This window comes from Saccharopolyspora hirsuta, assembly GCF_008630535.1.
In the GTDB taxonomy this organism is placed as follows: domain Bacteria; phylum Actinomycetota; class Actinomycetes; order Mycobacteriales; family Pseudonocardiaceae; genus Saccharopolyspora; species Saccharopolyspora hirsuta.
On sequence record NZ_VWPH01000020.1, the window covers coordinates 1 to 57492 of the forward strand.

At 71.4% G+C, this 57492-nt stretch carries 52 protein-coding genes (1 of these 52 only partly in view); 20 read left to right on the forward strand and 32 right to left on the reverse strand.

What is annotated here, in order from left to right; genetic code table 11:
• Positions 1-517: 517 nt before the first annotated feature.
• From tyrS to F1721_RS32200, 12 genes are all read right to left on the reverse strand, one after another.
• Entirely contained in the window at positions 518-1792 is a 1275-nt protein-coding gene (gene tyrS / locus F1721_RS32145) for a tyrosine--tRNA ligase (protein ID WP_150070610.1), read from the reverse strand.
• A 33-nt stretch (positions 1793-1825) separates the two neighbouring features.
• On the reverse strand, positions 1826-2449 hold the full coding sequence (locus F1721_RS32150; protein WP_150070611.1) for a DNA-3-methyladenine glycosylase: 624 nt from the start codon (positions 2447-2449) through the stop codon (positions 1826-1828).
• A 34-nt stretch (positions 2450-2483) separates the two neighbouring features.
• On the reverse strand, positions 2484-3905 hold the full coding sequence (gene argH, locus F1721_RS32155) for an argininosuccinate lyase (RefSeq protein WP_150070612.1): 1422 nt from the start codon (positions 3903-3905) through the stop codon (positions 2484-2486).
• 38 nt (positions 3906-3943) lie between these two features.
• On the reverse strand, positions 3944-4894 hold the full coding sequence (locus F1721_RS32160; protein ID WP_150070613.1) for an argininosuccinate synthase domain-containing protein: 951 nt from the start codon (positions 4892-4894) through the stop codon (positions 3944-3946).
• Between the two features lie 52 nt (positions 4895-4946).
• Positions 4947-5465 carry an arginine repressor gene (locus F1721_RS32165; protein WP_150070614.1) on the reverse strand — a complete coding sequence of 173 codons (519 nt, stop codon included), beginning with the start codon at positions 5463-5465 and terminating at the stop codon, positions 4947-4949.
• Positions 5462-6388 carry an ornithine carbamoyltransferase gene (gene argF / locus F1721_RS32170; RefSeq protein ID WP_150070615.1) on the reverse strand — a complete coding sequence of 309 codons (927 nt, stop codon included), beginning with the start codon at positions 6386-6388 and terminating at the stop codon, positions 5462-5464. Before argF ends, F1721_RS32165 begins: the two co-directional genes overlap by 4 nt.
• Positions 6388-7578 (reverse strand): acetylornithine transaminase, encoded by a 1191-nt coding sequence (locus F1721_RS32175; RefSeq protein ID WP_150070616.1) that lies wholly within the window; start codon positions 7576-7578, stop codon positions 6388-6390. The genes argF and F1721_RS32175 overlap by 1 nt, the downstream gene beginning before the upstream one ends.
• The gene (gene argB, locus F1721_RS32180; protein WP_150070617.1) at positions 7578-8489 is read right to left on the reverse strand and encodes an acetylglutamate kinase; all 912 of its coding nucleotides are present in this window, start codon (positions 8487-8489) and stop codon (positions 7578-7580) included. Before argB ends, F1721_RS32175 begins: the two co-directional genes overlap by 1 nt.
• Positions 8486-9646 (reverse strand): bifunctional glutamate N-acetyltransferase/amino-acid acetyltransferase ArgJ, encoded by a 1161-nt coding sequence (argJ, locus tag F1721_RS32185; protein WP_150070618.1) that lies wholly within the window; start codon positions 9644-9646, stop codon positions 8486-8488. The genes argB and argJ overlap by 4 nt, the downstream gene beginning before the upstream one ends.
• 16 nt (positions 9647-9662) lie before the next feature.
• A complete protein-coding gene (locus tag F1721_RS32190) occupies positions 9663-10058 on the reverse strand; it encodes an ACT domain-containing protein (RefSeq protein ID WP_150070619.1) in 396 nt (131 codons plus the stop codon).
• Positions 10055-11083 carry an N-acetyl-gamma-glutamyl-phosphate reductase gene (gene argC, locus F1721_RS32195; protein ID WP_150070620.1) on the reverse strand — a complete coding sequence of 343 codons (1029 nt, stop codon included), beginning with the start codon at positions 11081-11083 and terminating at the stop codon, positions 10055-10057. Before argC ends, F1721_RS32190 begins: the two co-directional genes overlap by 4 nt.
• 118 nt (positions 11084-11201) lie before the next feature.
• Positions 11202-11522 carry a hypothetical protein gene (locus F1721_RS32200; RefSeq protein WP_150070621.1) on the reverse strand — a complete coding sequence of 107 codons (321 nt, stop codon included), beginning with the start codon at positions 11520-11522 and terminating at the stop codon, positions 11202-11204.
• Between the two features lie 107 nt (positions 11523-11629).
• On the opposite strand from F1721_RS32200, the gene F1721_RS32205 reads away from it, so the two are divergent.
• Together F1721_RS32205 and F1721_RS32210 are read left to right on the forward strand one after the other, a co-directional pair.
• A complete protein-coding gene (locus tag F1721_RS32205) occupies positions 11630-12496 on the forward strand; it encodes a helix-turn-helix domain-containing protein (RefSeq protein WP_246155437.1) in 867 nt (288 codons plus the stop codon).
• Positions 12497-12511: 15 nt separating this feature from the next.
• Complete coding sequence (locus F1721_RS32210; RefSeq protein WP_150070622.1) at positions 12512-12703, forward strand: DUF397 domain-containing protein; 192 nt, start codon at positions 12512-12514, stop codon at positions 12701-12703.
• Positions 12704-12765: 62 nt separating this feature from the next.
• Here the strand turns inward: F1721_RS32210 and F1721_RS32215 are convergent, their stop codons facing one another.
• Positions 12766-14154 carry an FAD-binding protein gene (locus F1721_RS32215; RefSeq protein ID WP_170301676.1) on the reverse strand — a complete coding sequence of 463 codons (1389 nt, stop codon included), beginning with the start codon at positions 14152-14154 and terminating at the stop codon, positions 12766-12768.
• A 181-nt stretch (positions 14155-14335) separates the two neighbouring features.
• Between F1721_RS32215 and F1721_RS32220 the strand changes: the two genes are divergently transcribed.
• Positions 14336-14923, forward strand: coding sequence for a GNAT family N-acetyltransferase (locus F1721_RS32220; protein WP_150070624.1), 588 nt, complete (start codon positions 14336-14338; stop codon positions 14921-14923).
• Positions 14924-14932: 9 nt separating this feature from the next.
• Here the strand turns inward: F1721_RS32220 and F1721_RS32225 are convergent, their stop codons facing one another.
• Both F1721_RS32225 and F1721_RS32230 read right to left on the reverse strand, forming a co-directional pair.
• Entirely contained in the window at positions 14933-16669 is a 1737-nt protein-coding gene (locus F1721_RS32225) for an ATP-binding protein (RefSeq protein WP_170301677.1), read from the reverse strand.
• 66 nt (positions 16670-16735) lie between these two features.
• Positions 16736-16930, reverse strand: a complete 195-nt coding sequence (locus F1721_RS32230; protein ID WP_150070626.1) for a hypothetical protein — start codon at positions 16928-16930, stop codon at positions 16736-16738.
• Positions 16931-17185: 255 nt separating this feature from the next.
• Between F1721_RS32230 and F1721_RS32235 the strand changes: the two genes are divergently transcribed.
• Genes F1721_RS32235 through fmdA form a run of 3 tightly spaced genes read left to right on the forward strand, consistent with a single transcriptional unit; the run spans position 17186 to position 19356 of the window.
• Positions 17186-17419 carry an FmdB family zinc ribbon protein gene (locus tag F1721_RS32235; protein WP_150070627.1) on the forward strand — a complete coding sequence of 78 codons (234 nt, stop codon included), beginning with the start codon at positions 17186-17188 and terminating at the stop codon, positions 17417-17419.
• Positions 17420-17444: 25 nt separating this feature from the next.
• Positions 17445-18083 carry an AmiS/UreI family transporter gene (locus tag F1721_RS32240; RefSeq protein ID WP_150070628.1) on the forward strand — a complete coding sequence of 213 codons (639 nt, stop codon included), beginning with the start codon at positions 17445-17447 and terminating at the stop codon, positions 18081-18083.
• 28 nt (positions 18084-18111) lie between these two features.
• Positions 18112-19356, forward strand: coding sequence for a formamidase (fmdA, locus tag F1721_RS32245; RefSeq protein WP_150070629.1), 1245 nt, complete (start codon positions 18112-18114; stop codon positions 19354-19356).
• Positions 19357-19403: 47 nt separating this feature from the next.
• Here the strand turns inward: fmdA and F1721_RS34660 are convergent, their stop codons facing one another.
• The 9 genes from F1721_RS34660 to infC form a co-directional block, all read right to left on the reverse strand.
• A complete protein-coding gene (locus F1721_RS34660) occupies positions 19404-19559 on the reverse strand; it encodes a hypothetical protein (protein WP_170301678.1) in 156 nt (51 codons plus the stop codon).
• A complete protein-coding gene (locus tag F1721_RS32250; RefSeq protein WP_150070630.1) occupies positions 19556-20809 on the reverse strand; it encodes an NAD(P)/FAD-dependent oxidoreductase in 1254 nt (417 codons plus the stop codon). Before F1721_RS32250 ends, F1721_RS34660 begins: the two co-directional genes overlap by 4 nt.
• Before the next feature lie 101 nt (positions 20810-20910).
• Positions 20911-22422 carry a PucR family transcriptional regulator gene (locus tag F1721_RS32255; protein WP_150070631.1) on the reverse strand — a complete coding sequence of 504 codons (1512 nt, stop codon included), beginning with the start codon at positions 22420-22422 and terminating at the stop codon, positions 20911-20913.
• 104 nt (positions 22423-22526) lie between these two features.
• Positions 22527-25019, reverse strand: coding sequence for a phenylalanine--tRNA ligase subunit beta (gene pheT, locus F1721_RS32260; RefSeq protein WP_150070632.1), 2493 nt, complete (start codon positions 25017-25019; stop codon positions 22527-22529).
• A gap of 245 nt (positions 25020-25264) precedes the next feature.
• Complete coding sequence (gene pheS, locus F1721_RS32265; RefSeq protein ID WP_150070633.1) at positions 25265-26326, reverse strand: phenylalanine--tRNA ligase subunit alpha; 1062 nt, start codon at positions 26324-26326, stop codon at positions 25265-25267.
• Between the two features lie 159 nt (positions 26327-26485).
• Positions 26486-27337 carry a TrmH family RNA methyltransferase gene (locus F1721_RS32270; RefSeq protein ID WP_387512430.1) on the reverse strand — a complete coding sequence of 284 codons (852 nt, stop codon included), beginning with the start codon at positions 27335-27337 and terminating at the stop codon, positions 26486-26488.
• Entirely contained in the window at positions 27334-27702 is a 369-nt protein-coding gene (gene rplT / locus F1721_RS32275) for a 50S ribosomal protein L20 (protein ID WP_150070634.1), read from the reverse strand. The genes F1721_RS32270 and rplT overlap by 4 nt, the downstream gene beginning before the upstream one ends.
• A gap of 104 nt (positions 27703-27806) precedes the next feature.
• Positions 27807-28001 carry a 50S ribosomal protein L35 gene (gene rpmI, locus F1721_RS32280; RefSeq protein ID WP_150070635.1) on the reverse strand — a complete coding sequence of 65 codons (195 nt, stop codon included), beginning with the start codon at positions 27999-28001 and terminating at the stop codon, positions 27807-27809.
• Between the two features lie 88 nt (positions 28002-28089).
• Positions 28090-28632 (reverse strand): translation initiation factor IF-3, encoded by a 543-nt coding sequence (infC, locus tag F1721_RS32285; RefSeq protein WP_150070636.1) that lies wholly within the window; start codon positions 28630-28632, stop codon positions 28090-28092.
• Between the two features lie 315 nt (positions 28633-28947).
• Between infC and F1721_RS32290 the strand changes: the two genes are divergently transcribed.
• The 3 genes from F1721_RS32290 to F1721_RS32300 all read left to right on the forward strand — a co-directional run bounded on the left by F1721_RS32290 (position 28948) and on the right by F1721_RS32300 (position 31997).
• Positions 28948-29307: a DUF1844 domain-containing protein gene (locus tag F1721_RS32290; RefSeq protein WP_150070728.1), complete on the forward strand. Its 360-nt coding sequence runs from the start codon at positions 28948-28950 to the stop codon at positions 29305-29307.
• A gap of 285 nt (positions 29308-29592) precedes the next feature.
• A complete protein-coding gene (locus F1721_RS32295; RefSeq protein ID WP_150070637.1) occupies positions 29593-30723 on the forward strand; it encodes a M20 family metallopeptidase in 1131 nt (376 codons plus the stop codon).
• Positions 30720-31997, forward strand: coding sequence for an MFS transporter (locus F1721_RS32300; RefSeq protein WP_150070638.1), 1278 nt, complete (start codon positions 30720-30722; stop codon positions 31995-31997). Before F1721_RS32295 ends, F1721_RS32300 begins: the two co-directional genes overlap by 4 nt.
• A 45-nt stretch (positions 31998-32042) precedes the next feature.
• On the opposite strand, the gene F1721_RS32305 is transcribed toward F1721_RS32300, so the two are convergent.
• From F1721_RS32305 to F1721_RS32315, 3 genes are all read right to left on the reverse strand, one after another.
• Positions 32043-33137: a calcium:cation antiporter gene (locus F1721_RS32305; protein ID WP_150070639.1), complete on the reverse strand. Its 1095-nt coding sequence runs from the start codon at positions 33135-33137 to the stop codon at positions 32043-32045.
• A 161-nt stretch (positions 33138-33298) separates the two neighbouring features.
• Positions 33299-33685 carry a RidA family protein gene (locus tag F1721_RS32310; protein WP_150070640.1) on the reverse strand — a complete coding sequence of 129 codons (387 nt, stop codon included), beginning with the start codon at positions 33683-33685 and terminating at the stop codon, positions 33299-33301.
• A complete protein-coding gene (locus F1721_RS32315) occupies positions 33685-34449 on the reverse strand; it encodes an IclR family transcriptional regulator (RefSeq protein ID WP_150070641.1) in 765 nt (254 codons plus the stop codon). Before F1721_RS32315 ends, F1721_RS32310 begins: the two co-directional genes overlap by 1 nt.
• Positions 34450-34548: 99 nt before the next feature.
• Here F1721_RS32315 and F1721_RS32320 point away from each other — a divergent pair, with 99 nt between their 5' ends.
• The 5 genes from F1721_RS32320 to F1721_RS32340 all read left to right on the forward strand — a co-directional run bounded on the left by F1721_RS32320 (position 34549) and on the right by F1721_RS32340 (position 41987).
• Positions 34549-35859, forward strand: coding sequence for an amino acid deaminase (locus tag F1721_RS32320; protein WP_150070642.1), 1311 nt, complete (start codon positions 34549-34551; stop codon positions 35857-35859).
• Positions 35860-35884: 25 nt separating this feature from the next.
• Positions 35885-37471: an N-acyl-D-amino-acid deacylase family protein gene (locus F1721_RS32325; RefSeq protein WP_150070643.1), complete on the forward strand. Its 1587-nt coding sequence runs from the start codon at positions 35885-35887 to the stop codon at positions 37469-37471.
• 19 nt (positions 37472-37490) lie between these two features.
• Positions 37491-38906: a GntP family permease gene (locus tag F1721_RS32330; protein WP_150070644.1), complete on the forward strand. Its 1416-nt coding sequence runs from the start codon at positions 37491-37493 to the stop codon at positions 38904-38906.
• A 77-nt stretch (positions 38907-38983) separates the two neighbouring features.
• Positions 38984-40705, forward strand: coding sequence for an amidohydrolase family protein (locus tag F1721_RS32335; protein ID WP_211840718.1), 1722 nt, complete (start codon positions 38984-38986; stop codon positions 40703-40705).
• A gap of 121 nt (positions 40706-40826) precedes the next feature.
• Positions 40827-41987 (forward strand): lactonase family protein, encoded by a 1161-nt coding sequence (locus F1721_RS32340; RefSeq protein ID WP_150070645.1) that lies wholly within the window; start codon positions 40827-40829, stop codon positions 41985-41987.
• Here the strand turns inward: F1721_RS32340 and F1721_RS32345 are convergent, their stop codons facing one another.
• Positions 41988-42716, reverse strand: a complete 729-nt coding sequence (locus tag F1721_RS32345) for a TetR/AcrR family transcriptional regulator (protein ID WP_150070646.1) — start codon at positions 42714-42716, stop codon at positions 41988-41990. It abuts the gene before it with no gap.
• A 76-nt stretch (positions 42717-42792) separates the two neighbouring features.
• Here F1721_RS32345 and F1721_RS32350 point away from each other — a divergent pair, with 76 nt between their 5' ends.
• Entirely contained in the window at positions 42793-43995 is a 1203-nt protein-coding gene (locus tag F1721_RS32350; protein ID WP_150070647.1) for a hypothetical protein, read from the forward strand.
• Here F1721_RS32350 and F1721_RS32355 read toward each other — a convergent pair.
• Entirely contained in the window at positions 43972-45285 is a 1314-nt protein-coding gene (locus F1721_RS32355; protein WP_150070648.1) for a glycoside hydrolase family 5 protein, read from the reverse strand. The two genes, F1721_RS32350 and F1721_RS32355, sit on opposite strands and share 24 nt — an antisense overlap.
• 267 nt (positions 45286-45552) lie before the next feature.
• Between F1721_RS32355 and F1721_RS32360 the strand changes: the two genes are divergently transcribed.
• The 5 genes from F1721_RS32360 to F1721_RS32380 all read left to right on the forward strand — a co-directional run bounded on the left by F1721_RS32360 (position 45553) and on the right by F1721_RS32380 (position 52801).
• Positions 45553-46833 carry an extracellular solute-binding protein gene (locus F1721_RS32360; RefSeq protein ID WP_150070649.1) on the forward strand — a complete coding sequence of 427 codons (1281 nt, stop codon included), beginning with the start codon at positions 45553-45555 and terminating at the stop codon, positions 46831-46833.
• Entirely contained in the window at positions 46833-47714 is an 882-nt protein-coding gene (locus F1721_RS32365; RefSeq protein ID WP_150070650.1) for a carbohydrate ABC transporter permease, read from the forward strand. The genes F1721_RS32360 and F1721_RS32365 overlap by 1 nt, the downstream gene beginning before the upstream one ends.
• Positions 47711-48562 (forward strand): carbohydrate ABC transporter permease, encoded by an 852-nt coding sequence (locus F1721_RS32370; RefSeq protein ID WP_150070651.1) that lies wholly within the window; start codon positions 47711-47713, stop codon positions 48560-48562. The genes F1721_RS32365 and F1721_RS32370 overlap by 4 nt, the downstream gene beginning before the upstream one ends.
• 136 nt (positions 48563-48698) lie before the next feature.
• On the forward strand, positions 48699-50174 hold the full coding sequence (locus tag F1721_RS32375; RefSeq protein WP_150070652.1) for a beta-N-acetylhexosaminidase: 1476 nt from the start codon (positions 48699-48701) through the stop codon (positions 50172-50174).
• Between the two features lie 83 nt (positions 50175-50257).
• Positions 50258-52801: a type 1 periplasmic-binding domain-containing protein gene (locus F1721_RS32380; protein WP_150070653.1), complete on the forward strand. Its 2544-nt coding sequence runs from the start codon at positions 50258-50260 to the stop codon at positions 52799-52801.
• 9 nt (positions 52802-52810) lie between these two features.
• Here the strand turns inward: F1721_RS32380 and F1721_RS32385 are convergent, their stop codons facing one another.
• The 3 genes from F1721_RS32385 to uvrA all read right to left on the reverse strand — a co-directional run.
• A complete protein-coding gene (locus F1721_RS32385) occupies positions 52811-53002 on the reverse strand; it encodes an SRPBCC family protein (RefSeq protein ID WP_211840719.1) in 192 nt (63 codons plus the stop codon).
• Between the two features lie 70 nt (positions 53003-53072).
• Positions 53073-54527, reverse strand: coding sequence for an alanine/glycine:cation symporter family protein (locus F1721_RS32390; protein ID WP_150070654.1), 1455 nt, complete (start codon positions 54525-54527; stop codon positions 53073-53075).
• Between the two features lie 192 nt (positions 54528-54719).
• On the reverse strand, positions 54720-57492 hold the 3' portion of the coding sequence (gene uvrA, locus F1721_RS32395) for an excinuclease ABC subunit UvrA (protein WP_150070655.1). The gene runs 89 nt beyond the window's last position; 2773 of the gene's 2862 nt are visible here — the last part of the coding sequence; the start codon falls outside the window, past its right edge; its stop codon occupies positions 54720-54722.

Below are 57492 nucleotides of genomic sequence, written 5' to 3' on the forward strand. Positions count from 1 at the left end.
GTCGGGGGCATACAAGAACACTAACCAAAACAGTCCGCTGTTGAGTTCTCAAAGAACACACCCACACCATCACCCACAACCACTCACGGCCGTGCAGCTCCGGGGAGCATTTCCTCTGTTCGCTTTCTTGTGCCGGTAACTCTAGCAGGCCCATTTCTCGGTGTTTCAGGGGGGGGTACCCCGCCGTCCCACCGTCGAAATCCCGGCTCGCTATTCGTCCCGACCGCAGTCAAGCGCATTCTCATCAAAGATCTGGGTGGGATTCCGAATCCGCACCCCGGGGCGCACTGGCCCGCGGCTGCATTTCCGGTTTCCCGATCGAGGCGCCCACTCTACCACCCTTAGATGGGAGCTTGGTTCGCTACCCCGCGTCAGGCTCGGCCCGGTTTTCCCGGCCCGCGTCGCGCTGACTCCAAACAATTTACGCGCCGATCCGCACCAAGTCAAATCGGCGGGAATCAGCACCGGAAGGAAGCGAACACGCAGGTCAGCGCCCCGTTCCGGTGCTGATTACAGGCTAGTGCACGACCCGAACACCCGCAGTGTGACGCTTGCCACGGCGAATGACCAGCCACCGGCCGTGGAGCAGCTCCTCCTTGCTCGGAGACCACTCCTCATCAGCGATCTTGGTGTTGTTGACGTACGCGCCGCCCTCCTTGATGGTGCGCCGCGCCGCCCCCTTGCCGTTCGCCAGACCGGTCTCCACCAGCAGGTCGACCAGGGTCGGGTTGTCCGCGAGCCGGGCCTCGGCGCTGGGCACCGCGGCCATCGCCGCGTCCAACGTCGCCTCGTCCAGCTCGGTCAGCTCCCCGCGGCCGAACAGCGCCTGGCTGGCCGCGACCACCTTCCGCGTGGCGTCCTCGCCGTGGACGAGCGTGGTGAGCTCCTCGGCGAGGCGCTTCTGCGCCGCGCGCAGCTGCGGCTTCTCCGCGGTGGTGCGCTCCAGCTCGGCGATCTCCTCCTGGCTGAGGAAGGTGAACAGCCGCAGGTACTTCGCCACGTCCGCGTCGGCGGCGTTCACGAAGTACTGGTACCAGGCGTACGGCGTGGTCATCGTCGGGTCGAGCCAGACGTTCCCGCCGCCGGTGGACTTGCCGAACTTGCGCCCCTCCGAGTCGGTGACCAGCGGGAGGGTCAGCGCGTGCGCGGCGACGCCCTCCTGCTTCCGGACCAGGTCGACGCCGGCGATGATGTTGCCCCACTGGTCCGAGCCGCCGAGCTGCAGCCGCGTGCCGTACTTGCGGTTGAGCTGCACGTAGTCGTTGGCCTGCAGCAGCATGTAGCTGAACTCGGTGTAGGAGATGCCGTCGGTCTCCAGCCGCCGCTTGACCGTCTCCCGGGCGAGCATGGTGTTCACCGAGAAGTGCTTGCCGATGTCCCGCAGGAACGTCGTGACCGGCAGGTCGGCGGTCCAGTGCGCGTTGTTCTCCATGATCGCGCCGGTCGGCGAGTCGTCGAAGTCGACGAACGCGGACAGCTGGGCGCGGATCTTCTCGGTCCACTCCTGCACGGTGTTCTCGTCGTGCAGGTTGCGCTCGCCGACGTCGCGCGGGTCGCCGATCAGCCCGGTGGCGCCCCCGGCCAGCACCACCGGTCGGTGACCGGCCTGCTGGAAGCGGCGCAGGGTCAGGATCGGGATCAGGTGGCCGGCGTGCAGGCTGGGTCCGGTCGGGTCGAAACCGGCATAGAGGGTGAGCGGCCCCTGGTCGAGTTCCCGTCGCAGCGAGTCGAGGTCGGTGGATTGCGCGATCAGTCCGCGCCAGGTCAGCTCGTCGAGGATGTTCTCACTCACGCCTGCCAGTCTCGCTCATGCGGGCAACCGGGTTTACGCCCGGGCCTGGACCCTGCGGCGCGTCCCGCGCCGGTAGGCGCTGACCGCCGCCGAGCCGTCCACCCAGGTCCGCCACGGCAGGTCCATCGCGGCGGCCACGCCGACGCGCGGGCCGCTGCGGATGTCGTCCTCGGCGACCTGCGCGCCGTTGACCAGCCGGATGGGTGAGTCCGGGTCGGTGAGGTCGATGCCGTTGTGCTCGCGGGTGATGCCCAGCACGCCGGCCAGCCGGGCCGGGCCGCTGGCCAGCTGGACGTCCTTGCGGACCGCCGGGCGCCGGGAGCGCGCGAGGTCCAGGCCGGTGGTGATCTCCCCGGCGCGGAGCAGGACCGCGCCGGGGACGCCGTCGGTCAGGCACACCACGTTGATGCAGAAGTGCATGCCGTAGACGAAGTACACGTAGAGGTGGCCTGCCGGGCCGAACATCACCGCGTTGCGCTCGGTCCGGCCGCGGTAGCAGTGCGACGCGGGATCGTCCAGGCCTCGGTAGGCCTCCACCTCGACCAAGCGCACGCCGACCTCGCCCTCGGGGCTGTTCGAGCGCAGCTCGCAGCCGAGGAGCCGTCGAGCCACCCACAGCGGGTCGAGGGCGAGTTCGTCGCGTGTCACCTGACTCACGGGATAGACAGTACCGGTCGTGTCTGAACCGTGATCACTTAGACAACCAGTCGCGATGTTCGCGCACCGCCGCCACGACCCGTTCGCGCTGCTCGGCGACGCGATCCGGGGCGGTGCCGCCGTGCGCGTCGCGGGAGGCGATCGAGCCCTCGACGGTGAGCACCTCGCGCACCTGCGGGGTCAGCGCCGGGTTGGCCGCGGCCAGCTCCTCGTCGGTCAGGTCCTCCAGGCCCACGCCGCGGGCCTCGGCGGTGCGCACGCACTCCCCCGACGCCTCGTGCGCCACCCGGAACGGCACGCCCTGGCGGACCAGCCACTCCGCGATGTCGGTGGCCAGGGTGAACCCGGCGGGCGCCAGCTCGGCGAGCCGCTCGGTGTGGAAGGTCAGGGTGCCGAGCATGCCCGCCATCGCCGGGAGCAGCAGGTCCAGCTGCTCGACGGAGTCGAAGACCGGCTCCTTGTCCTCCTGCAGGTCGCGGTTGTAGGCCAGCGGCTGCGCCTTGAGCGTGGCCAGCAGGCCGCTGAGGTTGCCGATGAGCCGCCCGGACTTGCCGCGGGCGAGCTCGGCGACGTCGGGGTTCTTCTTCTGCGGCATGATCGAGCTGCCGGTGGCCCAGGCGTCGTCGAGGGTCACGTAGCCGAACTCGGCGGTGTTCCAGATGATCACCTCCTCGGCGATCCGGGAGAGGTTCACGCCGAGCATCGCCAGGCAGAACGCCGCTTCGGCGGCGAAGTCGCGGGATGCCGTGCCGTCGATGGAGTTGTCCACCGCGCCGTCGAAGCCGAGCTCCGCGGCGACGGCCTGCGGGTCGAGGCCGAGCGACGACCCGGCCAGCGCACCGGAGCCGTAGGGCGAGTACGCGGTGCGGGCGTCCCAGTCGCGGATGCGCGCGACGTCGCGCAGCAGCGCCTGGCAGTGCGCGAGGAGGTGGTGCGCCAGCAGCACCGGCTGGGCGTGCTGGAGGTGGGTGCGGCCGGGCAGGACGGCACCGGGGTTGTTGGTCGCCTGGGCGACGAGGGCGTCGACGATGTCCAGGACACCTGCGACGACGCGGCGGTTGGCGTCGCGCAGCCACATCCGGAACAGGGTGGCGACCTGGTCGTTGCGGGAGCGGCCCGCGCGCAGCTTGCCGCCGAGCTCCGGGCCGACCCGCTCCAGCAGGCCGCGTTCGAGCGCGGTGTGCACGTCCTCGTCGTCGATCACCGGCTTGAACTCGCCGGATTCGACGTCGGCGGCCAGCACGTCCAGGCCCTGCAGCATCCGCTCGAGCTCGTCGGCGGTGAGCAGCCCGGCGCGGTGCAGCACGCGGGCGTGGGCGCGGGATCCGGCGATGTCGTAGGGCGCCAGGCGCCAGTCGAAGTGGGTCGACAGGCTCAGCGCGGCCATCGCTTCGGCCGGGCCGGAGGCGAACCGTCCGCCCCAGAGCTTGGTGGGCTCGCTGCCTTGCTGCGTCACGGTGTTCCTTCGGTGTGCTCGTAGGTGCGGGTGGCGGCTCAGCCGCAGGGCTGGGCGAGCCGTTGTGAGGAGTCGTACCAGGTCGGGGCGTTCGCGGCGCACCAGGGCTCCTCGGCGCGGCGGTCGCGGACCTGCGCGCGGCCCGCGTGCAGGACGATCCGGACCTCGCCGGAGACCTGGTGCTGGGAGTCGGCGATGAAGGCGTCCAGGGCGTCCTTGAGCGGGGAGTACCACCGGCCGTCGTGGACCAGTTCGGCCCAGCGGTGCCCGACGGTCCGCTTGAACCGGGCCAGCTCCCGGTCCAGGGTCAGCTCCTCCAGCTCCCGGTGCGCGGTGATCAGCGCGGTCGCCCCGGGTGCCTGGTGGGTGTCCAAGAGCCCCACGCCGTGGGCACCGGCTCGGCGGTTGAGCTCCTGGATCGCTTGCAGCGCGGTGACCGTCTCGCCGTCGATGGCCACCGGCACGCCCGCGTCGAACGTGATGGTCAGCTCCTCGGGGTCGAGGGACCAGTCCGGTGCGCGGTGCGCGCCCCAGCCCCAGATGTTGTGCCGGAGCGGGCAGCGCGCCTTGCCACTGCCCGGGTGCCGACCGCGTTCCGGGGTGATGACCGCCAGGCGCGGGTCCAGCGCGGCGACGTCGGTCCCGAAGCCCGCGACGGCGTTCGCGCCGAACTCGTCGGCGGCCGCGACGAGGTGCTTGGCGATCAGCGGCCGGGACAGCTCGGCGACCATCGGGTGCCGGTCCAGTGCGTGCGCTCGGAGCGCGGGCAGGCAGTGCTGCTCGGCGAACTCGTCGCGGGCGTCGGTGACGACCGCTTCGACCGCTCCGAGGTCGAGGGCACGTCGGCGGACCGCCGCCAGGCCCTCGCCGCCCTGGCCGAGGTCGACCGTGACCGCCACGACGTCGGCCCGGGCCTCGGCCACGAGCCACCTGATGGCCGCGGACGACTCCGGATCACCGGAGTGGGCGAGCACCACGCGCTCACTCATCTGCTCTGCTCCTCGGTGGTGGCGCGGATCGGCGCTCACCAATCCGCGGACTCTAAGTTCTCCTGCTGGGCTCCGGCTCGTCCTCGTCTGGGCGGGCTCCGGCCGCCATCGCGGTGAACCGCTCGCCCAGCTCGCGGCCGGTGAGGGGTTCGCGGGCGACGATCATCACGGTGTCGTCGCCGGCGATGGAGCCGACCACCTCCGGCAGCGAGGCCCGGTCGATGGCGCTGGCCAGGAACTGCGCCGCCCCCGGCGGGGTGCGCAGGACGGTCAGGTTGCCCGAGCCGTCGGCGCTGACGAGCAGCTCGCCGAGCAGGCGGCTCAGCCGCGAGGTGCCGCCCTGCACGCCGCGGACCGGGCTGCCGTCCTCGGGGATGACGTAGACCGCCGCCCCGCCGTCGGCGCCGCGCAGCTTGACCGCACCGAGCTCGTCCAGGTCCCGGGACAGGGTCGCCTGGGTGACCTCGATGCCGTCGTCGGCGAGCAGCTTGGCCAGCTCGGTCTGGCTGCGGATGCCGGTCGACGAGACCAGTTCGACGATGCGGGCCTGCCGCGCGACTCGGTTCGTCATCGTCGCCGCACCAGCCACGCCAGCAGCGCCTTCTGCGCGTGCAGCCGGTTCTCGGCCTCGTCGAACACCGCGCTGGCCGGGCCGTCGATCACCTCGTCGGTGATCTCCATGCCGCGGTGCGCGGGCAGGCAGTGCAGGACGCTGGTGTCGGTCTTGCCGGTGGCGGCCAGCAGCTCGCCGTTGACCTGGAACGGCCGGAACGGGCTGACCCGGTCCTTGCCGTCGTTCTCCTGGCCCATCGAGGTCCAGGCGTCGGTGACCAGCACGTCGGCGCCGTCCACGGCGGCCTCCGGGGTGCTGAACAGCTCGACGGAGCCGCCGGTCTCGGCGGCGCGCTTCTTCGCCGCCTCCAGCACCCAGTCCAGCGGGCGGAAGCCCTCCGGGGCGCCGATGCGCACGTGCATGCCCGCGGTGACGCCGCCGACCATCAGCGAGTGCGCCATGTTGTTGGCGCCGTCGCCGAGGTAGGTCAGGGTCAGGCCGGTGAGCTTGCCGTGCCGCTCGCGGATGGTCTGCAGGTCGGCGAGCACCTGGCAGGGGTGGAACTCGTCGGTCAGCGCGTTGATCACCGGGACGCGGGAGACCGAGGCCATCGCGTCGATGCGGGCCTGCGCGAAGGTCCGCCACACGACGGCGTCGACGTAGCGGGACAGCACCCGGGAGGTGTCCTCGATGGTCTCCTCGCGGCCGAGCTGCATCATCCGCCCGTCCACGACGACCGGGTGGCCGCCGAGCTGGGCGATGCCGACCTCGAAGGACAGCCGGGTGCGGGTGGAGTTCTTCTCGAACAGGACCGCGACGGACTTGGGCCCGGCGAGCGCGTCGGAGCCGAGCGGGTCGGCCTTGAACTGGTCGGCGAGGTCGAGGACCTCGGCCTGCTCCGCTGGGGTGAGGTCGTCGTCGCGGAGGAAGTGGCGGGGCATCAGTCGTTCTCCTTGGCAGCGTCGAGCAGCGCGGGCAGGGCGGCGAGCAGTCGCTGCACCTGCTCGGACTGCACGATCAGCGGTGGGGCCAGCCGGATCGCGTCGGGCTGGACGGGGTTGAGCAGGAATCCGGCGTCCTGCCCGGCGGCGGCGATCTTGGCCGAGACCGGTGCGGTCAGGCCGATGCCGATCAGCAGGCCCGCGCCGCGCACCTCGCCGATCAGCGGGTGGTCGAGCTGCTGCAGGCCGGTGACCAGCTGCTTGCCGACCTGTTCGACGTGGTCGAGCAGCCCGTCGGCGGCGATGGTGTCCAGCACCGCGAGCGCGGCCGCGCAGACCACCGGGTTGCCGCCGAAGGTGGTGCCGTGCTGGCCGGGGTGCAGCAGGTCGCCCGCGGCGCCGATGCCGATGCAGGCGCCGATGGGCAGACCGCCGCCGAGGCCCTTGGCCAGGGTGATCACGTCCGGCACGACGCCCGCGCGCTGGAAGGCGAACCAGGACCCGGTGCGGCCGATGCCGGTCTGCACCTCGTCGAGCACGAGCAGCGCGCCGTTGCGGGCGGTGATCTCGCGGGCCGCCTGCAGGTAGCCCTCGGGCGGCACCACCACGCCGTTCTCGCCCTGGATCGGCTCCAGGAACACCGCGGCGGTGTTGTCGTCCACTTCGGACTCCAGCGCGGAGACGTCGCCGTAGGGCACGTGCACCACACCGGGCGGCATCGGTTCGAAGGGCTGCTGCTTGGCGGGCTGGCCGGTGAGCGCGAGCGCGCCCATGGTGCGGCCGTGGAAGCCGCCCTGCGTGGCCACGATCTTGGCCCGGCCGGTCAGCCGCGCGATCTTGAACGCGGCTTCGTTGGCCTCGGCGCCGGAGTTGCAGAACAGCACGCGGCCCTGCCCGGTCGCCCCGGCCAGGTCCAGCAGCCGCTCGGCGAGCGCCAGGCCCTGCTCGTGCACGTAGAGGTTGGAGACGTGGCCGAGCTTGCCGACCTGCTCGGACACCGCGCGCACGATCGCCGGGTGCGCGTGGCCGAGCGCGTTGACCGCGATCCCGCTCAGGAAGTCCAGGTAGGTCTTGCCGTCGGCGTCGGTGACCTCGGCGCCCGAGCCGCTGACCAGGGTCAGCTTCGGGGTGCCGTAGTTGTCCATCATGGACGCCTGCCAGCGCTGCGCGCCCACCGCATTACCACTCATCACTTCTCCTCGGCGTTCTGGCTCGGCAGCACCATGGTCCCGATGCCGGCGCTGGTGAAGACCTCCAGCAGCACGGAGTGCGCGAGGCGGCCGTCGATGACGTGCGCCCGCGGGACTCCGCCGCGCACCGCGCGCAGGCACGCCTCCATCTTGGGGACCATGCCGGAGGCCAGGTTCGGCAGCAGTTCCGCGAGCTGGTCGGCGTCGAGCCGGGACACCAGCGAGGAGCGGTCCGGCCAGTTCGTGTAGAGGCCCTCGACATCGGTGAGCACCACCAGCTTCTCGGCGCCGAGCGCCACGGCCAGCGCTCCGGCGGCGGTGTCGGCGTTGACGTTGTGCACCACGCCGTCGGCGTCGGGGGCGACGGTGGACACCACCGGGATGCGCCCGGCCTTGATCAGGTCCAGCACCGCGTCGGGGTTGACCGAGACCACGTCGCCGACCAGGCCGACGTCCACCGCTTCGCCGTCGACGGTGGCGGTGCGGCGCTCGGCGGTGAACAGCCGGGCGTCCTCGCCGGACATGCCGACCGCGTGCGGGCCGTGCTGGTTGATCAGGCCGACGAGCTCGCGCCCGACCTGGCCGACCAGCACCATCCGGACCACGTCCATGGTCTCCGGGGAGGTCACCCGCAGGCCGCCGCGGAACTCCCCCTCCATGCCGAGGCGGTCGAGCATCGAGGTGATCTGCGGGCCGCCGCCGTGCACCACCACCGGGTGCAGCCCGGCCAGGCGCAGGAACACCATGTCGGTGGCGAAGGCCTGCTTGAGCTCGTCGTCGACCATCGCGTTGCCGCCGTACTTGACCACGATGGTGGCGCCGTGGAAGCGCTGGAGCCACGGGAGCGCTTCGACCAGCACGCTGGCCTTCTCCGCTGCGGTGGCCAGCCGGTCGGTGGTTTCTGGGGTCATGACGAGTACGCGCTGTTCTCTTCGACGTAGGCGTGGGACAGGTCGGTGCTCAGGATGGTCGCGGTGTGCTCGCCGAGGTGCAGGTCCACCACGATCTCGACCTCGCGCCCGGACAGGTCGGCCTCGCTGCGGTCGCGGGCCTTGGTGCCGTTGGCGTAGAGGGTGACGCCGTTGGTGGCGATCTCCAGCTCGGCCGGGTCGATCTCGGCGTCCACCCGGCCGAGCGCCATCGCGATCCGGCCCCAGTTCGGGTCGGAGCCGAAGATCGCGGTCTTGACCAGGTTGTCCTCGGCGATGGTGCGGCCGATGGCGACCGCGTCGGCTTCGCTGACCGCGCCGCGCACGGTGATGTCGATGGTCTTGGTGACGCCCTCGGCGTCGCCCTGCAGCTGCCGGACCAGGTCGGTGCAGACGGTGGTGAGCAGCGCGGTGAAGTCCTCTTTGAACACCTCGACGCCGGAGGCGCCGGAGGCCAGCACCAGCACGGTGTCGTTGGTGGAGGTGCCGCCGTCGACGTCGAGCCGGTCGAAGGTGACCCGGGTGGCCGCGCGCAGCGCCTCGTCCAGGTCGTCGCCGCTGATCACCGCGTCGGTGGTGAGGACGCTGAGCATGGTGGCCAGGTTCGGCGCGAGCATCCCGGCGCCCTTGGCGAAGCCGCCGATCGACCAGCCCGCGTCGTGCTGCCCGAAGGCCTGCTTGGGCTTGGTGTCGGTGGTGAGCACCGCGGTGGCCGCGTCGAGACCGGCCTGCTCGTCGGCGGCCAGCGCACCGGCGGCGGTGTCGACGCCGGGCAGCAGCGCGTCCATCGGGAGCCGCTCGCCGATCAGGCCGGTCGAGCAGACCGCCACCTCGATGGCGCCGACGCCGAGCACGTCGGCGACCTTCTCCGCGGTGGCGTGGGTGTCCTGGAAGCCCTCCGGGCCGGTGCAGGCGTTGGCGCAGCCGGAGTTGAGCACCACCGCGCGCAGCTTGCGCTCCTTGAGCACCTGCTGCGACCACAGGACGGGCGCGGCCTTGACCTTGTTGGTGGTGAACACCCCGGCCGCGGCCTGCTGCGGCCCGTCGTTGACGACGAGCGCGAGATCGCGCTTGTCCCCGGCCTTGATCCCGGCGGCCACCCCGGCCGCCCGGAAACCGGCAGGTCCGGTCACGCTCATTTGCTCTCCTCGGTGGTCATCGCGCTTCCACGGTGTGCCCGGCCGCGGTGAGCACGTCCGCGGCCTTCTCGGCGGCGTCGGCCGGGACCAGGATCCAGTCGGTGTCGAACGTGGACAGGGTGAAGACGCTGACCGCGGCGTCGGCCAGCGGCACCAGCAGGGCGGCCAGGACGCCGGTCAGCGCGAAGTCCAGCGGCCCCTGCACCTCCAGCGCCCGGAACGGGCCCTCCACCCGCACGTCGCGCCCGGCTTCGGCGGCCAGCGAGTGCGGGAAGACGATGGTGCGGCCCGCGCTGGTGGTGATGCTGCCGTGGATCGGCGCGTTGCCGCCGGTCAGCGCCAGGTTGGCGTGCGCGGGCACCGTGCCGACGGCCAGCAGCTCGTCGTGCAGCCGCAGCGTCAGGGCTGTCACGGGGCCACCCCCACCGTCGGCAGGCCGGTGGTCTCGGGCAGGCCGAGCGCGAGGTTCATGCACTGCACCGCACCGCCCGCGGTGCCCTTGGTCAGGTTGTCCTCGGCGGCGACGACGATCAGCCGCCCGGCGTCGGGGTCCACCGCCAGCTGGAGGTGGACGGTGTTCGCGCCGAGCGTGGCCGAGGTCTGCGGCCACTGCCCCTCGGGGAGCACGTGCACGAACGGCTCGTCGCCGTAGGCCTTGAGGTAGACCTCGCGCGCAGCAGCGGCGTCGACGCCCTCGCGCAGCGCGGCGCTGCACGTGGCGAGGATGCCGCGCGCCATCGGCGCGAGGACCGGGGTGAACGAGACCTTGACCGGTTCGCCCGCCGCGGCGCTGAGGTTCTGGATGAACTCCGGGGTGTGCCGGTGCGCGCCGCCGACGCCGTAGACGCTGGCCGATCCCATGACCTCGGCGGACAGCAGGTGCGGCTTGAGCGCGCGCCCGGCGCCGGAGGTGCCGGTGACCGCGACGACGACCGCTTCGGGCTCGACCAGCCCGGCGGCGAGCGCGGGTGCGAGCGCCAGCGAGGACACCGTCGGGAAGCACCCCGCGACGGCCACGCGCTTGGCGCCGCGCAGCCGCTCGCGCGCGCCGGGCAGCTCGGGGACGCCGTAGGGCCAGGTGCCGGAGTGCTCGCCGCCGTACCAGCGGGCCCAGTCCTCGGGGTCGTTGAGCCGGTGGTCGGCGCCGCAGTCGATCACAACGGTGTCGTCGCCGAGCTCGGCGGCGATCGCGGCGGAGTGCCCGTGCGGCAGCGCGAGGAAGACGACGTCGTGCCCGGCGAGCTCGGCGGCCGTGGTCTCGACCAGCACCCGGTCGGCCAGCGGCAGCAGGTTCGGGTGGTGCTGCCCGAGCTTGCTCCCGGCGTTGCCGCCCGCGGTCAACGCACCGATCTCCACCTCGGGGTGCGACAGCAGCAGGCGGAGCAGCTCCCCACCCGCGTAACCACTGGCACCGGCCACAGCCGCTCGAACCGTCATGCGGATGATTATGCACCCTCATGCAACGTTAATCAAACGGGCGTTCGTCACGCCCTCCCGATCCTGCCACCGCACGGCGCCGCGAAGCCCTCCGCCACCTGGATCCGGAACCTGCACCTCAGAGCCAGACCAACTGGAGATCGCGGATCAGCGAGAAGCACTCCAGCGCACCCTCGGCGGAGTCGGAGTTACCGGTCCAGCCGTCCGGGCTGACGAACACCGCCCCTGGCCCGGAGCCACCGGACTCCCGGCCGAAGTCCAAGCCCCACAGGTAGATGTGCGCATCGGTGACCTTGTCGCCAGCTCGCTCGACCTCGCACAACGCGAACTTCCTCGGCTGCTGCGCTCCGGCCAGATCCGCCAGCACCGCCGGAAGCTCATCCTCACCCCAAGGCCCCAGCGAAAGACACTCCGACATCCCGACTCCCATCTGCGACATCCCGACTCCTATCTGCCAATCGACTTGCAAATCGGAATCTAGCTGGAATGATTCCAACAGTCATTTACCGAATCAGGTGATCCGCTGGAGATCGTTGACCTGCGAGGATGAACGTCATGCCGCCCGCACCTGACCCGCGCATGCTGCGCATCCAGCTCGGCATCGAACTGCGCCGCCTCCGCGAGCAAGCAGACCGCAGCACCTTCGAAGCAGCCGACGCCCTCGGCTGCAAACAACCGAAGATCAGCAAGATCGAGAATGGTCACCAGGGCATGAAGCTCGATGAAGTCGCGCGACTGCTCGACTTCTACGAAGCGACCGCGCAGCAGCGCACCTACCTGCTCGACCTTGCCCAGCGCCTCCCCAAGCGCGCCAAGCCGAAGGTCTACCACCGGGACTCGGTTCCCGACTGGGTGCAACGGTTCTTCGCGCTGGAATCCGAAGCCACCGAGATGAAGATCTACGAAGTGGAGATCGTCACCGGGCTCTTCCAGACAGAGGATTACGCTCGCGCGACACTGCGCGCATGGGAGCCAGCGGCGGATCCTCGCCTGGTCGAGAACCACGTGAAGACCCGGATGGAGCGGAAAGCAGTGCTCACCCGGACCAATCGGCCGCTGGACCTTCAGGTCGTGCTGTCAGAGTCGGCGCTGCATCGCGTTCAGGGCGGCAAGGAGGTGATGCGTGACCAGCTCGATCATCTGCAGGAACTCTCGGAACTCCCGAACATCAGGCTCCAGGTCCTGCCCTTCGAATCGGGCCGGATCGCGGTCACCTCGTCGGTGGCGTTGATGCACCTCGCCGAACAGCAGGTCTCGACGGTCTACCTCGAAGACTTCTTCGGTGCTACATATCTGTGGGAAGCAGCGGAATACACTCGCTACAGCGTCATCTTCGAGCGACTGAGCGCAGCCGCACTCAGCGTCCCGGAAACCAGGCGACTCATCGCTCAGGTAACGAAGAACTACCGGTGAACGCCAGGAGGAGCCGTGCCCGTTTTACCCGCCGACCACATCGAGTGGCGCAAGTCCAGCTACAGCCAGGGCAACGGTGGCGTTTGCGTCGAAGTCGCTGTTCAGCCCACCGTTGTCGGCGTGCGTGATTCCAAGGACCCCGACGGTCCGGTGCTGGTGTTCAGCCCCGGCGTGTTCGCGCAGTTCCTCGGCTCTTTGCAGAGTTAGGCAGCAGGTCTGCAGGTCAGGGCCCGTGAGCGCTCCCCGGGAACGCTCACGGGCCCGGTCGGCTACCGGTCGATCCTCGGTTTGCTCGTGCCGGGGGCCAGGCCGGTGTCGGCGTGGATTCCCGGGTCGGTGAAGGAGCCGATCGAGTAGATCCGGGCACCCCGGTCGAGCGCGAAGGCGTGCAGGTCGTGGAGGGTCCGCACCGCTTCCTCGGCCTCGTCGGCGGAGGGGAAGTCCAGCAGGCAGTCCATCAGCCAGTACTTGTCCCCGCCGCCCTCGGGAAGCGGCGGGTTGCGGCGCCCGGCCGCGTCCATGGCGGCCCGGTCCTTGACCGCCAGCAGCACCACCGAGGTGGGGCTGATGAGCGGCTGCACGCGCGGCAGGGCTTCCGGCAGGACCTCGGTCACCTGGTCGTCGGTCATGATCCAGTCCGCCCAGGCCTTGGGGAGCTCGTTCCAGCCCAGCTGCTTCTCGGCGAAGTCGTACATCGGGTCCGCCAGCCCGAGGACGAAGTCGAGGTAGCTGCGGTCCTGGACCTCGGGCTCCCCGTCGCCGTAGCCCGCGAGAAGCTGCGCGCAGTCGATGCCGCGGGCCTCGGGGTCGTAGACGTCGACCTCCAGCCAGGCGATCTGCACGTCGGGATGCTTCCAGGTGACGTGCAGCTCGTCGGGTTCCGGCCGCTCGGACAGGGTCCGCAGGGCGTTGCACGCGGCCTCGGCGGAGTTGAACGGCACCGTGTACGTGCTCACTCGGCTCGGCGCCGGGACCAGGTCCACCCAGAGCCGGGTGATGATCCCGTGCTGCCCGACGCCGCCGAGCACGGCGTTGTACACCTCCGCGTTCTCGTCCGCGCTACACAGGAGCCGCTGGCCGTCGGGGGTGACCACCTCCATCCGGGGCACGGCGGCGCCGAACACCCCGCTGCGCACGATGGCGCTCCAGCCGCCGACGGCGGCGAAGCCGCCCGCCGACAGGGTGGTGCGACCGGGGTAGCCGGTGCTGACCCGGGCCTGGTGCTTGTCGGCGGCGATGGCGACGTCGGTCAGCAGCACCCCGGCATCGATCTCGATCGTCCCGCTCGAACCGTCCGCCCCGGGCGGGACGACCGAGTGGATGCGGTTCAGCCGCAGCATGTCGATGGCGATCCCGTCGGCGGCCAGCGCCTGCCCGCCGACGGTGTGCTGGTTGCCCTGCGCGGCGCACGGGATCCCGTGCTGGTGCGCGAACCGCACCACGGCCTCGACGTCACCGGCTCCGGCCGGGCGCAGCACCGCACCGGGCAGCGCCTCCACCCGGCTGCCGCGGTCCTTTCCGGCTGCTCGCCGGGCTTCGGCGTCCACGACGAGTTCGCCGCCGTCGGGGAGCTCGGGCGCTGAAACCCAGTCGGAAGTACCGTCGTCCGGCCCCCAGAGCAGGGTTCGCGGGTTGATGCCCAGTCCGCCTCTCGTCACTGCAGGTCCCCTCCCAGCACTACGCGCGAGCATGATCAATGCTCAAGCAACTATCGCTGCTGAGTCCGCTCCGGGGAAGGGTTGGCGTCGCCACGTCAACCCTGCCCACCCGCCGCGGAGTGCTGTGGCTCACCCGACCCCCTTGCGAGATCGCCGGGGCGGCACGGGATCATCGTTGCTGATGACGATGATCCCGCCCCGCCCCAGTGCGGTGGACCACCGAGCTTCGCGGCCGACTTCCGGCTGGGTGGGACGGCGGGTGCGGTTGCGCGGCATCGAACCGGCCGACCGGCGCACCCTGATCGGCTTCGACCGGGAGTCCGCGCGCGAGGGACCGCCGCAGTTCGACGGCTACCGGCACTGGGCGGCGCACCGCGCCGACCACCTCGACCCCGGCGAGGACCTCCAGCTGGCGATCGAGACCCGCCGCGACCGCGCCCTGGTCGGGTCGCTGTCGACCAGCCAGCCGGAACCGGGCACCTTCAGCTACGGCATCGGGATCGGCCCGCGGCACCGCCGCCACGGCTACGCCGACGACGCGATCAGCACGCTGCTCGGCTACATGTTCAACCACCGCCGCTTCACCAAGTGCGAGGTCGGCATCTACGGCTGCAACACGGCGTCCCTCGCCCTGCACGCCAAGCTCGGCTTCCGCGAGGAGGGCCGCCTCCGCGACCCGGAGTTCCTCTGCGGCGGAGCCCAGTACCTGGTCGTGATGGGCATCACCGCCGAGGAGTTCGCCACCCGCCACCTCCCCCGCGCCCGCTGACCTCAGCGGTCACTCCCCGATCACCGGGGCCGAGCCCTGCTCATCACCGCCGAAGAAGCTCGCACCGCCGAGCGCGCCCCGGGACTCCCCGACGACGGGAGTTCCCCGGTCCGGGGTGATGGTCCTCGTGCCCACCGGCTGCCCGTAACCCGCCTGCTCCAGCCGTCTCGTGAGGTACCGCTGCAGTTCGACGCGATCGACCGAACCGCCGGGAGGCACGAACCGCTGCAGATCACGGGCGCACGCGAGGACGGCGCTGGAGCCGGAGTCCCGCGCGGCGGACGCGATCGCGTCGAGCCACGCGCGCACGGCCGGTTCCGTCTCGAACCCGCAGGCCACGGCGCAGTGGTGCAGCGCCTCCGGCAACCACCGGTGCGCGGCCGAGCACAGGCGGTGGTAGAACTCCTCCACCAGCAGCGTCCGCCATTCCCAGTCGTACCAGCAGGAATCACCCGGCAGTCCGAGTTCGTCGCGGCGCTGGAGGAAGTGCTCGGCGAGCGCCTGGTGGTGCTGGCGGAAGCGCCGCGGTGCGCGGCCCCGCTCGTAGCGCACCATCTTCTCCCGGACCACCTGGTGGTACTGCAGCTGCCCCTGGTTCTCGTGCACGAAAGGCCGCTCCCGCAACCACCGGAACAGGCCCACCGCCCTGCCGGGCTCGCGCAGCACGGCCAGCACGTCCTCGTCCAGCACCCGGGGCAGCGCCGCGAGCACCGCATCGTCCCTGCTCTCCTGCTCGGGGACGAAGTTCAGGAATCGCGCCACCGCCATCCCGGTCGGGTCGTGCACGTCGTCGTCGCCCGATTCGGCCAGGCCGGCGAGCAGCAGCGGGAGCCCGCCGGACAGCTCGAGCACGACGTCCACCAGATCGGGGTCCCGGACGCCCTTCCGGTCGAGCAGCGTCCGGGCCTCCTCCGGGGTGAACGGATCGAGCCGCCAGGAGACCGTGATCGACGAGAACTCGCCCCACCGGTTGAAGTCGAGCGGGTGCTGCCCGGCGATGCCGATCACCAGGCCGAGCGGGAGGTCCCCGTAATGCCCCTGGAGCAGGCGCAACAGCCACGGCTCGACGACCTCGGAGGTGCGCTCGTAGTTGTCGAAGAGCACCACCAGCCGCCGGTGCCGGGTGATCTTCCGCAGATCTTCCACCAGGTGCGGGGAGAGCTCCTCGACCGGCGAGAGCAGCAACCGGACATCCGCCTGGCTGCCGAAGCGCTTCGCCAGGTAACCGCGGCAGTGCTCGACCCACTCCTGGATCTTCTCCGGCGGGACGGCATCGGCGACCGGCCCGAGGCCGGGCGCGGCGGCGCGCACGACACCGAGGCCGAACCTGATCGCCGTCGACAGCACCAGCTCGCGGGCCTCGGACGGCGCCTGCGGATCCGACAGCACCTCGTCGTGCCGTCGCTCGTACTCGGCGAAGCGCTGCGCGAAGTTCCGCGCTTCCCCGCCCTGACCGGCCAGCTGGCGGGCGATCGCGGCCAGCACCCGGACCAGGTTCGACTCGGTGTCGTCGGTGATCGCGACCAGCGCGGAGTCCTGCAGCGAGATCTCCCGCAGCTGGCGCAGCAGGAACGTCTTCCCGATACCGGCCTGGCCGTGCAGCCCGAACACGAACTTGCGCTCGGCCACCGGCGCGTGCAGGTTCGCGCGGAACGCATCGCACTGCTGCCGACGGCCGACGAACTCGCTCCCCTGCCGCTGGCGCAGGACCTCCTGCAGGCTCCGAGCACCCCCAGGTCCGACCACCGGGTCATCGTGCCAGGGCGCGCGGGGCCGCAGTGGCGGTTCGGGGAAAGATCCACAGTCCGACGATCAGGAACGGGATTCCGCTGCGCAGGCGTCGCGGGCGGGGGCCGGGACCGCGGGGCGGGCGGTGACGACCACCCGGCCGCCGCAGTTCCAGCACTCCGGTTCGTCCTCCGGGGGCGTGCGGCCGGTGACGTCGCAGTCGGGGCACGTCCAGGCCGTCAGGATGATGTGGCCGACGGGGGCGGGTCGGGGGATCACGGGCAGCCACCCACTTCGATCGGGCTGCGGGCTCGGACGCGGATCGTAACGCCCGCCAGCAGGAATTTCACTCGTGTGGGCGGGAATTATCGGCGCACCGGACACCCGCGGTCAACGGGTGTGGACGGCTTGCCGCACCGCCCGCGAGCTCGGCCCCGGTCCACTTGACAGCCGCCGCGGCCCGGCGTTTCCCTCGGCCGTGCGGGTCGCCTGCGGGCGGCCGGGGCCTTCCGAGGTCTCCGGGGGAGGGACCGCATGGCGATCTACGAGTACGACTGCCCTCGGTGCGGCCGGTTCGAGACGCACCAGGCGATCGGGACGGCGGCGGACTCGCACGCCTGCCCCGGCTGCCGGTGCAGCGCCCGCCGGGTCTTCTCGGCACCGCACCTGACCACCGTGCCCCAGCAGCTCAGCGCCGCCCTCGCCCGCGAGGAGCGCAGCCGCTCGGACCCGGAAGTGGTCACCGAGGTCCCGCCCTCCCGCCGCTGACCGTCCAGGCACCCGGAGGTGTCAGGTGGCATACGTGGGACTGCTCTACGTCGGCGCGGTGCTGTTCCTCAACGGCGTCATGCTGCTGGGCAAGGCCGATCCGAAGTCGATCGGCGTGTTCAACATCTTCGTCGGCTCGCTCCAGGTGATCACCCCGACGGTGCTGATCGTGGCCTCGCTCGCCGACCCGGTCACGATCCTCAGCGCCTCGGGCATCTACCTGTTCGGCTTCACCTACCTCTACGTCGGCATCGGGTTGCTCGGCGAGTTCGACACCAGCGGGGTCGGTTGGTTCTCGCTGTTCGTGGCGATCATGGCGCTGGGCTACTCGTACGCGAACTTCCAGCTGCTCGGCGACAGCCCGTTCGGCGTGATCTGGCTCTACTGGTCGTTCCTGTGGCTGCTGTTCTTCCTGCTGCTCGGGCTGAAGCGGGAGAAGCTGACCCGCTACACCGGCTGGGTCGCCGCCATCGAGGGCTGGGTGACCGCCGCCATCCCGTCGTTCCTGATCATGACCGGGAACTGGCGGAACCCGACCGCCACGGCGCTGGTGCTGGCGGTCTTCGGCGTCGTGGTGTTCGCCGCGCTGTGGGTGGTCACCTCCGGCGCGTGGTCGCCCCGCGGTTTCCGGTGGGGCCCCCGGGCGATGCCCACACCTCATTAGACCTGCGCACTCCGCGAGGAGGTTTGCCATGCCAGAAGTGGTGTTCAGCGTCGACCAGTCGAAGTCGATGCGCGATCAGGCGGTCCCCGGGCACAACCGCTGGCACCCGGACGTCCCGGTGGCCACCGTGGTGCGGCCCGGCCAGGAGTTCCGCGTCGAGTGCCGGGAGTGGACCGACGCGCAGCTCGGCAACAACGACTCGGCCAACGACGTGCGCGACGTCGACCTCGACGTCACGCACATGCTCTCCGGCCCGTTCGGGGTGGAGGGCGCCGAACCGGGCGACCTGCTGGTCGTCGACATCCTCGACCTCGGACCGGCGCAGCAGACCGGCGAGGCACCCGGCCAGGGCTGGGGCTACACCGGGGTGTTCGCCAGGAACAACGGCGGCGGATTCCTGACCGACCACTACCCCGACGCCTACAAGGCGATCTGGGACTTCCACGGCCAGCAGGCCACCTCCCGGCACCTGCCCGGCATCCGCTACACCGGCATCACCCACCCCGGCCTGATCGGCACCGCCCCGTCCGCGGAGCTGCTGGCCCGGTGGAACCGGCGGGAGCAGGCGCTCATCGACACCGACCCGAACCGGGTGCCGCCGCTCGGGCTGCCGCCGACGGTGTCCGGGGCGCTGGCCGGGCAGGCGACCGGCACCGAGGCCGAGCGCATCGCCGCCGAGGGCGCCCGGACCGTGCCCGCCCGCGAGAACGGGGGCAACCAGGACATCAAGAACCTCTCCCGCGGGTCGCGGATCTTCTTCCCGGTCTTCGTCCCGGGCGGCAAGCTGTCCGTCGGCGACCTGCACTTCAGCCAGGGCGACGGCGAGATCACCTTCTGCGGCGCGATCGAGATGGGCGGGTTCATCGACCTGCACGTCGACCTGATCAAGGACGGCATGGCCAAGTTCGGCGTGACCACCAACCCGCTGTTCATGCCGGGCAACGTCGAGCCGCGGTACTCGGAGTTCCTGTCCTTCTCCGGGGTCTCGGTGGACCACGACACCGACACCAACCACTACATGGACGCGACGGTGGCCTACCGGCGGGCCTGCCTGAACGGCATCGAGTACCTCAAGAAGTGGGGCTACACCGGCGAGCAGGCGTACCTGCTGCTGGGTTCGGCGCCGGTGGAGGGCCGGATCAGCGGCATCGTGGACATCCCCAACGCCTGCTGCACGCTCTACCTGCCCACGGCGATCTTCGACTTCGACGTCCGGCCCACCGCGGCCGGGCCGACCGTCGAGGACCGCGGCCAGTGCGCCGTCACGTCGTGACCGCCGGTGGTGGCGATCTCGCGCGAGATCGCCACCACCTCCGCGCGTCAGCCGCCGGTTTCGCGCGAAACCGCTGGCACGCGCAGGTCCAGCGCGTACTCGGTGGCGATGCGCAGCAGCATCTCCTTCTCCACGCGCAGCAGGCGGTTCTCCCGGCGGAGGCGGTCGAGCTCCGCGCGCTCCGCGGCGGTCAGCTCGTTCATCGCAGCGGGTCGAACGGCCGCAGCAGCGCGGGGCGCTTGCCGGTGGTGATCTGCTCCGCGAGCAACCGGCCGGTGAGCGGGCCGAGCGTCAGCCCCCACATGCCGTGCCCGCCCGCGACGTAGGTGCCGGGCAGCTTGGTCGCGCCGATGAGCGCCAGCCCGTCGGGCGTCACCGGACGCCCGCCCACCCATTCGTCCCGGCGCTCCTCCCACCGCACACCTCTCAGCAGAGGGCGCGCCGAGCGCACGATCGCCTCGACGCGACCGCGGTCCAGCGGAGCGTCGACCGGCCGGAACTCCATCGTGCCCGCGACGCGCAGCCCGCCCTGGTACGGCGTGCACGCCACCCGCGCGGCCGGGAGGTAGATCGGGCCCGGGACGGGCTCGTCGGTCGGGACGGTGAAGGAGTAGCCGCGACCGGCGCGCACCGGGGTGCGCACGCCCAGCGGCTTGGCGAGCTTGCTCAGCCAGGCCCCGGTGGCCAGCACGACCACCTCGGCGGACACCCGGTCCTCCTGCTCGGACTTGACGATCACCTGCCCGGGGGTGCGCACCAGCTGCCGCACCGCGAACCCGGTGCGCAGCGTCCCGCCGCGCTCGACGAAGGACTTCGCGAGGGCTCGGGTGAACTCGCCGGGGTCCACGTAGCGCTGGCCGTCGACCCGCAGCACCGCCGAGATCCGGTCGGACAGCTGCGGAACCCCGGCGTCCGCTGTGGACAGCTCGGTGGTGCCGACCTGCTGGCCGCAACGGCGGATCTGCTCGAACTCGTGCCGCAGATCGGCCACCTGCTCGGGGTTCTCGAAAGCGGCGGTGATCGGCGCCTGCTCGGTCCTGGCCGCCACCCCACCGGCCAGCAGCGCGTCGAAGGCGTCCAGGCACTCGGCGTTCATCGGCACGAACGCCTGCATCGACCGCCGCCACGCCCACGGCGTGCAGTGCGCGGCGAAGCGCGTCAAGAACGACCACAGGGCTGGGTCCGGCGAAGCGGGCACGTGCAGCGGCGCGTCGGGGGCGAACAGCGTGCGCAGCCCGTAGCGCAGCACGGCCGGTTCCGGCAGCGGGATGGAGAAGGCCGGTGAGAGATAACCGGCGTTGCCCCAGGACGAACCGGCCGCCACGTCCTGCTTGTCGACCACGGTGACGTCGACGCCGTGCTCCTGCAGGAACCACGCGGTGGACAACCCGACCACCCCGGCCCCGACCACCACTGCTCGCCGCGGAATCCCGTCGATCCCGTCCTCGCGCATGCTGCCTCCTCGGTGCTCCTCGAGTGGAGCATGCCCCGGTCACCACGCGCAGCCAGTGTCCGATCCGCACAATCGCCGACGTGCCGTTTGGCCGAAATCCACTACCCGACCGCGAGCGCGATGATCATCGCCAGCCGGGCGTCCGGATCGTCCAGGTCCAGCGGGGTCAGCTCGGCCATCTTGCGCATCCGGTACCGGACGGTGTTCGGGTGGATCTCCAGCCGCGCCGCGGCCGCCCCGAGGTCGCCCTGGCACTCCAGCCAGGCCCGCAGCGTCTCGACGTACCGGGTGCCCTGCTCGCGGTCGTGGCGCCGGAGGTCCACCACCGGGCCGCGGTCCGGCAGCCGACCGGTCGAGGCGGCGTGCCGCAGGCGGCGCAGCAGGATCTCGTGCCACGCCTCGTCGTAGACCACGGCGTCCTGGTCGGCCCGGGACGAGTGGACCGCCAGGCTCTCGTCGGCCTCCCGCCTGCTGTCGACCAGCTGGTTCGGCCCGGCCGCGCCCCCGACCCCGGCCAGGACCGCGGTGTCCGGCGGCAGGTCCCGCACCAGCGCGCGCACCCACTCGCGGGCGCGCGCGGCGTCGTCGTGCGGCAGCACGGTGTAGACGGTGTTGGCGAACAGCGCGCTGCGCCCCGGCCGCGACCAGCCGAACCCGATCGTCGCCCGCTCGAAGGCCAGCAGCGCGGTCTCGTCCCGGGCGGTGCCGCGGTGCACCTGCACGGCCACCACCCGGAACTGCTCGCTGCGCAGCCCGAGCCTGCTCAGCACCGCCGACGGGTCCTCGTGCCCCTCCAGCAGGCCGATGACCAGGTCCGACTCGACCTGCCGCTCCAGGTCCGCGCTGGCCCGCGTGCGCAGCAGGTGCAGCGCGGCCGTGCGCGCACCGCCGACCAGCGCCGCCTCGTGCGACGCGGCGAGCGGCTGCTGGGTCTCCACCCAGATCGACCCCAGCAGCTCCCGCCCCGCGCGGATCGCCACGACGACGCGCCCGTGCGAGTCCTGCGGTTCCAGCGGCGCCACGTACATCGGCTCGTCTGAGGTCTCCAGGTGCCGGAACACGCCCCGCTCGGCGAGCGTCCGCCGGATCTCCTCCGGGACCTGCCGCCCCAGGATCGTCGCCAACCGCGCCCGGTCGGCGGTGAGCTGCCGCCGCGAGTACGCCAGCACCCCGGACCGGTGGTCCTCGATGGTGACCGGCCCGCCCACCGAATCGGCGAGCGCATCGGCCAGCGCGAACAGATCGGTGGGTCCCCGCCCGGCCTCGGTCTCCCGCCCCTCGAGCACCAACCCGTACACGACCCCGGCCAGCTGGCCCCACGACACGGCGGGATCGACCAGCACGACGGCCAACCCGCGCCCCCGAGCAGCGGCGACCACCTGCTCCCCGACCGAACCGGCCCGGAACACCACCACCTCGGCGGAGGTCCGCTCGACCAACCCCGCATCGTCGGGGTCGACGCCGACGGCGAGCAGCACGTCACCGGTGGCCCCGGGATCGTCCGGATCGTGCAGCGCCACCGAACGGAGATCCGCGGACCTGCTCCGCGGTGCGCTGACCAACCGCGCCCCGAACCCCCCGAGCACGTTGATCAACCGATCCAGCTTTACCACGCCGCTCCCCCGAAGCTCCGCCTCCGACTGCGCACGGCCATTGTGCTGCCGCGAAAAGCCAGCGGCCCCGCTCCCGGTGGGAGACGGGGCCGCTGGGTCGATCGTCAGGCGCGGAGGGTGGCGCCGAGGCGGTCCGCGGCGGACTTGACCGCCGCGTCCCGGGCCTCGGTGGCCTCCTCCTGCTTGAGGGTGCGGTCCGGGGCCCGGAAGCGGAGGGCCAGGGCGAGGGACTTCTTGCCCTCGCCGAGCTGCTCGCCCTCGTAGACGTCGAACAGGCGGACGTCCTCCAGCAGGTCCCCGCCGCCCTGGCGGACCGCGTCGATCAGGTCCGCAGCCGCGACACCGGAGTCCACCACCAGCGCGATGTCCATCAGCACCGGCGGGTAGGCCGAGATCCGCGGGGCCGGGCGGTGGTCCACCAGCGGCAGGGCGTCCAGGTCGAGCTCCATCGCGCAGGTGCGCTTGGGCAGGCCGAGGGCCTCGACGACCTTCGGGTGCAGCTCACCGGCGTGGCCCACCACGGTCTCGCCGACCTTCAGCTGCGCGCAGCGGCCCGGGTGCCACGGCGCCAGGTCACCGGCGCTGATCTCCAGCTCCACGCCAGCAGCCGCCGCGACCACGCGGGCGGCCTGGATGGCGTCCGCCCAGCTGGCCTCGCGGCCCTTGCCCCACCAACCGGCCTGCTCCCGGTGGCCGCACAGCATCACCGCGACGTGCGTCGGCTGCGCGGGCAGCGCCGCTTCCAGGGCGGCGATCTGCTCGTCGGTCGGGCGCTGCGCGACGCCGACCTCCGGAACCGGCGGCTGGTCCGCGGCGGGCTGCACGACCTGTCCGATGTGGAACAGCGCGAGGTCGCGCTGGCCGCGGGAGACGTTGCGCTGCATGACCTCGGCCAGGCCGGTCAGCAGCGTCGTGGTCAGCAGCGACCGGTCGCTCTCCAGCGCGTTGAGCACCGACATCGTGCGGCGCCGCTCGTCGTCCCCGGGCAGGCCGAACGCGTCGAGCATCGCCTTGCCGACGAACGGGAACGGCAGCACCTCGACGTAGCCCTCACCGGCCAGCGCGCGGGACACCGCCCGCTCGCGGCGCTGCTCACCGGTCAGCCCGCGGCCGGGCGGCGCGGCGGGCAGCACCGACGGGATCGTGTGGTAGCCCTCCAGCCGCAGCACCTCCTCGACCAGGTCGTAGGGCTGCGTCAGGTCCGGGCGCCAGGTCGGCGGCGTCGCGGTGACCAGGCCGACGCCCTCGTCGGAGGTGCTGACCTCGATGCGGCAGCCGATCTGGCTCAGCCGACGTGCGGTCACCCCGCGCTCGTAGGACACCCCGGCGATCTTGTCCGGCAGCGCCAGCGGCATGGTCACCGGCGCGGGCGGCTTGGGCTCGCCCACGTCGGTGCGGCCCGGCGCGATGGTGCCGTCGCCGTAGCGGACCAGCAGCTGCGCGGCCAGCTCGACGGCCACCGGCGCGACCGCCGGGTCCACCTGCCGCTCGAACCGCTTGCCCGCTTCGCTGGGCAGCTTGTGGCGGCGGATGGCCCGGGCGATGCTCGCCGGGTCCCAGTTCGCGCCCTCCAGCAGCACGTCGTGGGTGTTGTGGCCGATCTCGGTGGACTCGCCGCCCATCACCCCGGCCAGCGACACCGGACCGGTCTCGTCGCAGATGACGATGTCGTCCGGGTCCAGCTCGCGGCTCACGCCGTCCAGCGTGGTCAGCTTCTCGCCCGCCTCTGCGCGGCGCACCACCAGGTCACCGGTCACCTTGGTGGCGTCGAACGCGTGCAGCGGCTGGCCGAGCTCCAGCATCACGTAGTTGGTGACGTCCACCGCCAGCGAGATCGAGCGGATCCCGGCCAGCGCCAGGCGGCGGCGGATCCACCACGGGCTCGGCGCGGTCGGGTCGACACCGGTCACGCGGCGCAGCACGAACCGCGAGCACGCGGTCGGGTCGCTCAGCTGCACCCCGCGCGAGGGCCGGTCGTCCTCCGGGACCGGGCGGGTGCCCGGGTCGCCGAACGGCACGTCCAGCGCGTTGGACAGCTCGCGGGCCAGGCCGCGCACCGAGAAGCAGTAGCCGCGGTCCGGGGTGATGGCCAGCTCGATGATCGAGTCGTCCAGCCCGACCAGCCCGACCGCGTCGTCGCCCGGGTCGGCCGAACCGGGCGGCAGCACCAGGATGCCGTCGGAGTCCTCGCCGATGCCCAGCTCGGTGGTCGAGCAGATCATGCCCTCGCTGAGCTTGCCGTAGGTCTTGCGCGCGGTGATCTCGAAGTCACCGGGCAGCACGGCGCCGGGCAGCGCGACCACCACGAGGTCGCCCTCCTGGAAGTTGCGGGCCCCGCAGATGATGCCCTGCACCTGCTGCTCGCCGGCCTCGTTCTGGCCGACCTCGACCTGGCAGTACCGGATGGGCTTCTTGAACTCGGTGAGCTCTTCGATCTCGGCGACGCGGCCGACCACGAGCGGCCCCCGCACCTGCGTCAGGTGGGTGACCTCCTCGACCTCCAACCCGATCCGGATGAACGCTTCGGCCAGCGTCTCCGCGGTCGTCTCCTCGGGCAGCTCAAGGTGCTCGGCCAACCAGGAAACCGGAATCCGCACTTGGTCAGGCCTTTCTCTCGTTCAGGTGGGTCATGTCGGTGGGTGTCAGATCGTGCGTCTTTGAAGCGGCGAAGCCGCTTAGCCCACCCTGGCAACTTGCACCGCCGCGGGTTCTCAGAGGCTTCCTGGCGAGGACAGCCCTTCCGCCGTGTATTGGGCATACATAAGGAAGGGCTCCCGCAGTCCAGGGAGCCTCTGAGGTTCCGCTACCGGCACCGCTACGCAAATCGACCATCGGCAGACCTTCAGATGCCGAACGGCTGGGTGAAGCGGACGTCGCCCTCCACCATGTCGCGCATGTCCGGGATGCCGTTGCGGAACATCAGGGTGCGCTCCAGGCCCATGCCGAAGGCGAACCCGGTGTAGACCTCGGGGTCCACGCCGCAGGCGCGCAGCACGTTCGGGTTGACCATGCCGCAGCCGCCCCACTCGACCCAGCCCGCGCCGCCCTTCTTCTCCGGGAACCAGATGTCCATCTCGGCGGACGGCTCGGTGAACGGGAAGTACGACGGGCGCAGCCGGGTCTTGGACTCCGGCCCGAACATCGACCGGGCGAAGGCGTCCAGCGTGCCCTTCAGGTGCGCCATGGTCAGGCCCTTGTCCACCGCCAGGCCCTCGACCTGCGAGAACACCGGGGTGTGGGTGGCGTCGAGCTCGTCGGTGCGGAACGTGCGGCCGGGGCACACCACGTACACCGGCAGCTCGCGGTCCAGCAGCGCCCGGATCTGCGACGGCGAGGTGTGCGTGCGCAGCACCAGACCGGAGTTCTCCGGGGCCACGTAGAACGTGTCCTGCATGGTGCGCGCCGGGTGGTCCTTGCCGAAGTTCAGCGCGTCGAAGTTGAACCACTCGGTTTCCATCTCGTGGCCCTCGGCCACCTCCCAGCCCATCGCCAGGAAGGTGTCCTCGATCTCCTCCGCGAGCTGGGTGTTCGGGTGCCGCGCACCGGCCGGGACGCGGTCCCAGGGCAGCGTGACGTCGACGGTCTCCTCGCGCAGGACCCGCTGGTCGCGCTCGGCCTCGAGGACGGCGCGGCGGTCGTCGAACGCGCTCTGGATCGCCTCGCGGGCCTGGTTGACGCGCTTGCCCGCGTCCGACCGCGCCTTGGGCGGCAGGGCGCCGATCTCGCGGCGCGCGGTCAGCAGCGGCGAGCGGTCACCGAGGTGCGCGGGCTTGACGGCGGCCAGTGCGTCGAGGTCGGCGGCCGCCGCGAAGGCCTTGCTGGCCTCGACCACCGCGCGGTCCAGCGTCTCCGGCGACAGCGCGGCGACCTCTTTCGGGTCGTACTGGTCGTTGGCTCCAGACATCGTGTGTGCGTGACTCCCGTTGATCCGACAGGCATCAGCGCCCGAGCCTCCCGGGCTGACGAACCTGCTCGTCGGCATGCGGACTCCGACCGCAAGCTAGCCCCTAGAGTCTATGCGACGGCCCCAACCCGATTTCGCGGAGATCCGCTCCCCCGGGCGTCAGGCGCGGTGCTGGGCGCGGGCCGAGGCGTAGAGGCAGACCGCGGCGGCGGTGGCCAGGTTGAGGCTCTCCGCCCGGCCGTACAGCGGGACGCGCAGCGTCGCGTCCAGCTGCGATTTCACCTCATCGGGCAGTCCGTGGGCCTCGCTGCCGAACACCCAGGCGGTGGGCGCGTCCAGCTCCCCGGCGCGGTCCGCGGTGTCGAGGTCGCCGGTGGCGTAGCCGTCGGCGCCGACCAGCCGGAGACCGGCCGCGCGGCAGGCGGCGAGCACCGCGCTCACGTCGCGGTCGCGGGCCACCGGGAGGTGGAAGAGGCTGCCGGTGGAGGCGCGCACGGCCTTGCCGTTGTAGGCGTCGACGGTGTCCCCGGCGAACAGGACCGTCCCGGCACCCGCCGCGTCGGCGACCCGCACCACGGTCCCGGCGTTGCCCGGGTCGGCCACGCCGACCAGCACCGCGACCAGCGCCGGGCGCTCGGCGAGCGCGGCGTCCAGCTCCACGGCGGGCAGATCGCACACCGCCACCAGGCCCTGCGGGGTGACCGTCTCCGACAGCGACGCCGCGGCCTTCTCGGTGACCGGGTGCACCGGCACCCCGGCGGCGCGGGCGCGGTCCAGGTGCTCCGCGTGGCGGGCGTGCTCGGTGGCGAACAGCTCGCGCACCCGCAGCGATCCGGCGGCGTGCGCGGTCAGCGCCTCACCCACCGCCTGGGCGCCTTCGGCCAGGAAGGCCCCGGCCTTCTCCCGGCCGGCGCGGCGGGTGAGCTTGCGAGCGACCGCGACCCGGGACGATCGCTCCGTGAGCGGAGCCGTCCCGGGTCGCGGTGCAGCAGAGGTGCCGTCGGCGATCAGGCCGCACTCTCCGGCAGGTTCTTGCGGGCGACCTCGACCAGCGCCTCGAACGCGGTCGGGTCGTTCACCGCGAGCTCGGCCAGGATCTTGCGGTCGACCTCGACCTCGGCGGCCTTCAGGCCCTGCACGAACTTGTTGTAGCTCAGGCCGTGCTGCCGGGTCGCGGCGTTGATGCGGGTGATCCACAGCTTCCGGAAGTCACCCTTGCGGGCGCGCCGGTCGCGGTAGGAGTAGGTCATCGAGTGGAGCATCTGCTCCTTGGCCTTGCGGTACAGCCGGGAGCGCTGACCGCGGTAGCCGCGGGCCGACTCGAGAATGGTGCGGCGCTTCTTCTGGGCGTTGACTGCCCGCTTGACGCGTGCCACGGGGTCCGTCCTGTTATCTCATCGGGGGCGGGATGACCGCCCGTGCGGGTGGCTGGATGTCTTGCTGACCTGCTGCTGCCCCGGTGGGGGCGGCGGTGCGGTCCTCAGCGACCCAGCAGCTTGTTGATGCGCTTGACGTCGGCCTTGGCCACCTCTTCGGTGCCCTCCAGGCGGCGGGTGACACGGCTGGACTTCTTCTCCAGGATGTGCCGGCGACCGGCCTGCTCGCGCCGCAGCTTGCCCGAACCGGTCACCCTGAAGCGCTTCGAGGTGCCCTTGTGGGTCTTGTTCTTCGGCATGTTCTCGTCCTCGTTTCGTACTGATGCCGGGCGGGGGCGCGGTCCGCGTCCCGGCCCGGCGTCACAATCACGAGCCCTGACGTGCGCCTTACGACGCGTTCGCCTTGGACTTGGTCTTGTTCGTCTTGTGCGGCGCAAGAACCATGATCATGTTCCGACCGTCCTGCTTCGGGTTCGCCTCGATGAACCCGAGGTCGGAGACGTCATCGGCCAGTCGCTGCAGCAGGCGGAAACCCAGCTCGGGACGCGATTGCTCACGACCGCGGAACATGATCGTCACCTTGACCTTGTGACCCTGGTTGAGGAAGCGGGACACGTGGCCCTTCTTCGTCTCGTAGTCGTGCGGGTCGATCTTCGGCCGGAGCTTCTGCTCCTTGATGACGGTCTGCTGCTGGTTGCGACGCGACTCGCGAGCCTTCTGCGCGCTCTCGTACTTGAACTTGCCGTAGTCCATGAGCTTGCAGACCGGCGGGCGCGCCTGCGGGGCGACCTCGACAAGGTCCAGATCCGCTTCCTGGGCCAGCCGGAGCGCGTCCTCGATGCGGACGATTCCGACCTGCTCCCCGTTCGGTCCGACCAGGCGGACCTCCGGTACCCGGATGCGGTCGTTGATGCGCGTCTCGGAGCTGATGGGCCCTCCTCAGTTCGATGGCTGTTCTTCTGCACCGCGGCGCGTAGAGCTCACCCCGGAATGCGAAGATCCCGTCGCTCCGCTCGCGCGGACCGCGGGATCCTGACTCCAACCGATCGAACCGGTACACGCAATACCGTTTCGCACCACCGGCGGCGCTGGACCGCCGGCAGGACCGGACCCGGAAGCCTGTGGCGGCTACTCGGGTGGGAGCGGGACTCCACTTTGCCGCCCCCGCCTGCGCGGGAGCTGGTCGTGCGTGTCAGGGTAGCAGGCGTGACCGAACCGCACCCAACACCCCTGACCAGTGCCGATCTGGCCGGTGAGCCAGCACACGACGCGGACGTTCTGGACAACGTCCGCGACCTCGCCGATGTTCCCAGCGTCGAGGTGATCAGCCGCGCGGCGGTCATGCTGATGTCCGCCGCCGCGGAGAAGCTCGGCCTGGCCGCCGAGGACCCGGACACCGCCGCCGAGCGCGACCTGGACGAGGCGCGCCGCCTGATCACCGCCCTGGCCGGGCTGGTGACGGCGTCGGTGGAGTACCTCGGGGCGCACGCGGGCCCGATCCGCGACGGGCTGCAGACGCTGCAGCGCGCCTTCCGCGAGGCCTCGGCCATCCCGGACGCCCCCGGCCAGGGGCCCGGCGAGAAGTACACCGGCCCGGTCTACTGACGTTCCGCGCGCAGCCGCGCCCGCGCGCGGCTGCGCCTCTCCACCTGACGGCGCGATGACGCCCCCGGAGACGCCGAGCACGCTCCGTGCCGGAACGACTCCGCTCCGAATCCCGTGATCAGCGCGATGGCACACCGCGCAACGGCGACCTCCCGAAATTGCGCCACGCGCAATGCAATGTGGACGGTTTATATCGAAAACCCTTGTGCCGCCGGAAGATGTTGACCGTCGATCGACCGGTGACATAGCTTCCGCGCTGATTCTCAGCCAGCGGAGGGTGGGCGCATGGTCGATCCGGTCGAACTCATCGCGAACTTGGTTCGCATTCCCAGCATCAACCCGCGCGACCGCGCCGAACCGGCGGAGACCGCCCTGGCCGAGCACATCGCCGGGTGGGCGACCGCGCGCGGGATGCGGGCCCGCACCGAGGAGGTGCTCGACGGGCGCCGGAACGTCCTCGTCGAGCTGCCCGGCGACGACGAGCGCCCGCTGCTGCTGGAATCGCACCTGGACACCGTGGAGACCGACGGGATGACCATCGCCCCGTTCGCGCCGGAGGTCCGCGGCGGCCGGTTGTACGGGCGGGGCTCGTGCGACGCGAAGGCGTCGCTGGCGGTGTTCCTGACCGCGATGGCGCGCCTGGCCGAGCGCGGCCCGCGCCCGCGGACCGTCGTGCTCGCCGGCGTCGTCGACGAGGAGCACCTGTACCGCGGGGTGACCGCGCTGCGCCGCAGCGACCTGCCCACCCCGGCCGGGGCGATCGTCGGCGAGCCGACCGAGCTGCGGATGGTCGTGGCGCACAAGGGCTGCATGCGCTGCCGCATCGAGGCGCGCGGCGACGCCGGGCACAGCTCGCAGCCGTGGGGCCGGACCAACGCCATCGAGGTCGCAGCCGAGGTGGTGCGCCACCTCCAGCAGGAGCACGCACCGCGGCTGGACGCGCTGGCCCGGCCGCTGGTCGGCCCGCCATCGCTGGCGGTGACCATGATCGAGGGCGGGCAGGGGCCGAACGTGCTGCCGGACAGCTGCGTGGTGACCGTCGACCGGCGCACCGTCGGCGGCGAGGACCCGCACGCGGTCTGGGCGCAGCTGCGCGGTGAGCTGGAGGCGCGCTGGCCGGTCCTGGTGCACGAGCCGCACATCGTCGACTACTCGCTGGAGACCGACCCGGCCGATCCGTTCGCGCGGAGCGTGGCCGCGAGCCTGCGGGCGTCCGGGCTGGACGCCGATCCGCTCGGCGTCGGCTACGGCACCGACGCCAGCAAGATCGCCCTGGACGGGGTGCCCGCCGTGGTGTTCGGGCCCGGCTCGATCGCGAACGCGCACACCGCCGACGAGTCCGTCCCGCTCGACGAGGTCCGCACCGCGGTCGACGTCGTCGAGCGCGTCCTGCGCACCGGAGGTGTCCCCGCATGACGATCGCGCAGACCGCCACCGCCACCCGGCGCCGGTTCGGGGTGCTCGCCGCCGACTTCGCGGTGCTGGGCCTGAACTACGCCGACCGCGCCGCGTTCGGCATCGCCGGGCCGCTGATCATCGCCGAGTTCGGCTTCTCCAACGCCGCCTTCGGCTGGCTGGCCAGCATCTTCGCCCTGGCCTACTCGCCGTTCGGGTTCATCGGCGGCTGGCTGGCCGACCGGTTCGGCCCGCGCAACGTGATGGGCTGGGCGGTGATCGCCTGGTCGGCGTTCACCGCGCTGACCGCCGCCGGGATCGGGTTCGTCAGCCTGCTGATCATCCGGTTCCTGTTCGGCGCCGGGGAGGGCCCGCAGGCCACGGTCACCGCGAAGCTGATGCACAACTGGTTCCCGAAGCGGGAGCTGGGCACCGCGCTGGGCATCGCCAACGCCGCCACCCCGCTGGGCGGCGCGGTCGCCACCCCGGTGGTGGTCGGCATCATGCACGCCACCCAGGGCAACTGGCGGTTGCCGTTCCTGATCTTCGGCGCGCTGGGCGTGCTGGCCGCGATCGGCTGGTTCTGGGTCGTGCGGGACACCCCGGAGCAGCACCCGAAGGTCAACGACGCCGAGGTCCGGGTCATCCGGCAGGACCAGGCCGAGGCGACCGAGGCGGCGCAGCAGGACGCGCCCGGGTTCTGGAGCTGCGTGGCCAAGCCCGCGGTGTGGGCGACCGCGATCGCCTACTTCGGCTATGCCTGGATCCTCTGGACGTTCGTGTCCTGGTTCCCGAGCTACCTGGTGCAGGAGCGCGGCATCGACCTGGACGGGCTGGCGATCTCCGGGGCCATCCCGTGGGTCGGCGGGTGCATCGGGCTGATCGCCGGTGGTGCGCTCACCGACTGGCTGGTGCGCCGGATCGGCGACCCCGAGGCGCCGCGCCGCTGGCTGGTGATCGCCTGCCTGGCCGCGACCGCCGTGCTGTTCGCGCTGGTGTCGATGGTGACCAGCACCTTCGCCGCGGTCGCGGTGATGACCGTCGTGGTGTTCCTGCTGTACCTGACGGGTGCGCAGTACTGGATCATCGTCGGGGAGGCGGTGCCCGCCGCGCGCTACGGCGCGGTCTCCGGGGCGGTGCAGATGTTCGCCACCTCGGCGTCGATCTTCGCGCCGCTGGTCACCGGCTACCTGGCCGACTCGTCCTGGGGTTGGAGCGGGGTGTTCGTGGTCGCCGGTGCGATCACCATCATCGGTCCGGTCCTGCTGCTGTTCGCCGGTCGGCGCCGGGCGTGATCGGCGCGCGGGAGCGGGTCGGGGCCCGCTTCCGCGTCGGCGGTGTCACGGGTTGACGGCGAGGAAGAGGAACGCCGCCAGCAGCGCCAGGTGCACCGCGCCCTGCATGCGGGTGGCGCGGCCGGGGACCACCGTGAGCACGCTGACCACGATGGTCAGCGCGAACAGGACGATCTGGGTGGCGCCCAGGCCCAGGTGCAGCTCGCCCTTCAGCCAGATCGAGGCGACCGCGATCGCCGGGATGGTCAGGCCGATGCTGGCGATCGCCGAGCCGTAGGCCAGGTTGAGGCTGATCTGCATCCGCTGCCGGACCGAGGCGCGCACCGCGGCGATGGTCTCGGGCAGCAGGACCAGCATCGCGATCACCACGCCGACGAAGGAGTTCGGGAAGCCGACCGCGGCGACGGCGGCCTCGATCGCCGGGGACTCCACCTTCGCCAGGCCGACCACCGCGACCAGCGCGACCAGCAGCAGGACCAGGCTCGCGGCGGTCTGCTTGCCGGTCGGCGGCTCGGCGTGGTCGTCCTCGGGCGCGACGGTGCCCTTGTCGGTCACCGGCAGGAAGAAGTCGCGGTGCCGCACGGTCTGGGTGAACACGAACAGCGCGTAGAGCACGACCGAGGCCAGCGCGGCGAACACCAGCTGCTGCGGCGAGTAGGCCGGTCCCGGCACGCTGGTGGTGAAGGCCGGGAACACCAGGGTCAGCGCGCCCAGCGTCGCCACCGTCGCCAGCGCCGCGCCGGCGCCCTCGGCGTTGAAGTTCGTCAGGCCGTAGCGCAGCGCACCCACCAGCAGCGCCAGCCCGGCGATGCCGTTGGTGGTGATCATGATCGCCGCGAAGATGGTGTCGCGCGCCAGCGTCGCGGCGTCGTCCCCGCCGGAGATCATCAGGGTGACGATCAGCGCGACCTCGATCACCGTGACCGCCACCGCGAGCACCAGCGAGCCGAACGGCTCCCCCACCTTGTGCGCGACGACCTCCGCGTGGTGCACCGCGGTCAGCACCGCACCGGCCAGCAGCACGGCGACCACGAGCACCATGCCCAGGCCCAAGCCCTTCTGCGGCCAGGCCACGGCCAGCGCGAACATGGCCAGCACCGGCACCAGGACGTTCCAGGACAGCAACGATCGCAGCGACATGAGTCCACATTAGAAGCCGAGATCGATTCGCGCGGGACCCGGAGGTGGTGTCGGCGCGCCGGATCGGCCGGGCCGGGCGCGGAGGTGTTGGAGACGACCAGCCCCCGGTCGAGTTGGGCGCGGAGGGCACCTCGCGGCGTGCGAGGTGCCCTCCGACCAGCTCAGTCGAGGACGGCGAGGGCGTCGATCTCGACGAGGAGACCGGCCGGGAGGCCGACGTAGACCGTGGTGCGGGCCGGGAAGGGCTCGCCGACCACGCGCGCGTAGGTCTCGTTCATCTCCGCGAACTGCGAGGTGTCCGTCAGGTACACGCGCAGCATCAGGACGTCCTCGATGGAGCCGCCCTCGGCCTCCAGGATCGCGATGACGTTGCGCAGGCACTGCTCGGTCTGCTCGGCGACCCCGCCCTCGACCACCTTGCCGGTGGCCGGGTCGACCGCGGTCTGCCCGGAGACCTGCAGGATGTTGCCCTTGCGGACGCCCTGCGACAGCGGGATGCTCGCCGGCGGCTTGGGGGCGTTGTCGGTGCTGACGACGGTCCTGGCCATCAGGATTCCTTCCTCTTCTCCGTTGGCTGCCAGCCCAGCTCGGCGGAGATCCCGCCGGCTGCGCGCAGCACGTCGTCGACGAGCCCGAGCAGGCCGTCGAAATCCAGCAGTACTTTCGGCACCGACAGCGAGACGGCCGCGATGGTCTCGCCGCGGTGGTTGCGGATCGGCGCGCCGATGCAGTGGATGAAGTCCTCGTGCTCGCTGCGGTCGACCGCGTAGCCCTGCTCGCGGACCTGGTCCAGCTCGGCCAGGAAGCGGTTCGGCGAGTCGATCGTGTTCGCGGTGAGCTTCGGGTAGGTCAGCTGCTCGGCGAACTGCGCGCGCTGCGGCGGCGGCAGGTCCGCGACCAGCGCCTTGCCGACCGCGGTGCAGTGCACGGGGGCGCGGCGGCCGATGCGGGAGTACATCCGCACCGGGTGCTTGCTGTCGACCTTGTCGATGTAGATGACGTGGTCGTCCTCGAGCGTCGCCAGGTGCACGGTGTGCCCGCTGACGCCGCCCAGCTCCAGCAGGTGCGCGCGGGCGACGTCGCGGACGTCGAGGTCCTCCAGGGCCTGGTGCGCCAGGTCGAACAGGGCGCTGCCGAGGCGGTAGTGGTGCACGTCCTCGCGGCGGACGAAGCGCCCGGCTTCGAGGGTGCGCAGCAGGCGCATCGCGGTGGACTTGTGCACGCCGAGGCGCTGGGCGAGCTGGTCGAGGGTCTGCGGGCCGGCGGCCAGCGAAGTCAGCACGGCCAGTCCCCGTTCCAAGCTCTGACTCACCGACCACTCCGTCCGTTGACGCGCTGCGCGGCGCGATGGTACACACCTATCCATCATTTTGCGCAATCAGCGTTGCATTCTACGCAATAGGAGACCTTGGTGTCAGCACGGGGTATCAACATCGAGGCGGTCCGCGCCCTGCACGACGAGCGCATCGACTGGCGCTTCAAGGGCATGCCCTCGGACGCCTTCGGCACCACTGTGGGCGAGTTCCTGGCCACCCGCCCGACGGTCTTCGACGGCGGCTTCGTCGGGCCGCTCCTGACGCTCGACCGCGCCGCCCTGGAGCACAACCTGCGGACCATGGCCGACTGGTGCGCCGAGCACGGGGTGCAGCTCGCCCCGCACGGCAAGACGACGATGGCTCCGCAGCTGTTCGGGCAGCAGCTCGCGCACGGTTCGTGGGGCATCACCGCCGCCAACACCAGCCAGCTTCGCGTGTACCGCGCGTTCGGCGTCGAGCGGATCCTGTTCGCCAACGAGCTGGTCGACCGCAACGGCCTGGCCTGGCTGGCCGACGAGCTGGACCGCGACCCGGAGTTCCAGTTCTGCTGCTACGTCGACTCGCTGCGCGGCGTGCACCTGATGGCCGAGGCGCTGGCCGCGCACGGCGCGTCCCGCCCGGTCGACGTGCTGGTCGAGCTGGGCAGCCCGGGGGCCCGCACCGGCGCGCGCACGAAGGCCGAGGCCCGCGAGATCGCCGACGCCGTGCTGGAGAACCCGGTGCTGCGCCTGGTCGGCGTCGCGGGTTACGAGGGCGAGGTCGCGCACGACGTCAGCGACGCCGCGCTGTCCGCTGTGGACGGATACCTGGAGCGGGTGCGCGAGCTGGTGGCCGAGCTGGCCGGTGCCGGGCACTTCTCCGGGCTGGACGAGGTGATCGTCACCGCGGGCGGCAGCTCCTACTTCGACCAGGTCGCCGAGGCGCTGACCAAGCCGTGGCCGACCGGGCTGCCGGTGGTGCCGGTGCTCCGCAGCGGCGGGTACCTGCTGCACGACGACGGCTTCTACCGGATCCGCTCGCCGTTCGGCCGGGAGCACCGGCTGGCCGGTCGGGAGCGGCCGTTCCGGCCCGCGATGCGGGCGTGGGCGCAGGTGATGTCGCGCCCGGAGCCGGGGCTGGCGCTGCTGACCATGGGCCGCCGCGACGCCTCCTTCGACCAGGACCTGCCGGAACCGCAGGTGATCCGCGGCGCCGACGGCGCGGTCCGCGACCTGCCGGCGGGCTCCTGCCGGGTCCGGGCGCTGGCCGACCAGCACACCTTCCTGGAGCTGTCCGGCGCCGATCCGCAGGTCGGCGACTGGATCGGCTTCGGCCTCTCGCACCCGTGCACGGTCTTCGACAAGTGGTCGCTGATCCCGGTGGTGGACGGCGACGAGGTGATCGACCTGATCCGCACCTTCTTCTGACCGAACCCACCCGGAGGGCTCCACAATGGACATCGTGGTCCGCGGAGCGCGGGTCGTCGACGGCGACGGCGGCCCGAGCTACCTCGCCGACGTCGGCGTCGAGCGCGGTCTGATCACCGAGATCGCCGAACCCGGGAAGTTGCGCGGCAGCCGCGCGATCGACGCCGACGGGCTGGTGCTCTCCCCCGGTTTCATCGACATGCACGCGCACTCGGACCTGCAGCTGCTCGCCAACCCGGACCACACCGCGAAGGTGTCGCAGGGCGTGACGCTGGAGGTCATCGGCCAGGACGGGTTGTCCTACGCACCGGTGGACGACGCCACGCTGGCGACGCTGCGCACCCAGATCGCCGGGTGGAACGACGACCCGCCGGGCTTCGACTGGAACTGGCGCAGCGTCGCCGAGTACCTCGACCGGCTCGACGCCGGGATCGCCACCAACGCGGCGTACCTGGTGCCGCAGGGCACGCTCCGGCTGATCTGCGTGGGCTACGACGACCGCGCGGCCACCGACGCCGAGCTCGACCGGATGCGCGAGGTGCTGGCGCGGTCGCTGGACGAGGGCGCGTTCGGGATGTCCTCCGGCCTGACCTACACGCCCGGCATGTACGCCGACACCGACGAGCTCGCCGCGCTGTGCGAGGTGGTGGCGGCGCGCGGCGGGTACTACAGCCCGCACCACCGCAGCTACGGCGCGGGCGCGCTGGCCGCGTACGCGGAGATGATCGAGGTCAGCAAGCGCTCCGGGTGCCCGCTGCACCTGGCGCACGCCACGATGAACTTCAGCGTGAACCGGGGCCGGGCGGCCGATCTGCTGTCCATGTTGGACAGCGCGCTGGACGAGGGCTGCGACATCACGCTGGACACCTACCCGTACCTGCCGGGCAGCACCTCGCTGCACGCGCTGCTGCCGAGCTGGGCGATGGTCGGCGGGGTGGAGGCCACCCTGGCCCGGCTGCGCGATCCCGTGCAGCGCGAGCGGATCCGCGTCGCGCTGGAGGAGGAGGGCTCGGACGGCTGCCACGGGGTGCCGGTCGAGTGGGAGACCATCGAGATCAACGGCGTCCGGCGGGACGCCAACGGCCACCTCGTCGGCCGCAGCGTCGCCGAATCCGCCCGCGAGGCCGGGAAACCGCCGGCCGAGCACTACTTCGACGTCCTGGTGTCCGAGGAGCTGGGCAGCTCCTGCCTGATGCACGTGGGCCACGAGGACAACGTGCAGGCCATCATGCGCCACCGGGTGCACACCGCGGGCAGCGACGGCCTGCTGGTCGGCGCGCGCCCGCACCCGCGCGCGTGGGGCACCTTCCCCCGCTACCTCGGCCACTACGTGCGCGAGCTCGGGGTGCTGGGGCTGGAGGAGTGCGTGCAGCACATGACCTCCCGCGCCGCCGACCGGCTCGGGCTCGCCGACCGCGGCCGGATCCGCCCCGGGTTCGCCGCCGACCTGGTGCTGTTCGACCCGGGGACCGTCGCGGACACCGCCACCTTCGACGAACCCCGCCAGCAGGCCGCGGGAATCCCGCACGTGCTGGTCAACGGGGTGCCGGTGATCGAGGACGGTCACCGCACCGACGCCCTGCCCGGTCGCGCCCTGCGCAAGCCGCGCTGAACCCCCAGAGGAGTCCGCCGTGGACACGTTCCTCCACTGGCTCCAGCACGAAACGTCCGGCCTGCTCGTGTTGTGCGCGGTCGGGATCGCGGTGCTGCTGCTCATGATCATCCGGTTCCGGGTGGAACCGTTCATCGCGCTGATCGTCTCCGGGCTGCTGATCGCGCTGGCCGCCGGGCTGTCCGTCGAGGACATCGTCGGCACCGCGCAGAAGAGCAGCGAATCGCTGCTGGAGAGCGGGTTCGCCGGGATCCTCGGGCACATCACCGCGATCGTCGGGCTCGGCACCATCCTCGGCTCGGTGCTGGAGGCCTCCGGCGGCGCGCAGCTGCTGACCCGCAAGCTGCTGGGCGCCTTCGGCGAGCGGCGCGCGCCGCTGGCGATGGGCCTGTCCGGGCTGGTCTTCGGCATCCCGGTGTTCTTCGACATCGGCATCTTCGTGCTGGCCCCGCTGGTGTACGTGGTGGCGCGGCAGGGCGGCAGGTCCATCCTGCTGTACTGCCTGCCGCTGGTGGCCGGGCTGTCCATGACGCACGCGTTCCTGCCGCCGCACCCCGGGCCGGTGGTCGCCGCCGGACTGCTCGGCGTGGACCTGGGCTGGATCATCCTGATGGGGCTGGCCTGCGGGCTCCCGGCGTTCGCGGTCAGCGGTCTGCTGTTCCCGCTGTGGATCGGCAAGCGCATCGAGCTGCCGGTGCCGGAGGACGTGCTGGCCGCGGCCGACGAGGCGGCGCGCAAGAACGAGGCCGAGGGCCGCCCCGAGCCGAAGCTGGCCACCGTCGCCCTGATCATCGGCCTGCCGATGGTGCTGATCCTCGGCGCCACGTTCGGCAGCATCACGCTGCCGAAGGGCAGCGCGCCGCTGTCGGTGCTGACCTTCCTCGGCAACCCGACGGTGGCGCTGACCATCGCGGTGCTGCTGGCGTTCTGGCTGCTGGGCACCCGGCGCGGGATGACCGGCAAGGAGCTCTCCGAGCTGACCGGGCACTCGCTGCGCCCGCTGGGCATGATCCTGCTGGTGGTCGGCGCGGGCGGGTTCTTCGGCAAGGTGCTCGCCGAGACCGGCGTCGGCGAGGCGCTGGCCGGGTCGCTGCAGTCCACCGGGCTGCCGCTGCTGGTGTCGGCGTACGTGATCAGCTCCGGGCTGCGCATCGCGCAGGGCTCGGCGACGGTGGCGATCGTGACCACCGGCGGCATCGTCGCGCCGCTGCTGCACGCCGGGGACCACTCGCAGGCGCAGCTGGCGCTGATCGCGGTGGCGATCGCGGCGGGCTCGATCATCGCCTCGCACGTCAACGACGGCGGGTTCTGGATCATCAGCCGCTACTTCGGCATCCCGGTCAAGGACATGCTGAAGTCCTGGACGGTGCTGGAGACCATCCTCTCGGTCGTCGGCTTCGGGATGGCCCTGCTGCTGTCCGCGCTGCTCCCCTAGCCTGGAATTCCTTGCTGCGGCGTCGGAAACGCCCGTAATGTTCGCCGGGATCCGACGCCGAGGCGAGGAGTGCCCGAATGGACCTGAGCAGACGGTCGTTGCTTCTGTCGGCTGGAGCCGCCGCGGGTTTGGCGGGGTTCGCACCGGGGCTGGCCGGTGCGAACCCCGTGGTACCGGCGGATTCGCCCACCCCACCGCGCGGCCCGGACGAGGGCGCGGGTCCGTTCCGGAAGCTGGTGATCCGCGGCGTCAACCTGATCGTCGGCGCGGACGGCGAGGTGCGCGGACCGGTCGACGTGGTGGTCCGCGGCAACCGCATCGACCAGATCATCCCCGCTGGTGAGCCGTCCCGGGTGCTGCCCGCCGGTCGGCCGCCGCACGACGCCGAGCACGAGATCGACGCGACCGGCATGTGGATGATGCCGGGCCTGGTGGACGAGCACGCGCACACCGGGACCGGCAGCACCCCGCGGACCTACGCCTACAAGCTGTGGCTGGGCCACGGCGTCACCACCGTGCGCGGGGTGTCGCTGGCCCAGAACGCCGATGCGGTCGCGGACAAGGAGCGCAGCGAGCGCAACGAGATCGTGGCGCCGCGCATCGTCAACTACCAGACCCCGGGCAGCGGTTGGGAGGACGGCCCGGTCGACTCGCCGGAGAAGGCCCGCCGGTGGGTGGCGTGGGCGGCCCGCAACGGCGTGGACGGCATCAAGTTCTTCGGCGAGGGGCCCTACGGCCGCCCGGAGATCGAGGCCGCGATCCGGGCCGCCCAGCAGTCCGGGCTGGGCACCACCATGCACCACTCGCCGCCGATCTACCCGCAGCTCAACGCGCTGGAGACCGGTCAGCTCGGGCTGGGCACCGTCACCCACTTCTACGGCCACTTCGAGGCGCTGCTGAAAGAGGGCCGCGAGCACCCGAAACCGCCGGACTACGACTACTCCAACGAGGCGTCGCGGTGGCGCGCGGTCGCGCAGGTCATCGACCACACCTTCCCACCCGGTTCCCCGCAGTGGCGCTCGTACCTGTCGCGGCAGCTGGACAACGGCGTGACGTTCGGCCCCACCTTCGGCGTCTACCTCGCCGGGCGCGACCTGCTGCGGGCGCGCGGTCTGGAGTGGCACCCGCGGTTCGCGCTGCCGACGCTGTGGAACTTCTGGGAACCCAGCCCGGAGGCGCACGGCTCGTTCTACTACGACTGGAATTCCGAGGACGAGGCGAGCTGGAAGCGCTTCTACGTGCAGTACCTGCAGCTGATCCACGACTACAAGGAGATGGGCGGGCGCATCGCGGGCGGCACCGATCCGGGGTTCATCTACAACCTCTACGGGTTCGCCAACATCAACGAGCTGGAGATGCTGCGCGAAGCGGGGTTGTCGGCGCTGGAGGCGATCGAGGCGATGAGCTCGGCAACCGCGCGCACCATCGCCGAACCCACCGGTGCAGCGCCGGAGTACGGCGCGGTCGAGGAGGGTTTCATCGCCGACCTGGCGATCACCGGCGAGAACCCGCTGCAGGACCTGAAAACCCTCTACGGCACGGGAACTCCGCGGCTGAACCCGGAGACCGGGGACATCACCCGCACCGGCGGTGTGCAGTGGACGATCCGCAACGGCGTCGTCTACGACGCCAAGCGGCTGCTCGCCGACGTGGCCGACATGGTGCAGGCGCAGAAGTCCGCTGGTGCGTGCGGCGACGTCGACCCGGACTGGAGCATGTCCGGTCCCTGCGGCGGCAGCCCCGGCGTCGGGGTGGCACCACCGGCCGAACCCGCGAGGCGCGCCGCCCCGCTGCCGTAGCGCCGCCGGGAAATACGGGAAGCCCGGGGGCTTGAGGAAGGTTTAAGGCTTTTTGGTCTAGTCCACTGGCCGCGCATGCGGCAGACTGTCCCGCGATCATCCACCGAGCAGGGAGAACATCGTGCGGGACAACGCAATGCCGCGTCGCCGGTTCCTCACCGCCGCGGGCGCGCTCGGCCTCGCCGGCGCGGCCGGGGTGGTCGCCACCACCAGCACCGCGTGCGCGACCACCTCGTCCGCGGCGCCCCAGCCCGCCCCGGCGATGCACCACGCCGCTGGGCTGATGACGCTGATCGGCAGCTACACCTCGGCGAGCCCGGCCGGTCGCGGCCTGGAGGTGGCCACCCGCAACGACGCGGGCGCCCTCGAACCGTCCGGGGTGGTCGACGGGGTGCCCGACGCGTCGTTCTTCGCCTGGTCGCCGGACCACAAGTACCTCTACGTCACCAACGAGATCGTGCCGAACGGCACCATCACCGCCGTGGACCTCTCCCAGCACCACCCGGTGGTCCTGGGCAGCCAGCCCAGCGGCGGCGCGGGCCCCACGCACATCTCCGCGCACCCGAGCGGCGAGTTCATCTTCACCGCCCACTACACCGACGGCACGGTCGCGGTGCACCGCCGCAACGCCGACGGCACCATCGGCGAGAACACCGACCTGGTCAAGCACCCCGGCGCCGAGCCGCACGCCCACCAGGTCCTGGTCGACCCGAGCAAGCAGTGGGTGGTGGCGGTGGACCTCGGCGCCGACGCGGTGTTCGTGTACGCCTTCGACACCGCCACCGGCAAGCTCACCCAGCACCAGCACCTCGAACTGCCCGCCGGGACCGGCCCGCGGCACCTGGCGTTCAACTACGAGCGCGCCTACCTGCTGGCGGAGCTGAAGTCCGAGATCACCGTGCTGGACTGGGACCTCGACGCCGGGCGGTTCACCCCCGGCCAGGTCATCGGCACCCGGGAACCCGACGCGAGCGGCGAGAACTTCCCGGCGGAGATCGCGATCACCCGCGACGCCAAGTTCGCCTACGCCTCCAACCGCGGCGACAACAACATCGCCACCTTCGCCATCACCGGGGAGGGCCTGGAGTTCCGGGGCACCGCGCCGACCGGCGACTGGCCCCGCCACTTCGCGCTGGACCCGGAGCAGACCTCGCTGTACGTGGCCAACCAGCGCTCCGGCACGATCACCCGCCTGACCCGCGACCCGAACTCCGGCGCCCTCACCCCCACCGAGGACGTCTACGAGTGCCCGTCGGTCGCAGCCATCACCTTCCACGGCTGATCACCGGGGAGGGCGTCGGCGGCGATGCCCTCCCCCGCTCCGCAGCTGCGCCTCGATCCCGTCGAGGACCGTGCCCAGGCCGAGCTCGAAGGACTCGTCGAAGTCGTCGGTGCCGACGAGGTCCGCCTGCCGCGCCAGCGTCGGGTAGTCCGCCCGCCGACTCTCGAGGTACTGCTGGGCCGCAGCGCGCAGCTCGGCTTCGCGGGCCGGGTCCCGGTGCACCTCGCGCCAGAAGTTCTCCATCGCGGCGTAGCCCTGGACGTAGTAGGTCAGCGCACCGACGACGGCGGTGAGGCGCGGACCGTCCAACCCGGCTGCGGTCAGGATCGCGTAGAACCGCTCGGAGAGCGCCAGCGAGTTCGGCCCGAGCAGCGCACGGGTGGACATCACGGCGGGCAACCACGGGTGGCGCCTCATGACGTCCCGGCCCTGGCGGAGCTGCTGCGCGAGCGCCTCGCGCCAGGGCACGCCGTCGGCCGCGGCGAGCTCGACCTCCGCGAACGCCTCGTCCACGGCCAGGTCGAGCACGTCCTCCTTGCTGTTCACGTACTCGTACAGCGACATCGCGCTGACGCCCAGCCGGGCCGCGAGGCGCCGCATGGACAGACCCGAAGCGCCCTCGGCGTCCAGCACCGCGACCGCGGCGCGCGCGATCCGCTCCGCGGTCAGGCGGGGCCTGCGGGGACGTTGCTCGGCGAGCCAGATCGCCGGTGGTCGTTCGTCGCCCATGTCGCTCCTCCCTTACGGCGTACGGAAAACCGTACAGCTAACTTCGGCCGCAGATCGACGGACCGAGGAGGATCTGATGACGCCGGACGAATGGGTGCACCAGTACGCGCTCCTGGCGCTGCGCATCGACAAGCTGGTGCTGGGGAGCGCGACGGGCACCGTGGTCATCTTCAGCGGGCCGCCGGAGTGGCGGGCCGAGGTCGCGGGCGAAGAACCGGCGGCGGCCGGGAAGCTGGTCGACGACGCCGACGCGCTGCTGGACACCCTGCCGTTCCCGGCCGAGCGCGCCCGCTACCTCGCCGCCCAGGTGCGGGCCATGCGGGTGGTTGCCCGGCAGCTGAACGGCGAACAGCTGCCGCTGTCGGTCTACGCGGGCGAATGCTTGGGCGTGACGGCGGAAGTGCTGCCGACGGAGGTGTTCGAGGAGGCGCACGACCTGCTGGACCGCGCGCTGCCGAAAGGCGCCGGGAGCTTGCTGGAGCGGCTCCGGGCCTGGCAGGCGTTCCACACCCTGCCGCCGGACCAGGTGGACCGGATACCAGGGCTGGTGGACCGCGCCGTCGCCGAAACCCGTCGGCGCACCAACGAGATCGTGCCGCTGCCCGCCGACGAGGTGACCAGGTGCGAGCTGGTCTCCGGGGTGAACTTCCGGGCGGCCGGGGCCTACGACGGCGACCTGCGCTCGACGATCCACCTCAACACCGACCTGCCGTTCAACCTGGCCGACCTGCTCTACGTCGTCGCGCACGAGGGCCACCCGGGCCACATCGCCGAATCGATGCTCAAGGACCTCCGGCTGGTCGGCGAGCTCGGCTTCCTGGACCAGCAGGTCCGGTTCATGCTGTCGCCGTCGTTCGTGATCAGCGAGGGGCTCGGGCTGCACGCGCAGGACATCGCCTTCCCCGACGGCCGAGCCCAGGCCTGGCTGCGGGACAACGTCCTCGCCGAGCAGGGCATCGCCCCGGACGGCAGCGATTTCGCGGCGATCCACCGCGCGCAGAACGCGCTGTTCGGCGCGTGGGGCAATGCCGCGTTCCTCGCCGACGAAGGTCGCCCGGACGCGGAGATCAGCGCCTACCTCACCAGGTGGGCGCTGGTCCCCGAGGCCGAGACCGGCGCGGTCCTGAGCACCCTCCGGGCCGGTGGCATGTCCGCGTACGTGCTCGGCTACTTCCACGGCTGGCGGCTGCTCGACCGGTGGCTGGCCGCCCCGGACCGCGACGCGCGGGTGCGCCGACTGCTCACCGAGCAGCTGCTACCCGCCGACCTCGCGGGCTGAGCCGCCCACCAGGCGGTGCCAGGCGTCGGCGCGCCAGTCGTCGCCGTCGTCGAGGAACATGCGGTTGCCAGCGCTGTCCCAGTGGGTCAGCGCCCAGCCGTTTCCGGTGCGGTTCTCGTGCCAGCCGACCAGGGGCCAGTAGGCGAAGTCGGTGTCGTTGGCGATGAGGAAGTCCACGAAGTTCTCGAACCAGGCCCGCGCCTTCGGGTCCTGCTCCTCGCGGCCGCCCACGCCGAACTCGCTGATCCACAGCGGCGCGGTGTAGGGCTTGCCGTCCTCGGTCACGAAGAACGCCTGGCGCCGCAGCACCTCCTGCAGCTCCTCGCGGGAGAGGTCCTGGTAGCGCGGGTCGCTGGTCTCCCCCACCCCGGTCGCGCCGGAGTGGTTCGGGCCGGTGTAGCCGTAGAAGTGCGCCGAGTACACCAGCTTCCCGGGTTCGGCCAGCGTGTGCGACAGGGTGCGGACCGGTTCCAGCGTGGGGCGGCCGTGCGGGAGGCCGTCGACCGGGAGGCCGACCCAGTTGATGCCCTCGACGATGATCAGCAGGTTCGGGTTGGCCTCGGTGAGGATCCGGTTCCCGGCGCGCTGCGAGGCGGCGAACCAGTCGTGCTCATCGCCCAGACCCCAGTTCGGGTCGTCGAAGACGTCGCGCCGCACCTCGTTGTAGAGGTCGGCGCCGACCACGCGCGGGTTGTCCCGGTAGCGACCGGCCATGAAAAGCCAGTCCTCCTCCCACTGCTGGTCGCTCTGGCTGCTGTTCCAGCGCTCGTTGCCGTCGATCCCGCAGCACCAGCGGGTGGTGTTGGTGTGGTTGTTCAGGATGACGGCGAAACCGCGGTCGGTGAGCGCGGACACCGCGGCGTCGTAGATCTGCAGGCGGGTCTTGCCGCGCAGCTGCGGGTTCGCGGCCACCGCCCGGTCCGGCACGATCGCCTCGTCGCGGATCATGTCGTTGGCGAAGGGCAGCCGGATGCTGTTGAGCCCGAGTTCGGCGAAGCTGTCCAGGATCTCGTCCATCGACGCCCGGTCCAGGCCCAGCGGGATGCCGCTGCTGTTCTCCCCCGCGTGGTGGTTGGCGGGGTCGTCGACGTCCCCGCTGCCGTCGTAGGTGCCGCTGGCGCCGTGCCAGTTCCCGGATTTCAGCTTGAAGCGGGCGCCGTTGGCGTCGACGACGTAGCGCCCCTCGGTGTGCAGCGGCCCGGCCCACGTCGCGGCCAGATCCGGTGCGGCGGGCGGCAGCGGTTGCACCAGTGCGGCGGCGAGGACGGTGGTGAGCACCCCGGCGATCATGCGCGCTCCCTCGGTTCGGACGAATCGCGGATCGGCGGCGGGACTTTCATCCTCGCAGGGATCACCGCGCTGGAAACATCTGGGAATTCACCACTTTTGCCGCTGTTCACCACGTCGAACCCGGAGCTCCCGGTGATCGCCGACCAGCAGCGACACGATCCAGACCGCGCGAAGATTGGTTCAGACCTTGCCTTTCCGGGGCGTGATCCATAGCATCCGATTGCTCAGCGCAAAACGGGAATTGCAGACAGTGCAACGGAGACTGCCATGCGCGCCTGGAAAGCCATCACCATCACCGCCATCGGCGCGTTGCTCGCCGCCTGCGGACCGCCGCAGGTCCAGCAGGACGCGCCCGCCGAGGACGAACGCACCGGCACCCTGCGGGTCTGGCTGTTCGACGAGGCGAGCCGCGGCCCCAAGCAGGCCACCGTGGACGAAGCGGTGGCCCGCTTCGAGGCCGAGCACCAGGGCGTCGAGGTCGACGTGCAGTACATCCCCGTGGACACCCGCTCGCAGCGGTTCACCGGCGCGTTCAACGACCCGGCCAGCGCCCCCGACGTCGCCGAGTACGGCAACACCGACCTGGCCGGGTACGTCGCCGCGGGCGGGCTGGCCGACCTGACCGGCCAGCTCGGGCCGGAAGCCGCCGACCTGAACGAATCGGTGCTGGAGACCGCGAAGGTCGACGGCAAGGTCTACGGGATGCCCTGGTACACCGGCGTCCGGGCGCTGTACTACCGCACCGACGTCTTCGCCGAGCTGGGCCTGCAGCCGCCGCGCACCACCGCCGAGCTGGTCGACACCGCGCAGCGGATCCGCCAGGCCCGGCCCGACCTCTACGGCATCTCCATCGGCGGCAAGTACCACTACGCGCTGATGCCGTTCATCTGGGCGGCCGGTGGCGACCTCGCCCGCCGCGACGGCGACCAGTGGGTGTCCACTGTGGACGAACCCGCCGCCCGCGAGGGCGTGGCCACCTACTCGTCGCTGATCAGCGGCGGCGCGTGCCCGCGCGAGCAGTGCGCGGACATGACCGGCAGCCAGGCCGTGCAGGCCTTCGCCTCCGGCAAGGCGGCGATGACCGTCGGCGGCGACTTCAACCGCGCCGCGGTGGACGCCGGTGAGGCCGCGGGCAAGTACGCCGTGGTCCCGCTGCCCGGCCCGACGGCCGGATCGGTCGCCCCGGCCTTCGCCGGCGGCAACATGCTCGGCGTGCTCAAGTCCTCCAAGCGCGCCACGCTGGCCAAGGAGTTCGTGCAGCTGCTGGCGGGCAAGGAGTACCAGCGCAAGATGTACGAGGCGATGGGCAACCTGCCGACGTACACCGACGTGCAGCAGGAGCTCGCCGCCGACGACCCCGCCGTGGCGCCGTTCGTGCAGACCCTGCAGGCCGGTACCCGGTTCGTGCCGACCACCGCGGGCTGGTCGAAGATCGACGCGCAGGGCGTGCTGCCCACCATGGTCCAGCAGGTCGTCAACGGCACCCCCGTCGAGCGGGCCACCGACGACGCGGCCGCCCGGATGAACGACGTCTTCGAAGGCCGCTGATGGGCGCACTGCTCTACCTGGCACCGGCCGGGCTGCTGCTCGTCGTGATGATGGGCTACCCGCTCTACCAGCTGGTGCAGATCTCCCTCTACGAGTACGGGCAGGCGCAGGCCTCCGGCGGCGCCGCGCTGGAGTTCCTGGGCGCGGGCAACTACCTGTCGCTGCTGGGCGATCCGCAGTTCTGGACGATCCTGGGCCAGACCTGCCTGTTCGCCGCGGTGTGCGTGGTGGGCAGCCTGGCGGTCGGCATCGCGCTGGCGGTGCTGGCCACCAGGATCGGCCGGGTGCCGCGGCTGCTGCTGTTCCTGGCCGCGATCGGCGCCTGGGCCACCCCTGCGATGGCCGGGTCGACGGTCTGGCTGTTCCTGTTCGACCAGGACTTCGGCCTGGTCAACGAGGTGCTCACCGGGCTCGGCGTGGACGACGCGGCCGGGTTCTCCTGGACCTACGACAAGTACGTCGCCTTCGGCCTGGTGGCCGCCGAGGTGATCTGGTGCTCGTTCCCGTTCGTGCTGGTCACCACCTACGCCGGGCTCAGCGGGATCCCCGGCGAGGTGGTGGAGGCCGCGGCGCTGGACGGGGCGTCGACGTGGCGGACGGCGCGCAGCGTGCTGCTGCCGATGCTCAAGCCGGTGCTGGTGATCGCCACCATCCAGTCGATCATCTGGGACTTCAAGATCTTCACCCAGATCTACGTGATGACCAACGGCGGCGGGGTCGCCGGGCAGAACATGGTGCTCAACGTCTACGCCTACCAGGAGGCGTTCGCCGGGTCGAACTACGGGCTCGGCTCGGCCATCGGCGTGGTGATGACCGTGCTGCTCATGCTGATCACGCTGACCTACCTGCGGGCGCAGCGGAAGGACGGGGCGATCGCATGAACTCGTCGAAGCGGTTGCCGCGCCGGATCGCCAACGCGGTGGCGGTGCTGATCGCCGCCGCGGTGGCGTTCCCGCTGTACTGGATGGTGCTCTCGGCGTTCAAGCCGGAGCGCGAGCTGCTGTCCACCGATCCGCGGCCGTGGACCTCCGCGCCCACCCTGGACGGCTTCCGCCGGGTGTTCACTGTGGACGGTCTCGGCGGCTACTTCCTGAACAGCCTGCTGGTGGCCGGGGCGGTGGTGCTGCTGTCGCTGGTCATGTCGTTCCTGGCGGCGGTCGCGCTGACCCGCTTCCGGTTCCGCGGCCGCACCGTGCTGCTGCTGATGATCCTGGTGGCGCAGATGGTCCCGGTGGAGGCGCTGACCATCCCGCTGTTCTTCCTGATGCGCGAGGTCGGCGGGGTGGCCCCGGCGTTCGGCCTCAACCACCTGGGATCGCTGGTGCTGGTGCACCTGGCGTTCAGCCTGCCGCTGACCATCTGGATGCTGCGCGGGTTCGTGGCCGCGGTCCCCGACGAGCTGGAGGAGGCCGCCACCCTGGACGGCGCCAGCCGCGCCCGGTTCGTCTGGCAGGTGCTCTTCCCGCTGGTGGCACCGGGTCTGGTGGCCATCAGCGTGCTGTCGTTCATCCACGCCTGGAACGACTTCCTGTTCGCCAAGACGTTCATCATCTCGGCCACGGAGAACCAGACGCTGCCGATGGCGATCCTGGTGTTCTTCAAGCCCGAGGGCAACGATTGGGGTGCCATCATGGCGGGTTCGACGCTGATGACGATCCCGGTGCTCATCTTCTTCGTGCTGGTCCAGCGCAAGCTGGTGTCCGGGCTGGCCGGGGCGGTGAAGGGATGAGCAGCCTCGTGCCAACCCCAGCCCTGCGCAACCGCACCTCAGGGGAACGTGACGCGAACCGGCCACGAGAAACCCCCGCACGCAAGTTCGCGCCGAACGCAACCACCACTGCGAATCGCGGAGAGGCGGAACGCGCATGACCTGGGACTCGCTGCTGCCGCGCCCGGTGCTGGTCCGGCCCGCGGCCGGGGTGCTGGAGCTGGACGAGAACACCACCGTCGGCGGGGAACCCACCACCGCCGACTGGTTCCGCCGCCACGTCGGGGCGGCGACCGGGCTGCCGCTGGCCGACGCCGAGCGGCCGACCGTCGAGTTCCGCGTCGACCCGGCCGGATCGGTGCCGGGCGGCTACCGCGCGCAGGTCCGCCCGGACGGCGTCGAGGTCGTCGCGCACGACGCGGCAGGCGCGCACCACGCCGCGCAGACGCTGCGGCAGCTGCTGGACCCGTCGGCGTACCGGTCCGCGCTGATCCACTACGGGCGGTTCGTGCTGCCGTGCGGGCAGGTCGAGGACCGGCCGCGGTTCTCCTGGCGCGGCTGCCACCTCGACGTGGCGCGCCACTTCCTGCCCAAGCGGGAGGTGCTGCGGTTCGTCGAGCTGCTGGCGATGCACAAGCTCAACGTGCTGCACCTGCACCTGACCGACGACCAGGGCTGGCGGTTCGAGGTGCCGCGGTTCCCGGAGCTCACCCGGGTCGGCGCGTGGCGGAAGCGGTCGATGGTCGGCCGCGGCCCGGAGCCGGAGTTCGACTCCCGGCCGCACGGCGGCTTCTACACCGCCGACGACCTGCGCGAGATCGTCGCCCACGCGGCCCGCCACCACGTCACGGTGGTGCCGGAGATCGACGTGCCCGGCCACAGCCAGGCCGCCATCGCCGCCTACCCGGAGCTGGGCACCGGGCAGCGCCCCGAGGTCTGGGACTCCTGGGGCGTCAGCAGCGACATCCTCAACACCGATCCGGCGACCGCGGACTTCTACCGCGCGGTCCTCGACCACGTGATGGAGGTGTTCCCGTCCCCGGTGATCTGCGTCGGCGGCGACGAGGTCCCCGGCATCACCCCGGAGCACGGCGCCTTCCTGCGCGAGCTCATCGAGCACGTCCACGCGCGCGGCCGCCGCGCCTCCGGCTGGGACGAGATCCTGGACGCGGCGGACCCGCTGCCCGCCGGGACCATCATCGCGGCGTGGCGCGACGAGCAGGCCGCGGTGCGCGCCGCCGAGCGCGGCCACGACGTGGTCCTGTGCCCGGAGAGCCACTTCTACTTCGACCACCGCCAGGCCGACCACCCCGACGAACCGATCCCGGTGGGCTTCCTGACCACGCTGGAGAAGGTCTACGGCTACCAGCCGCGACCGGACGTGCTCGGCGTCCAGGCGCAGGTGTGGAGCGAGCACCTGGACACCCCGCGCCGCCTGGACTACGCGGCGTTCCCGCGCCTGTCGGCGTTCGCCGAGGTGGCCTGGAGCCAGCAGCACGACCTCGCCGACTTCCAGCGCAGGCTGGTCGACCACCACCTCCCCCGGCTGGACGCCTGCGGCGTCGAGTACCGCCCGCTGGGCGGCCCGCACCCCTGGCAGACCCGCCCCGGGGTGCCCGGCCGCCCCCGCTGATCGGGCAGATCCGGCGAAACCGGTGCGCTGCGTCACACCTCGGCTGTACCGTCGCTGGTGATCATTCGACGACGGGGGTGCGCATGACGGAAGCGACCGCGGGCCAAGGGATTCCGGTCGCCCGGCTCCCCTCCCGCCTCGGTCGGCGGTGGGTCCGGCGCAGCCGCGTGGAGAAGATCCCGGACCAGCCGGTGGTCCACCTGCTGCGCGAGAACGACCCGGGCAGGCTGGTGGACCAGCTGTCCGACCACCTCGGCTCGGTGGTGCCGCACGTGGTGCTCGACGTCGGCGGCGCCCCGGCCGATTCCCAGCGCGGCAAGTCGGTGCAGATCCGCAAGCTGCTGGACCGCGCCGCGCTGGGGCTGCGCGACGCCGACTCGTGGCCGCGGATCGGCCGCCTGCGCTTCCGCCGCTACGCGCTGCTGAGCTGGCTGCTCAAGAAGAACCTGCCACCGACGAACCTGGCCCGCGCACCGCACTCCGACATCCGACACCTGCTGCGCGAGTACCTCAGCAGCCGCCGACCGCGGCGCACCCAGCAGGAGGAGCAGCTGGAGGCCCAGGGCTGGGAGCTGGCCGCGCAGAACCTGCCCTGGTACCTGTACCTGCTGTCGCTGGTGTTCTTCCCGGTCTACTACGGCTGGTGGGTGCGCAAGGGGCGCGTCGCCCGCTGGTTCATGCGGCAGCGCTACCTCTCGCCCAACGAGTCGGCGGACTTCCCCAGCTTCGCCCAGCGCCTGATCACCACCCCGTCGCGCTGGGAGAACGCCAAGCAGGTCCGCAAGCTGCTGGTGCACGCGTTCCTCGCCGACCTCGCGGACTCCTACAACCGGCGGCTGTGGCGCTGGAAGTGGGTGCCGAAGGACTGCTACCCGGTGCTCCTGCTGCGCAACCTCCGCGACGAGAGCGTCGGCAAGATGCTGGTGCGGCTGATCAACGACGTCCGCAACGAGACCGGCGTCCCGGACCCGCTGCTGGTGATCGGCAGCGGCGCCGAACCGCTGGCCGACAGCGAAACGCCCAGCGCACCGGTCACGCTGGAGACCTGGCACGAAACGCTGCAGGAAGCGCGCCGCAAGCGCTCGAACACCGCCTGGTACGTGACGCTGCGGGTCGCCGACGAACCGCCCGTCACCGACGACGAACCCGGCGTGTCCCTCGGCCAGACGAGCCTGCCGCTCAAGCACTCCAAGATGCTGCGCCGCGTCCCGATCGCCCTCGGCGTGCTGCTGCTCATCGGCGGCGGTGCCGCCTACTACCAGCAGTACGAGTACCACTGCGGCCGCAGCCTCTGGCCGTGGACCAACAGCGACCTGTGGACGGCCGACGGCGAATGCGTCGGGATCGCCGACGCCGACTACCGGTTCTCCAGCGGTGTCACCGACGCGGGCCTGCGCGCTCGGCTCGACGAAGCCCAGGAAGCGATCAACGCGCAGAACGAGGAGGCGGCGAAGAAGACCGAGCTCCCGCACATCACCATCGTCTACTTCAGCACCCTCACCGGGGTGGACGCCGACTCCACGACCTTGGACGGTGTCGCGGCGGAGCTGGAGGGGCTGGCGAAGGCCCAGGAGTTCTCGCGCCGCAACAACCAGGCCGCGATCCGGATCGTCATCGCCAACGGCGGAGCCCGGATGGGGCACGCCGCCGAGGTGGCCGAGCACATCGTCGAGTACGCCGCGCAGTCGGTGCCGGAGAACCCCGCCGACGAGCGGGCGCTGGCCGAGAACCCGCCCGTCGTGTCGGTGGTCGGGCTCGGCGGCAGCTGGGAGGGGACCAAGGAGGCGATCAGGACGCTCGGCGGCAACGGGCTGAGCATGGTGGCGACGGTGCCGTCGGCCGACGAGCTCCCCAGCCTGAGCAGGCTCTACTACCAGGTGGGGCCGACGAACAGCTGGCAGGCCGAGATCATCGCCCAGCACATCCGCAACCTGGGCGTCGACCGGGTCACCGTCTACTCGCCGGAAGCGGACCTCTACAGCAGGAACCTGGCCGAGGACATCGAGGCCCAACCGGGGATCGCGGTGCAGCTGGCGGACACCGTCTCCGCCGAGAACCTGCACTGCTCGCCCGATTCGCTGGTGTTCTTCGCCGGGCGCGCGGACAAGTTCGGCGCCTTCCGCACCACGGTGCAGGAAACGTGCACCGTCCCCGGCAGCATGCCGCGCATCATGGCCGGTGACGACACGACGAAGTACCTGTTCGACAACGACCTGCCGGTCGGCTTCGCGCTGGACTACGTCGACTTCACCGGGCACCGCGTGCGGGGCGAGGCCGACGGTGTGACGGGGCGCGGGATGCTCGCCTACGACGCGGTCGGCCTGGTCCGGCAAGCGGTGAAGCGGACCTTGGAGGGGCAGGACCCGGGCGGAACGCAGCTCAACGGCCAGGCAGTCTGGTACGGCATCGTCCAGCTCGGACAGAACCCGGGCGGCATCGGGGCGATCAGCGGCCACCTCGACTTCCGCTCCCCGACCGGCCAGCTCCAGCAGGTCCCGCACCGCAAGGCGATCTCGGTGATGCGCGTGGTCGGCACCGCCCCGGACGACCCGGCGCGCAAGAGCAACACCCAGGTCCTGATGTACTGCGGAGACCCCCGCGAGCAGATCGGCCGGTGCCCGCCGTAGACCGGCTGCTCAGCTCCGGCCGTCCTCGACGTGGGACTCCAGCCGCCGCAGGGTGGCTTCGACCGACCGGAGGTCCTGCTTCGGCAGACCGGTCCGGGCGACGAGCTCGGGCGACATCGCCGCGTAGTCGAAGGTCTCGGTGACCCTGGTCGCCGAGTCGCCCTCCGGCTCCAGCTCGTAGCGCCAGCGGGCGGGCAGCACGTGCCGCCAGGCGATCCTCGCCGCGGACGGGTCCCCCGTGGTGGGCGTCCCGCCCGCAGCTCGGCGGGGATCAGCTCGCCGGGGCCTTCTCCGGCTCCGGGGTCTTCGGGTCCCAGCACTCCACGCCGGTCAGCTCCGGGATGCGGTCCCGGGTGAAGACCGGGTCCAGGCCCTGCTTGCGCTGCTCGTTGTAGTCGCGGAGGAGCTTGAAGGCGACCGCGCTGAGCGGGGCGATCGCCGCCAGGTTGACCAGCGCCATGATGCCCATCGTGGTGTCCGCCAGGTTCCACACCAGGTCCGAGGAGCCGATCGCGCCCAGGAAGGTCACCACCAGCACGATCCACCGGTAGCCGGTCAGCACCGCGCGGTTCTGGGTGAGGAAGCCGACGTTGGACTCGCCGTAGAAGTAGTTGCCCAGCACCGAGGTGAACGCGACCAGCAGGATGATCAGCGTCAGCAGGTGCAGCGACCAGTTGCCCAGGTTGAACTGCAGCGCTTCCTGGGTCATCGTCGGGCCGCGGTTCTCGCCGTAGGTCGGGTTGGACAGCAGCACGATGAACGCCGTGGTGGAGCACACCAGCAGGGTGTCGACGTAGACGCCGAGGGTCTGCACCAGGCCCTGCTTGACCGGGTGGCTCACCGAGGCGGTGGCACCGGCGTTCGGGGCCGAACCGAGACCGGCCTCGTTGGAGAACATGCCGCGCCGCACGCCCTGCACGATCGCCGCGCCCAGACCACCGGCGGCGATCTCCTCGAAGCCGAAGGCGTTGGCGAAGATCTGGCCGACCACGCCGGGCAGCGCGTCGATGTTGAGCACCACGATGACCAGGCCCAGGACCATGTACAGCCCGGCCATGAACGGCACCAGCAGCTGCGCGACGTGCGCGATGCGCCGCACCCCGCCGAAGATGACCGCCGCGGTCAGCGCCACCAGGGCCAGGCCGAGCACCGGCTCCAGCCAGCCGGTGCCGGTCGCGCCGGTCGCCTCCACCGAGGTCATGACCGCGCCGACGATGGTGTTGCTCTGCACCGCGTTGAACACGAAGCCGAAGGTGATCGTGATGACCACCGCGAAGATCACGCCCATCCACCGGGCGCGCAGGCCGTGCAGCATGTAGTAGGCGGGGCCGCCGCGGAAACCGGCCTTGTCCCGCACCTTGTACAGCTGGGCCAGGGTGGACTCGACGAAGCTGGCCGCACCGACGACCAGGCCCATCATCCACATCCAGAACACCGCGCCGGGCCCGCCCAGCGCGATCGCGGTGGCCACACCGGCGATGTTGCCGGTGCCGATCCGGGCCGCCGCGGAGATCGCGAACGCCTGGAACGACGAGATCGCCTTCTTGCCGTCCTCCGCGGTCTCGGCCTTGCCGACCATCGCGCGGACCATCTCCGGGATCATCCGGATCTGCACCGCACCGGAGCGGACCGTGAAGTACAGGCTCAGCACGGCCAGCACCGGGATGATCAGGTAGAGCCAGAACGTGTCGTTCAGCGCGACGATCGCGTCGTTGAGCGCTTCCACGTGGAACCTTTCCGCAGGGGTGTCGCGGAGCATCGGCGTTCCCGCGCGCATCGGGTGGGCGCGCCCGCCGAAAGATCACCGCTTCGTCCGGTCGGCACAGTCTGTCCGAATGGTGGGCGCAGAGGTCGGTGCCGTGGCGGAAAGGTTACAAAACGGGCCCGCGCCGACCGGCGCGGGCCCCGTCCTCGCAGCTCAGCTCTCCGCCAGCACCGGCGCCAGGAACCGGCCGGTGTGACTTTCGTCGATGGCGGCGAGGTCCTCCGGGGTGCCCTCGGCCACCAGGGTGCCGCCGCCGGAACCGCCCTCCGGCCCCATGTCCAGCACCCAGTCCGCGGTCTTGATCACGTCCAGGTTGTGCTCGATCACGATCACCGTGTTGCCCTTGTCCACCAGGCCGTTGATCACGCCGAGCAGCTTGCGGATGTCCTCGAAGTGCAACCCGGTGGTCGGCTCGTCGAGGATGTAGACCGTCTTGCCGGTGGAGCGCTTCTGCAGCTCGCTGGCCAGCTTCACGCGCTGCGCCTCACCACCGGACAGCGTCGGCGCGGGCTGGCCCAGCCGCACGTAGCCCAGCCCGACGTCCACCAGCGTCTTGAGGTGCCGGTGGATGGCGTTGATCGGCTCGAAGAACGCCGCGGCCTCCTCGATCGGCATGTCCAGGACCTCGGAGATGGTCTTGCCCTTGTAGTGCACCTCCAGGGTCTCCCGGTTGTACCGGGCGCCCTTGCACACCTCGCACGGCACGTACACGTCGGGCAGGAAGTTCATCTCGATCTTCAGCGTGCCGTCGCCCGCGCACGCCTCGCACCGGCCGCCCTTGATGTTGAAGGAGAACCGGCCCGGCTGGTAGCCGCGCACCTTCGCCTCGGTGGTCGCCGCGAACAGCTTGCGGATGTGGTCGAACACACCGGTGTAGGTGGCCGGGTTCGACCGCGGGGTGCGGCCGATCGGCGACTGGTCGACCTGCACCAGCTTGTCCACGTGCTCCAGGCCCTTGACCCGGGTGTGCCTGCCGGGCACCTGGCGGGCGCCGTTGAGCTTGTTCGCCAGCACCGAGGCGAGGATGTCGTTGACCAGGGTGGACTTGCCCGACCCGGACACCCCGGTGACCGCCACCAGGCAGCCCAGCGGGAACGACACGTCGATCTTGCGCAGGTTGTGCTCGCGGGCGCCGACCACGGTCAGCTGGCGCTTGCGGTCGCGGGGGCGGCGCAGCTCCGGCACCGGGATCTGCTTGCGGCGGGACAGGTAGTCGCCGGTCAGCGACTTCTTGTTGTCCAGCAGCTTCTTGTACGTGCCGCTGTGCACCACCTGGCCGCCGTGCTCACCGGCGCCGGGGCCGATGTCGACCACCCAGTCCGCGCTGCGCACGGTGTCCTCGTCGTGCTCCACGACGATCAGCGTGTTGCCCAGGTCCCGCAGCCTGCTCAGCGTCTCCAGCAACCGGTGGTTGTCCCGCTGGTGCAGGCCGATGGACGGCTCGTCCAGCACGTAGAGCACGCCGACCAGGCCCGAGCCGATCTGGGTGGCCAGCCGGATGCGCTGCGCCTCACCACCGGACAGCGTCCCGGCGGCGCGGTCCAGCGACAGGTAGTCCAGGCCCACGTCGAGCAGGAAGCCCAACCGCGCCTGCACCTCCTTGAGCACCGCACCGGCGATCATCTGCTCGCGCGGCCCGAGCACCAGGCCGTTGAGGAACGTCGAGCACTCCCGCACGCTCAGCGCGCTGACCTCGGCGATGGACAGCTCGCCGACGTCTTCGTTGGCCATCGTCACGGCCAGGATCTCGGGCTTGAGGCGGGTGCCGTCGCAGGCCGGGCACGGCACGTCCCGCATGTAGCCCTCGTACTTCTCGCGGGCGTAGTCGGACTCGGTCTGCTCCAGCCGCCGCTCCAGGAACGGGATGACGCCCTCGTAGTTGGCGTAGTAGGAGCGGGTGCGCCCGTAGCGGTTCTTGTACCGGACGTGCACCTGGTCGTTGCTGCCGTGCAGCACCGCCTTCTTGACCTTGGTGGACAGCTGCCGCCACGGGGTGTCCATCCGGAACCCGATGGACTCCGACAGCGAGGTGAGCAGCCGGGTGAAGTACTCGGCGGTGTGCCCACCGGCCCACGGGGCGATCGCGCCCTCGGCCAGCGAGAGGTCCTCGTCGGGCACCACCAGCTCGGGGTCGACTTCCTTGCGGATGCCCAGCCCCGCGCACTCCGGGCACGCGCCGTAGGGCGAGTTGAACGAGAACGACCGCGGCTCCAGCTCGTCGACGCCCAGCGGGTGGCCGTTCGGGCAGGCCAGGTTCTCGGAGAACTTGCGCTCCCGGTTCGGGTCGTCCTCGTCGAGGTCGATGAACTCGATCAGCACCAGGCCGTCGGCCAGCCGCAGCGCGGTCTCCACCGAGTCGGTCAGCCGCTGCTTGGCGCCGGCCTTCACGGTGAGCCGGTCCACGACCACCGCGATGTCGTGCTTCTCCTGCTTCTTGAGCTTCGGCGGCGCGTCCAGCGGGTGCACCACGCCGTCGACGCGGGCGCGCGCGTAGCCCTGCGACTGCAGCTGCTCGAACAGGTCGACGTACTCGCCCTTGCGGCCGCGCACCACCGGCGCCAGCACCTGGAACTTGGCCCGCTCGGGCATCTCCAGCACCTGGTCGACGATCTGCTGCGGGGTCTGCTTGCTGATCGCCTCCCCGCAGGTCGGGCAGTGCGGCTTGCCCGCCCGCGCGTAGAGCAGGCGCAGGTAGTCGTAGACCTCGGTGATGGTGCCCACCGTGGACCGCGGGTTGCGGCTGGTGGACTTCTGGTCGATCGACACCGCCGGGGACAGGCCCTCGATGAAGTCCACGTCGGGCTTGTCCATCTGGCCGAGGAACTGCCGGGCGTAGGCGGACAGCGACTCGACGTAGCGGCGCTGCCCCTCGGCGAAGATGGTGTCGAAGGCCAGGCTCGACTTGCCGGAGCCGGACAGCCCGGTG

Excerpts from the sequence above, each read along its gene's own strand:
- argB (WP_150070617.1), bottom strand. The coding sequence starts at position 8,489 with ATGACCCCAGAAACCACCGACCGGCTGGCCACCGCAGCGGAGAAGGCC.
- F1721_RS32360 (WP_150070649.1), top strand. The coding sequence starts at position 45,553 with ATGCGCGCCTGGAAAGCCATCACCATCACCGCCATCGGCGCGTTGCTC.
- F1721_RS32310 (WP_150070640.1), bottom strand. The coding sequence starts at position 33,685 with ATGGCCAGGACCGTCGTCAGCACCGACAACGCCCCCAAGCCGCCGGCG.
- F1721_RS32160 (WP_150070613.1), bottom strand. The coding sequence starts at position 4,894 with ATGAGTGAGCGCGTGGTGCTCGCCCACTCCGGTGATCCGGAGTCGTCC.
- pheS (WP_150070633.1), bottom strand. The coding sequence starts at position 26,326 with ATGTCTGGAGCCAACGACCAGTACGACCCGAAAGAGGTCGCCGCGCTG.
- F1721_RS32200 (WP_150070621.1), bottom strand. The coding sequence starts at position 11,522 with ATGTCGCAGATGGGAGTCGGGATGTCGGAGTGTCTTTCGCTGGGGCCT.
- F1721_RS32175 (WP_150070616.1), bottom strand. The coding sequence starts at position 7,578 with ATGAGTGGTAATGCGGTGGGCGCGCAGCGCTGGCAGGCGTCCATGATG.
- F1721_RS32305 (WP_150070639.1), bottom strand. The coding sequence starts at position 33,137 with ATGTCGCTGCGATCGTTGCTGTCCTGGAACGTCCTGGTGCCGGTGCTG.
- F1721_RS32300 (WP_150070638.1), top strand. The coding sequence starts at position 30,720 with ATGACGATCGCGCAGACCGCCACCGCCACCCGGCGCCGGTTCGGGGTG.
- F1721_RS32250 (WP_150070630.1), bottom strand. The coding sequence starts at position 20,809 with ATGCGCGAGGACGGGATCGACGGGATTCCGCGGCGAGCAGTGGTGGTC.
- F1721_RS32325 (WP_150070643.1), top strand. The coding sequence starts at position 35,885 with ATGGACATCGTGGTCCGCGGAGCGCGGGTCGTCGACGGCGACGGCGGC.
- rpmI (WP_150070635.1), bottom strand. The coding sequence starts at position 28,001 with ATGCCGAAGAACAAGACCCACAAGGGCACCTCGAAGCGCTTCAGGGTG.
- F1721_RS32220 (WP_150070624.1), top strand. The coding sequence starts at position 14,336 with ATGACGATGATCCCGCCCCGCCCCAGTGCGGTGGACCACCGAGCTTCG.
- fmdA (WP_150070629.1), top strand. The coding sequence starts at position 18,112 with ATGCCAGAAGTGGTGTTCAGCGTCGACCAGTCGAAGTCGATGCGCGAT.
- F1721_RS32365 (WP_150070650.1), top strand. The coding sequence starts at position 46,833 with ATGGGCGCACTGCTCTACCTGGCACCGGCCGGGCTGCTGCTCGTCGTG.
- argC (WP_150070620.1), bottom strand. The coding sequence starts at position 11,083 with ATGACGGTTCGAGCGGCTGTGGCCGGTGCCAGTGGTTACGCGGGTGGG.
- F1721_RS32380 (WP_150070653.1), top strand. The coding sequence starts at position 50,258 with ATGACGGAAGCGACCGCGGGCCAAGGGATTCCGGTCGCCCGGCTCCCC.
- F1721_RS32345 (WP_150070646.1), bottom strand. The coding sequence starts at position 42,716 with ATGGGCGACGAACGACCACCGGCGATCTGGCTCGCCGAGCAACGTCCC.
- F1721_RS34660 (WP_170301678.1), bottom strand. The coding sequence starts at position 19,559 with ATGAACGAGCTGACCGCCGCGGAGCGCGCGGAGCTCGACCGCCTCCGC.
- F1721_RS32350 (WP_150070647.1), top strand. The coding sequence starts at position 42,793 with ATGACGCCGGACGAATGGGTGCACCAGTACGCGCTCCTGGCGCTGCGC.
- F1721_RS32295 (WP_150070637.1), top strand. The coding sequence starts at position 29,593 with ATGGTCGATCCGGTCGAACTCATCGCGAACTTGGTTCGCATTCCCAGC.
- argJ (WP_150070618.1), bottom strand. The coding sequence starts at position 9,646 with ATGAGCGTGACCGGACCTGCCGGTTTCCGGGCGGCCGGGGTGGCCGCC.
- F1721_RS32235 (WP_150070627.1), top strand. The coding sequence starts at position 17,186 with ATGGCGATCTACGAGTACGACTGCCCTCGGTGCGGCCGGTTCGAGACG.
- F1721_RS32355 (WP_150070648.1), bottom strand. The coding sequence starts at position 45,285 with ATGATCGCCGGGGTGCTCACCACCGTCCTCGCCGCCGCACTGGTGCAA.
- argF (WP_150070615.1), bottom strand. The coding sequence starts at position 6,388 with ATGCCCCGCCACTTCCTCCGCGACGACGACCTCACCCCAGCGGAGCAG.
- F1721_RS32375 (WP_150070652.1), top strand. The coding sequence starts at position 48,699 with ATGACCTGGGACTCGCTGCTGCCGCGCCCGGTGCTGGTCCGGCCCGCG.
- F1721_RS32335 (WP_211840718.1), top strand. The coding sequence starts at position 38,984 with ATGGACCTGAGCAGACGGTCGTTGCTTCTGTCGGCTGGAGCCGCCGCG.
- F1721_RS32165 (WP_150070614.1), bottom strand. The coding sequence starts at position 5,465 with ATGACGAACCGAGTCGCGCGGCAGGCCCGCATCGTCGAACTGGTCTCG.
- F1721_RS32370 (WP_150070651.1), top strand. The coding sequence starts at position 47,711 with ATGAACTCGTCGAAGCGGTTGCCGCGCCGGATCGCCAACGCGGTGGCG.
- F1721_RS32205 (WP_246155437.1), top strand. The coding sequence starts at position 11,630 with ATGAACGTCATGCCGCCCGCACCTGACCCGCGCATGCTGCGCATCCAG.